Genomic DNA, 57,470 nt, shown 5'->3' with positions numbered 1-57,470 from the left:
GCATGGTCGATCCACGCGTCCGGGACGTGCGGGTGGACCTCGCGCTTCAGGTATTCCTCAACGTCCTCGCCCAGCGGGACGTTCTCGTAATCCCGGAGCTCCGCGTCCGGTTCCGGCTCGCCCTTGATCTTCTGGACCTCGCCCTCGGGGTCGCGAACGCCGATCGTGTCGCGCACCGCCTTGGCGAAGGGGGCGCCTGTCGGCCAGAGGAGGCCGGCGCCGACCACCGCGTCTTTCAGGGCAACGAGCGCGTCGGACTTCTTTGACCATGACGAGCCCAGCAGAGTGCGGACCGCGGCAACGAAGGAGTCGGCGTCCGCCAGCTTCTGGATCGGCTTCGTGGCGGCCAGAGCCGTCACCGTCTCCTCCGTGACCTCGAAGCGGAGCTTCAACGGGCGCTCGACCGTGATGCGCTGGTAGCCAAAGTTCTCGTTGTCGAAGACCTTGACCTTGGTGTGGAGGGGGTGGGCGGGGTCCTTGGCGACCTGGATCGCCTCCGCGTACAGGCGCGTCACGTCCACGATGTGCTGCTTGCCCAGCTCCTTGCGCTTGTCGCCCAGCGACTTGCGCATCTTCTGCCACTGCTCGCGCGCGTCCAGCAGGACGACCTTGCCCTTGTGGTCCGGTGCCTTCCGGTTGGTCAGGATCCAGAAGTACGTGGAGATGCCGGTGTTGTAGAAGAGCTGGTCCGGCAGGGCGACGACAGCCTCCAGCCAGTCGTTCTCCAGGATCCAGCGGCGGATCTCCGACTCGCCCGAGCCCGCCGCGCCCGTAAACAGCGGCGAACCGTTGAAGACGATGGCGATACGGGAACCGCCGCGCCCGTTCACGTCCACCGGCTTCATCATCGAGATCATGTGCTGGAGGAAGAGGAGCGAGCCGTCGTTGATGCGCGGCAGTCCCGCAGCAAATCGGCCGGCCTCGCCCAGGTGTTTGTACTCGTACTCGACCTCGTCCTTGACCTTCTTCCACTCCACGCCGAACGGCGGGTTAGCGAGGAGGTAGTCGAACTTCTCGCGGCCCTGACCCGGGTCGCTCAGGGAGTTGCCGGACGCGATGTGCTCCGGGTCCTGGCCCTTGATCATCAGGTCGGACCGGCAAATTGCCCAGGACTCCGGGTTGAGCTCCTGACCGTAAACCTCCACCGTGGCGTCCGGGTTCAGGGACCGGATGTGCTCCTCGGCCGCCGATAGCATGCCGCCAGTGCCGCAGGCCGGGTCCATGACCGTGCGGACCGCCCCAGGGACGGTGAGCGCGTCTCCGTCGGGCGCGATCAACAGGTTGACCATCAGCTTGATGACCTCGCGGGGGGTGAAGTGCTCACCCGCCGTCTCGTTGGACTGCTCCGCGAAGCGGCGGATCAGCTCCTCGAAGATGTAGCCCATGTTGTGATTGGGCACGACCTCGGGATGCAGGTCCAGGTCGGTGAACTTGCCGATGACCTGGTAGAGCAGGTCGGCCGTGGCCAGCCGCTTGATCTGCTGGGAGAACTCGTACTTGTCCAGGACCTCCCGGGCGTTCTCCGAGAAGGCGCCGACGTAGATCTGGAGGTTCTCCGCCGCGTTCTGCGGGTCGGCGGCGATCTTCCTCAGGGTCAAGTCGCTCTTGTTGTAAAACGAGTGGCCCGAGGCCTTGCGCAGGAAGTAGTCCGGGTCGATGTCCTGGCCCTTGTACTGAGCCGCGACCTCCGCGACCTTCCCCCGGGTCAGTTCCAGGACGCATTCCAGGCGGCGCAGCACCGTGAACGGCAGGATGACCTTGCCGTAGTCGGACTGCTTGTAGTCGCCGCGCAGGAGGTCGGCGACGGACCAGGCGTGGTTCGCCAGTTCCGTGTGCTTACTGCTATTCAAGGGGTTCCCCGGTTTCCTTCCGGACCGTCCCGCCCAACCGGAGCGGGTGCGGACAAGTGTGTTGCATGCGTGCGAAGTTCAGGTGCGGTTCAGGCCGGGCCGGTGTCGGCAGGGGGCAGGGCCGCGGCAGGGATCAGCGCGCCGCCCGTGAGGCCGCCAGTCAGCAGAGCAGCCGTCTCCTCCGCGAGCCGCGCCGCCTGCCGGGCCCGCGCGCGCAGTTCGTGGACGTGCCGGAACGCCTCGCCGTAGCGGCGCTGCTCCTCCAGCGGCAGGAGGGGGATCCGTAGCCGGCCCGGTACGACGTGGAGGACCGTGCTGCCCGTCGAGGCCCCCGCGATGTTGTCCGCCGCATCAATGAATCCGGCCAGGAACCAGGAATCCAGGCGGGTCGGGTCCGGCCGGAGCAGATGGACGTGGGGGCCGAGGAGCGCGCCCGCGTCCCCCTCGTCGGCGACCCGGCACATCGAGCCAGTACCGCCCGCGATCCCCCGTACGAGGACGTCGCCGACGGCGATCACCGGTGCGGCCTCGGAGCGGAGTTCCGCCGGGACTCCGCTAGGCCCCGTGCCGCGGGCGATGTCCGCGCCTGTAAGGACCGGTGGTGCTGGGGCGGAGGGGCCACCATCCGACTCCGCGCCCTTCGGGTCCGGCACCGTGCGGAGCAGGGTCAGGGCGCCGCCCCGGACGAGGTCGGAGGCGGTGGCCGTACGCCAGTCCCGGGCGGATGTGCCGGGTTCGCTCCAGCCGGTCAGATCCGCCGCGTCGAGGAGGGAGCGGGCGGCTTCGGTCAGCTCGCGGCGGCCGGTGTCAGTACGGGCGGACAGCTCGGCCGGGTCGACGTCCGCCGGGGCGACCCGGACCTGGCGGGCGGGGGTGAGGTCAACGAGATCGTCGAGGAGGTCGACCACGGGCACCGCCTGCGCGGCGCCGGGCTCGGCGACGAAGCCGTCCGGGTCTGCGGTGAAGGCCTCCCAGTGGGCGAGCGTCCGGGCCGTCAGGCCGGCCCAGTCGATCGGGGCACGGGAGGAACCCGTCCGCGACGAGCCCGCCGTCTGTTCCCTGGTGCCCGGCGTCGCAGACCCGGCCGTGTCGACGAACAGCACTGACCCCCGCTCCGGGCCGCCCGGCTCGGGCCGGAGCAGTACCCACAGCTGCAAGCCCACGTGCAGGGGCGGTGCGGCCCCGGCCGGCAGAGCCAGTACGGCCCGCAAGGCGCCGCCGCGCACCAGCTCCGCCCGCACCCGGCGCCCGGAGGGGCGGGAGGCGGTGGCGGGCGGCAGGATCAGCACGGCCCAGCCGCCGGGGCCGAGGTGGGCGAGGCAGTGTTGGACCCAGGCGAGCTCGGATTCCGACCGGGCGGGTACGCCGTAGGCCCAGCGCGGGTCATAGGCGAGCTCGTCGTGGCCCCAGTCGCGATCTCCGTACGGCGGGTTGCACACCACAGCATCCACCGTCAGGCCGCCGAAGGCGTCCGCGCGCAGGCTGTCTCCGATCCGTACGGTGACCTCGGCCTGTGGCGCGGCGAGGCTCAGCACGACCGTGGCGCGCTGGGCCTGGACGGGTACGGAGTCCTGGCCGAGGAGGGCAGTGGCGCCACGCCCGGCGGTGGCTGCCAGAAGCGCGCCGCTGCCGCAGGCCGGGTCCAGCACGCGCGCGACCTCGGCAGGTAGCAACCCCGCAGCCAGCTGTGCCAAGGGTTCGGGGGTGCCGTAGACGCCGGGCGCGGCGCTGTCCTCCAGTTCTCTTTCCGCGAGTACCGCGAGGGCGGCCGGACCGCCTTCCTCACGTACGCAGCGAAGGAGTGCACGCAGGGTGGGGCCGTCGGACGCAGAGAACAAGGGACTTGCGGGCGTCGGGCCGGGGAGCGAGGCCAGGAGCTCAGCCACCTCCTCATCGGCGCGAACGACGAGCTCGGCGTCCGTGAGGTCGGCGAGCGCCGCCGTCTCGTCCGGGGAGCGGCGGGCGAGCGTGAGGACGAAGCCGATGCGGCCGGTCGTCCGGTCCGAGTCGGACGCCTGGAAGCGGACCGCGGTGCGCAGTTCCTCGCGGGGGTCGGCTACCTGGGTGTGACCGCGTGAGCCGAGCCATACCTGGACCGCCCCGAGGTCGTAGAGCGGACTGGTCTCCGTGCCGCCGGATGGAGCGGGGAAGTCGGCGTGCCGTCGGCGCCAGTTGCTGACGGTGGCCCGGGTGACACCGGCGATGCGAGAGATCTCCGCGGCTGTCACGTGGACTGTTGTCTCGGGCATGACCGGACGACACCTCTCCTTGGGGCAGACAGCTCACACCTTACACCACAAGCCCAACGGCAATACATGTTTGACAGTGCTTTCGCGAGGACAGCTATTGGCTGCCGTTAGCAGCAGCCTTCAACTCACCCCCCTGGAGTCCCGATGCCGCTCGACCCGACCATCACCCACAGCCCTGCCACCGCCCCCAAGACCCGGCGCAGCACCCTCTACCTGCTCCGCGACACGGGCACGTCCCCCGCGGCCCTTCGCGCCGCGCTCAACGCCAGGTACGAACGCGATCACTCCTTCGTCGTCGAGGACGTGACAACCGGGGACACTCCCGCCCTCCTGGGCCACGGTGTGATCGGCCACCACCGGCCGCCCGACTGGACCTCTGCGGTGCACACCCTCACCGGGCTGAAGCCGCCCGTGGAGAACCGCACATCGGCGTGCGCCCTGCTCCTCCCCATCGCCGACGACGTCTTCGCTCTCACATTCGGCATGGGGCATCTACTGCTCGACCAGAGCAGGATCTCCCCCGGCTTCGGCTTCGACTTCGTCCTGCGCGCCGCGCAGCCCGACGCCATCCGCCAGGTCACGCACAGCCTGATGGACGCCAGAGGCCGCACGGACCGGAGCTCGGCCGCCCAGGGCCAGCACATCCGCGCGTTCCCCATCGAGGAGTACGGAGAGGTGGTGAGCCGACTGGTCGGCATCATGAGTTCGACTGAGCTCACGATCGGGAAGCACAGCAAGCGAACGGCTCAGGTCGCCGGCACGGACGCCCTGAAGATCCATCTCGGCGCGCAGCCCAAGGACCTGATTCACGACCTCACACAGGTTCGGGCGATCCTCGCCCGCCAGTCTCCCGCGCCGGAATTCGAGGCCATCGCCCGTGTCCGGCCGCTCAAGAGCGGAGACCCGCGGCGCAGCGTCCTGGAGGCCCGTCTGGACGAGCTACTGGGCGCCTCGACGGATACCGGATCGCTGGCTCTGACCGTCCCCACGGCCTGCCTCGACCAGGAGGACGCCGCGCTCTCCTACCAGGTGAAGGTCGGGACCGTCCGCCGCCTCATGCCTTCTCCGGCGATCGAAGACATCCTGGAGCTGCTCGACGCCCTCCCATCCGGCAAGCGCCTGGAAGCCCTGTCCGCGGGCTATATACAGATGCACCGGGACGAGGAGGGCACGGATCCGGTGAGCTCCCAGGTGAAGGCCCGCAAATGGATCACGGCCGAGATCCCGCTCGGCTCCAGCCGCTACTTCCACCACGAGGGGCGCTGGTTCGAGATCGGGGACCAGTATCTGGAGGGCATCCGGAGCGAGGTAGACACCCTGCTCACCGCACCGGCCGGCTGTCCGCTGCCAGCCTGGACGACTGACCTCGCGACGGAGGAGGAGTACGACCTGGAAGCGGCGAAGCACGGTTACCTCTGCCTGGATCGTCGGCTCATCCAGACCGCCCTGCATCCGCACGGTTTCGAAGCCGCGGACCTGCTCTCCGAGGACGGGACCCTCATCCACGTCAAGAGGGCCGCCTCCTCGGCTCCGCTCAGCCACCTCTTCGCCCAGGGCAGGATCTCCGCCGACGCCCTGCGCTTCGATGCGGAGGCGCGCGCCGAGTTCGTCCGGCGCGTACGGGAACGGCGCCCGGGGCACCCCGTCGGCGAGGACTTCACCCCGAGGAAGGTCGTCTACGCCATCTCGCTCAAGAGCGGGAAGGACCTGACGACGGCGAACCTGTTCACCTTCGCCCAGGTCTCCCTGCTGCAGGCAGCCCGTGCGCTGCGCGCCCAGGGCATCGACGTGTCCGTGGTCGGCATTCCGTCCGTCGACACAGGCGCCTGATCCGCGTCCGCGAAGGACAGACCTTCATGCCGTGCATTTACGCCTTCACACACCCTTCCGTCAGGCAGATGGCCCGCAAAGGCGTCACTGGCTACCCCTGCTGGTGAGCCTCCACGCAGCAGCCGCCCTGCACCACGATCACTGACACCATCCGCCCCATCAGGTAAGGCATAAGTCGAGGGCGAACCCTTGGAACGGCCGGTCAACAAACGTCAGCTTGCGGTACTTGAGTGGGTGGCAGCCGGGAGTCCTGCCGGCGTCTGGGAGACAAGTTCACGCAAGAGAGGACCTGTCAGGCACTGCAGAACCGGGACCGGTCACGGTCTCCCGCAAGGGTGGGCAGTGGAGTGTCGCTCTGACGAGCCCCGTCCAGCACTACCTGACGTACGGCACGTACCCTCCCCGTGGGTCGCGCCCGCGGAAGAGCCGGGCTGACGCTACGCAACGGCCATCATCCATCGGAGCACGGGAGACTCCGGCCTCCGCACGAAATCCAAGCTCTCCTTCACAGCATCGTGCGACGTTCACGGAGCACAGCTGCCGCAGGAGCTCGCGGAGGCGGGCGGCCGGATCGTCAAGAGCGGAGGCGTTCCGGACTTGGAGAAGTCGCCTGCCCGGGGTCGCCGCTGCACGCAGGTCTGGGAAGGATCCCCGAGACGAAGGAGCCGTACGGGGGTTGGTGCCGTAGCGGGTACTAGATCAAGCTCGTCGGCATTCCCGCCCGGAGCCTTGCCCTCCCTCGTACTGTCGCGCTCGCAGCCGCACGCTGCGGTCCGGGCCGTGCAAAACGAGACCCATCGACTGGGCTTGACCAAGCCCGTCCAAGGACGTGCCCTCCGACCCGCCCAGACGCTGATCACCGCCGCTGAGGCCGAAGGACACCGGACACCAACCGAGGTTCACGGAACGTCACTGCTGAGAAGCGGCGGGGAGGGCCTGCCAATGGCTCGGCAGCCCCTGCCCCAGCCGCGTCTATGTGCCGACGACTACAGCTGAGCACTCCACTCGGCGGTCGCCAAGCATGGATGCCTGGCCCATCAGAATTCGCGCCGTCCGTGCGTCAAACGTGCGTCACGTGCGTCGAATATGCGTCAAGATATCGCACGTAGCGCACGTAACGCCCATAACGCACACTCGGAGAAACGCCAGGTCAGCGGCCCTTTTCAGCGGGCTCAAGGATCGCCACGCACTCCACGTGGTGGGTCATAGGAAACAGATCAAACGCCCGCAGCGTCCGCGGCTTGTACCCCGCCTCCGCGAAGTACGCCAGGTCGCGGGCCAGGGCTGCGGGGTCGCAGGCCACGTAGGCGATGCGGCGGGCGCCCAGGGCTGCCAGGTGTTTGACGGTCTGCTTGCCGGCGCCCGCGCGGGGCGGGTCCAGGACGATCAGGTCCGCTTCGGTGATCTTGGTGCGGGGCAGCACCTGCTCGACCTTGCCGTGTTCCACGCGGACGCGGGGCAGGTCGGCCAGGTTGTGGCGGGCGTCCTCCACGGCGCGCTTGGAGGACTCGATGCCGAGCACCGCGCCGGTCTCGCCGACGCGCTCGGCGATCGCGCCCGCGAACAGGCCGACGCCGCAGTACAGGTCGAGCGCCATCTCGCCCTTGCGCGGCATCAGGCCCTGCATCACGGCCTTGACCAGGGTGTCCGGTGCCTGGGGGTGGACCTGCCAGAAGCCGCCCATGCCGACGCGGTAGGTGCGGCCGTCCGCGCGCTCGCGGACGAAGCCGCGGCCGTGGACGCGGTGGATTCCGCCGTCCTTCTCCTCGACCCGGAGCACCGATACGGGCTTGTCGAGCTCGACCAGGGGCAGGCGCCCGCCCGGGTTCGGGGTGAGGACGACCTGGCGGTCGTGCGAGCCGGAGGCCGCGATCGCCTCGACCGAGGCCAGCTGCGGCCACTCGCGCTTCTCGATGCCCAGCTCCGTCACGCCCGGCGAGGCGATCATGCAGTGGTCGACCGGCTGGACGTCGTGCGAGCGGTGCTTGCGCAGGCCCGCGCGGCCCTCGTCGTCGATCGCGTACTGGACGCGGGTGCGCCATGCCGGGACCTGGCCCGCGGGCAGCTTGTCGCCCTCGGCGGGCATGACCGTGCCGTCCCAGCCGGCCTGCTCGGGCGTGAGGCCCGCGAGGCGCTGGAGCTGCTCGGTGAGGACGTCGCCCTTGAGGCGGCGCTGGGCGCCGGGCTTGGCGTGCTGCCAGTCGCAGCCGCCGCACTTGCCGGGACCGGCGAAGGGGCAGGGCGCCTCGACCCGGTCCTTGGACGCCTCCAGGATCCGCACCGCGTCCGCGCGCAGGAAGCGGGAGTCGCTCTCGCCCTCGGTGACGCGGGCGACGATCTTCTCGCCGGGCAGGGCGTGGCGTACGAACAGGACGCGGCCCTCGGCGGTGCGGGCGATGCAGTGGCCGCCGTGCGCGACGGGGCCGACCTCGACCTCGTACTCCTCCCCGACCAGCGACGACAGCGACGGCTCGGGTGCGTTCTGCTGCATGGGTGGGTGACTCCAGGGGGGAAGAGGGGGAAACGGCGGGCGGCCGGTCGGACCGCGCCGCTCAGCTCTTGTTGCTCGGCTCCTTGGGCCGGGACACCGGACCCCGTCGCACCGAACCGGGCGCGTTCCAGTCGGCGCGCCTGCGGGCCCGCTTCTTGGCGGCCTCGGAGGACTCCAGCTGGTAGGGGACGGAGGTCACCATGACGCCGGGGGTGAACAGGAGGCGGCCCTTGAGGCGCAGGGCGCTCTGGTTGTGCAGCAGGTGCTCGTACCAGTGGCCGACCACGTACTCGGGGATGAACACGCTGATCGCGTCGCGCGGGCTCTCGCGGCGCAGGCCCCGCACGTACTCGATGATCGGGCGGGTGATCTCGCGGTAGGGCGAGTCGAGGATCTTGAGCGGTACGTTGATGCCGCGCCGCTCCCACTCCTCCTTGAGCGCCTTGGTCTCGGCCGGGTCGACCGAGATCGACAGGGCTTCGAGCTGGTCGGAGCGCATCAGCTTGGCGTAGGCCAGGGCGCGCAGGGTGGGGCGGTGCACCTTGGAGACCAGCACGATCGAGTGCACGCGGGAGGGCCGCAGGCTGTCGTCGGAGGGCTCGTCGGGGGCCGCGATCTCCTCGGAGACCCGGTCGTAGTGCTTGCGGATCGCGGTCATCGTTCCGTAGAAGATGACCATGCCGAGCAGCGCGACCCAGGCGCCGTGGGTGAACTTCGTGGCCAGGACCACCACGAGCACCAGGCCGGTGAAGAAGGCGCCGAACGCGTTGATCGCGCGGGAGCGGATCATGCGGCGGCGCTTGGCCGGGTCGGTCTCGGTGGCCAGGTGGCGGTTCCAGTGGCGGACCATGCCGGTCTGGCTGAGCGTGAACGACACGAAGACGCCGACGATGTACAGCTGGATCAGCCGGGTCGAGTCCGCGCCGTAGATCACGACAAGCAGCACGGCGGCGCCGGCCAGCAGCACGATGCCGTTGGAGAACGCGAGCCGGTCGCCGCGGGTGTGCAGCTGGCGGGGCAGGTAGCGGTCCTGGGCGAGGATCGAGCCGAGCAGCGGGAAGCCGTTGTACGCGGTGTTCGCGGCGAGGAACAGGACCAGCGCGGTGGCCGCGGCGAGCACGATGAACAGGAAGCTGCCGTTGCCGAAGACGGCCTCGGCCACCTGGGAGATCACCGGGTTCTGGACGTATCCGGAGCCGACCGGGGCGCCGTTGTGCAGCAGGTCCTCGCCGGGCTTCTCGGCCATCCGCACATGGGTGCTCATGGCCAGCGCGATGATGCCGCAGAACATGGTGACGGCCAGGGCGCCCATGAGGGCCAGGGTGCTGGCGGCGTTCTTCGACTTGGGCTTGCGGAAGGCGGGGACGCCGTTGCTGATCGCCTCGACGCCGGTGAGCGCGGCGCAGCCGGAGGAGAAGGCGCGCAGCAACAGGAAGACGAGGGCGAAGCCGGCCAGGCCCTGGTGCTCGGCCCGGATCGTGTAGTCGGCGGTGGGCGCCTTCATGGTGTCGCCCATGACGAGGCCCCGGTAGGCGCCCCAGGCGATCATGATGAAGACGCCGGCGACGAAGACGTACGTGGGGATCGCGAAGAGCTTGCCCGACTCCTTGACCCCGCGCAGGTTCATCAGGGTGAGGAGCACAATGACGGCGACGGCGCACAGCACCTTGTGCTGGACGACGAAGGGGATCGCGGAGCCGAGGTTCTCGATGCCGGAGGCGATCGAGACGGCCACGGTCAGCACGTAGTCGACGAGCAGGGCGGAGGCGACGGTGAGTCCGGCCTTGGGCCCGAGGTTGGTGGTGGCGACCTCGTAGTCGCCGCCGCCGCTCGGGTAGGCGTGCACGTTCTGCCGGTAGGAGGCGACCACGGTGAACATCAGCACCACGACCGCGACCGCGATCCAGGGGCTGAAGTGGTACGCCGACACACCCGCCACGGAGAGCACCAGGAGGACTTCTCCGGGCGCGTACGCAACGGACGAGAGCGGGTCGGAGGCAAAGACGGGAAGTGCGATGCGCTTGGGGAGGAGCGTTTCTCCCAGCTTGTCGCTGCGCAGCGCCCGGCCGATCAGGATCCGTTTGGGCACGTCGGTCAGTTTGGACACGCAGAGGATCGTAAGCGCTCTGTCTCGATAAGGCCCACCCGGCTCCCGCCGACGGTGGTGCGTGCTGGAGGCACTGAGTGAGTGCGTCGCGGGGCGGTCCGCATAAGCTCATCAGGCGGCAACGTGGATTTCTGTTGCCACGCTGTTGCCCGGCTAGCCGAGAAGGAAGTAGTGAGCAGGGTGTTTGCGCAGGTCATCGGGGCGACCAGGAGTGCGGGGTAAGGGGACGTGCACATCGTCATCATGGGCTGCGGGCGAGTGGGAGCCGCTCTCGCGCAGACCCTGGAACAGCAGGGGCATACGGTCGCGGTGATCGACCAGGACCCCACGGCCTTCCGTCGGCTGGGTTCGGGCTTCGGCGGGCGCCGGGTCACGGGCGTCGGCTTCGACCAGGACACCCTGCGTGAGGCGGGGATCGAGGAGGCCGGCGCGTTCGCGGCGGTCTCCAGCGGCGACAACTCCAACATCATCGCGGCCCGGGTGGCGCGCGAGATGTTCGGCATCGAGAACGTGGCGGCCCGGATCTACGACCCGCGCCGTGCCGAGGTCTACCAGCGGCTCGGCATCCCGACGGTCGCCACGGTCAGCTGGACCGCCGACCAGATGCTGCGGCGGCTGCTGCCGTCCGGCGCGGAGCCCTTGTGGCGCGACCCGAGCGGTGGCGTGCAGCTGGCCGAGGTGCACACCTCGACCGCCTGGATCGGCCACAAGATCAGCAAGTTGCAGGAGGAGACCGGCGTGCGCGTCGCGTTCCTCACCCGGCTGGGCGAAGCGGTCCTTCCGACGTCCCAGACGGTCCTGCAGGAGGGCGACCTGGTGCACGTCATGATGCGTACCGACGAGGTCGAAAAGGTCGAGGCGGCGTTCGCCCAGGGTCCCGAGGAGGGCGGTCACTGATGCGCGTGGCGATTGCCGGGGCCGGCGCGGTGGGCCGTTCCATCGCGGGCGAGCTCCTGGAGAACGGGCACGAGGTGCTCCTGGTCGACAAGGCGCCCACCGCCATCTCGGTGGAGCGGGTGCCGCTGGCCGAGTGGCTGCTCGCGGACGCCTGCGAGATCACCTCGCTCGACGAGGCGGCGCTCCAGCGCTGCAACGTGGTCATCGCGGCCACCGGCGACGACAAGGTGAACCTGGTCGTCTCGCTGCTCGCGAAGACCGAGTACGGGGTGCCGCGGGTGGTGGCCCGGGTCAACAACCCGAAGAACGAGTGGCTGTTCAACGAGTCGTGGGGCGTGGACGTCGCCGTCTCGACGCCGCGCCTGATGTCGGCGCTGGTCGAGGAGGCGGTGAGCGTCGGCGATCTCGTACGGCTGCTGCGCTTCAGCCACGGCGACGCCAACCTGGTCGAGCTGACGCTGCCGCCGGAGTCGGCGCTGGCCGGCACGCAGGTCGGCGACGTGGCCTGGCCGGAGGACACCTCGCTCGTCACGATCATCCGTGGCACGCGGGTCCTGACGCCGAGCCAGGAGGAGACCCTGGAGGCGGGCGACGAGCTGCTGTTCGTGGCCGCGCAGGCCCGCGAGGAGCAGCTGGAGGACCTCCTCTCGGTCCGCCGCGAGGCCTGATCCCGCGCGAAAGGGCCCGGAACCGTCGCGGTTCCGGGCCCTTCGTCGTGTGCGGTGCGGCGGCTACGCTTCGCCGGCCGCGGCGGCCTTGCGGGCCTTCTCGGCGGCCTCCTCGGCCTCCATCTCGGCGAAGACGTCGATGGGCGCCGGGGCCTTCGCGAGGAAGACCCAGGTGAGCCAGACCGCGAGGAGGAACGGCGGGATCTTCAGGGCGATCAACACCCAGCCGAGCTGCGAGGTGTTGGCCCACCAGTACAGCGGGAAGAGGATCGCGCACTTGGCGAGCAGGATGAGCCCCCAGGCCCAACTGGCCTTCGCGTACGCGGACTTGCGGCCCGGGTTGCGGGTGCGCCAGGACAGGTTCTCCTTGAAGACCGGGCCGAGGATCAGCCCGATCAGCGGTACCCCGCAGAGGGTGGTGACGATGTACGCGAGGGCCAGGCCGAGGGTGTAGAGCATGCCCGGCAGGTAGAAGTCCTTCGCGTTGCCCGTCATCATCGCGAAGACCACGCCGAAGGCCACGCCGAAGACGCCGCTGAAGGCGTGCTTCATGGTGTCCTTGCGGACCAGGCGGACCACGACGAGCAGCAGCGACACCGCGAGGGCGGCGATCGCCGAGGTGTGCAGGTCCTTGTTCACCGTGAAGATCGTGACGAAGAGCAGTCCCGGGAGGACCGTCTCCACCATGCCGCGCACCCCGCCGAACGCCTCGAAGAGCGCGGCCTCGGTCACGGCTTTCGCGTCGGCGGGCGGGGTGGAGGTGGGGGTGGTGGTCGGCTTGTCGACTGACGTCACCGGCTACTCCTGTCCGAGCGGTCGGAGTTCGTATTTGGGGTTGAACAGCACCCGCCGGCCGTGGCTCATGGAGATCCGGCCCGAAGCGATGAGCTTGCGGCCCGGCTCGATGCCCACGATCGAGCGCCGTCCCAGCCACACCACGTCCAGCGGGGCGGTGCCGTCGAAGAGCTCGGCCTCGAGCGCCGGCACGCCCGCCCGCGGGCGCAGGGTGACGGTCCGCAAGGTACCAGTCACCTTGACTATCTGGCGGTCACTGCACTCGGAGATGCGGGTGCACCCCGTGGCCTGCGCGTCCTCCTGCAGTTCCGCGGAGTGCAGGTCCTCCTGCGAGGTGGACAGCCGGTCGAGCATCCGGCGGAAGCGCCCCGCGGGCTTCTCGGTACGAAGGTCAGCACTCATACAGAAAGCGTAACCGGGGACGCCCCTGCGGAATCAACGCGTGTGGTCAGCACGGACCTGGTCGCGCCCCCGCGCGCCACGGCCGGCCCGGCCGGGGCGCGCGGGGTCAGCGTTCGAAGCGGTAGCCCATGCCCGGCTCGGTGATGAAGTGGCGCGGGTGCGAGGGGTCGAGCTCCAGTTTGCGGCGCAGCTGGGCCATGTAGACCCGCAGGTAGTTGGTCTCGGTGCCGTACGAGGGCCCCCAGACCTCCTGGAGCAGCTGCTTCTGGCTGACCAGGCGGCCCGTGTTGCGCACCAGGACTTCGAGCAGGTGCCACTCGGTCGGGGTGAGGCGTACGTCGCGGCCGTCCCGATTGACCTTCTTGGCGGCCAGGTCGACGGTGAAGTCCTCGGTCTCCACCATCACCACGTCGTCGGCGCCGTCCGCGCCGCCGACCGGCTCGGCCCGGCGCACGGCGGCGCGCAGCCGGGCGAGCAGCTCGTCCATGCCGAAGGGCTTGGTGACGTAGTCGTCGGCCCCGGCGTCGAGCGCCTCGACCTTCTCGTCGGAGGTGTGCCGGGCGGAGAGCACCAGGATCGGGACCCGGGTCCAGCCGCGCAGCCCCCGGATGACCTCGACGCCGTCCATGTCAGGCAGGCCGAGGTCGAGCACGACCACGTCGGGGTGGCGGGCGGCGGCGAGCTGGAGGGCACTCGCGCCGTCGGGGGCCGCGTCCACCTCGTACTTCCGTGCCTTGAGGTTGATCACGAGCGCGCGCACGATCTGCGGCTCGTCCTCGACCACGAGCACCCGGGTCATCTGGGGTACCTGCCTTCTCGGGGGACTGACGATGCGGTTCGGTTCATGAGGTGACCTTGGCGGAGAGGTCGGCGGGGGTGCGGCCCGGGCCGGGGGCGGCGCGCACGGTGAGGACCATGGTGAGGCCGCCGCCGGGGGTGTCCTCGGCGGCCAGGGTGCCGCCCATGGCCTCGGCGAAGCCCCGGGCGACGGCGAGGCCGAGGCCGACTCCGGCGCCGCGCGGGGCGTCGCCGTAGCGCTGGAAGGGCGCGAAGATGCGGTCCTTGGCGGTGTCGGGGACGCCGGGGCCGCGGTCGGTGACGCGTATCTCGACGCGCTCGGCGAGGCCGCTGGCGGCGACGGTGACGGGGCTGTCGGGCGGGCTGTACTTGACGGCGTTCTCGACGATGTTCGCGACGGCGCGCTCCAGCAGGCCCGGGTCGACCTCGACCATGGGCAGCGTCTCGGGGATGTCGAGGACCACGCTGTCCTCGGGGACGCCGCCGAGTGCCATGGGCACGACCTCGTCGAGGTCGATCTCGCGGATGAGCGGGGTGACGGTGCCGGTCTGGAGGCGGGACATGTCCAGGAGGTTGCCGACGAGGTGGTCGAGCCGGTCGGCGCCGCCCTCGATGCCTTCGAGGAGCTCGGCGCGGTCCTCCTCGGACCATTCGACGTCGTCGGAGCGCAGCGAGGTGACCGCGGCCTTGATGGAGGCGAGCGGGGTGCGCAGGTCGTGGCTGACGGCGGCGAGCAGCGCGGTGCGGATGCGGTTGCCCTCGGCGAGCTTGCGGGCCTCCTCGGCCTCCCCCACCAGGCGCTGGCGGTCCAGGACCACGGCGGCCTGGGCGGCGAAGGCGCCGAGCACCCGGCGGTCCTCGGCGGGCAGCACCCGCCCGGACAGGGCGAGCGCCATGTGGTCGCCGACCGGCATGTCGACGTCCGCGTCCTCCGGGCGCCGGACCGGGTGGGGTCCGACGCTGCCGGCGCGCGTCCAGGGCTCCATGTCGCCGGCGCGCTCCAGGAGGGCGACCGACTCCATGGCGAAGGTCTCGCGGACCCGCTCCAGGAGGGCGTCCAGGCTGGTCTCGCCGCGCAGGACGCTGCCCGCCAGGAAGGAGAGGATCTCGGATTCGGCGCGCAGCCGGGCGGCCTGGTGGGTGCGGCGGGCGGCGACGTCCACGACGGAGGCCACCGAGACGGCCACCAGGACGAAGATGACGATGGCGACGATGTTCTTCGGATCGGCGATCGTGATCTTGTGGACGGGCGGGGTGAAGTAGTAGTTCAGGAGGAACGAGCCGAACGCGGCCGAGGCGAGCGCCGGGGCCAGGCCGCCGAGCAGGGCCGCGGCCACCGTCAGCGTCAGGAACAGCAGCATGTCGTTGGCGAGCCCGAGGTCCGCGTCGACGTTGGTGAGCAGCACGGTCAGCAGGGCGGGGCCGATCACGCCGGCCGCCCAGCCCCACACCAGGCGGGCCCGCCCGAGCCGGGCGCCGCGCGCCACGGGCAGGCCGCGGCCCTTGGCGACCTCGTCGTGGGTGACGATGTGGACGTCGAGGTCGGGCCCGGAGTCGCGGGCCACGGTCTGGCCGACGCCGGGGCCGAGGATGTACTGCCAGGCCTTGCGGCGGCTGGAGCCGAGGACGATCTGGGTGGCGTTGACGCCGCGCGCGAAGGCGAGCAGCGAGGCCGGGATGTCGTCGCCTATGACGTGGTGGAAGCTGCCGCCGAGGTCCTCGACGAGGGTGCGCTGGACGGTGAGTTCCTTGGGCGAGGCGGAGGTGAGGCCGTCGCTCCTGGCCACGTACACCGCGAGGATCTCGCTGCCGGAGCCCTTGGCGGCCATGCGGGCGGCGCGGCGGATGAGGGTGCGGCCCTCCGGTCCGCCGGTGAGACCGACGACGATGCGCTCGCGGGCCTGCCAGGTGGACTTGATGTCGTGCTCGCCGCGGTACTGCTGGAGGTATTCGTCGACCCGGTCGGCGACCCAGAGCAGCGCGAGTTCGCGCAGCGCGGTGAGGTTGCCGGGCCGGAAGTAGTTGGACAGGGCCGCGTCGACCTTGTCGGGCTTGTAGATGTTGCCGTGCGCCATGCGGCGGCGCAGCGCCTGGGGCGACATGTCGACGAGCTCGATCTGGTCGGCCCGGCGCACCACCTCGTCGGGGACCGTCTCGCGCTGGCGTACGCCGGTTATGGACTCGACGACGTCGCCGAGCGACTCCAGGTGCTGGATGTTGACGGTGGACACGACGTCGATCCCGGCCGCGAGCAGCTGCTCGACGTCCTGCCAGCGCTTGGTGTTGCGGGCGCCGGGGACATTGGTGTGGGCGAGTTCGTCCACCAGGGCGACGGCGGGCGCGCGTTCCAGGACGGCGTCGACGTCCATCTCGGTGAAGAGGCTTCCGCGGTACTCGATCTCGCGGCGCTGGATCTGCTCCAGGCCGTGCAGCATGACCTCGGTGCGCGGCCGGCCGTGGTGCTCGACGAAGGCGACGACACAGTCGGTGCCGCGCTCCACCCTGCGGTGCGCCTCGGACAGCATGGCGTAGGTCTTGCCGACGCCCGGTGCCGCGCCGAGGTAGATCCGAAGCTTGCCGCGTGCCATGGCCCCATTGTCTTTCAGAATTCAGCTGCGTACGCTGCGTCGACCTTACGGCCAACAATTCCGACAAAGGGGGTGAGGGCGGGGCGGGAGTCACCTATTGACGCGATTCTGATGCCCCGCCCCTCGGGTCACGGGCGGATCGCTTGGGGGCCGTGGTCGACGAGCCGCCCGTCGTTCAGTTCCAGGACGCGGTCGGCGAGGCCGAGGAGCTGGCTGTCGTGGGTGGCGACCAGGGCGGTGACGCCCTCGCTGCGGACGACGGCGCGCAGCAGCTCCATCACGGCGAGGCCGGTGTCGGCGTCGAGCTGGCCGGTGGGCTCGTCCGCGATGAGCAGCGCGGGCCGGTTGGCGAGCGCGCGGGCGATGGCGACGCGCTGCTGCTGGCCGCCGGAGAGCTCACCGGGGCGCTGCCTGGCGTGGTCGCCGAGGCCCACGAGGGAGAGCAGCAGCGCGACGCGGTCCTCGCGCTCGCGCGGGTCGGCCTTCTTGAGGCGCATCGGGACGCCCACGTTCTCGGCGGCGCTGAGGATCGGGATGAGGCCGAAGGACTGGAAGATGAAGCCGATCCGGTCGCGCCGCAGCTCCAGGAGGCCCTCCTCCTCCAGGCCCACGACGTCGGTGCCGTCGACGGTGATGGTGCCCTCGTCGGGCCGGTCGAGCCCGCCGAGCAGGTTGAGCAGGGTGGTCTTGCCGGAGCCGGAACGTCCCTTGAGGGCGACGAGTTCACCGCGGGGCACCTCGAACGAGACGCCGCGCAGCGCGTGCACGGCGGCGGCGCCGCTGCCGTAGGAGCGGTGCAGGTTGTCGACCCGGACCATCGCCCCGGTCGGCCGGTCCCCCGCGACCGCCGTCCCGCCGCCCTGCCCGCTGGTGCTCTGCGTCATTGCCCGGTTCCCCCCGTACGTCTGTGTGCGCGGCCGGGCGCCAGTATGTGCAGGTTGCACCCGGCCGGGCAATGGATGACCGGGTTTCGGCCCGGATTGCCCACGTGGGTGAGGGTTTCCGGGGCGCCGCGTCTGCCGGGAGCGTGCGCGTACGACGCCGATGGGCCGCACCCCGGGAAGGAGTGCGGCCCATCGGTGGAAAGGGTGCGGTCAGCGGACCTCGGTGATCTCGGGACCGCGCTGGAGCTGGCCCATGCCGCCGGAGAAGCGCGAGCCCTCCTGGTCCTCCTGCTGGACGCCCTCGGGCACCATCTGGGCGTCGTTGGGCAGCTTCAGGACGATCGGGTCGCGGGGCGCCATCGGGCCCTCGCCGCGCACCACGACGGTGTCGCGGAAGATCGTCTCCAGGAGCCCGGCGGCCTGCGGCTGCACCGCGCCCTGGCCGGAGATGACACCGCGCAGGAACCAGCGCGGGCCGTCCACGCCCACGAAGCGGACCAGCTGGACGCCGTTGGTGCCGTCGGGCAGCTGCACGGGGACCTGCGCGCGCAGCTCCCAGCCCAGCGGACCCTCGACCTCGTCGATGATGCCGCCCTGCTGGGTGATGCCGGAGGCGATCTCCTCGCGGACCTCACCCCAGATGCCTTCCTTCTTGGGCGCCGCGAAGGCCTGCAGCTGGACCGCGCTGTCGTGCAGTACGACCGTGGCCGCCACGATCGCGTCGCCCGCGACCTCGACCCGCAGCTCCATGCCCTCGACCCCGGGGACGAAGAGCCCGCCGAGGTCCACCCGGCCCTCGCCGGGCTCGGAGACCTCGGAGACGTCCCAGGGCCCGTCCGGACGGGGCGCCGGCGGCAGGTTCACCCTGCGCACCGCGCCCTCGCCACCCGCGCCGGCCTCGATGTCATCGGCCTCGGCGCCCTCGACAACCTGCTCGGCCTCGCCCGCCGAGTCCTCGGCGGTACCGCTCTTCTTGCGACGTCCGAACACGTCACTGTCCTTCCCGGTCGGATACGACCGAAGCGTATCGATTCCCACCCGTTGTGCCGCCACCGGCGGCCGAACCGTCCACGGCGGCATGACCGCCGGTGGACCCGAAGCCCCCCTCGGCCCGCGCCGAGCCGGGAAGCTCCGCCACCTCGTGGAAGCGCACCTTCTCGACCTGCTGGACGACCAGTTGGGCAATGCGGTCGAAACGCTCGAACCGAACGCTCTCGCGAGGGTCGAGGTTGACCACGATCACCTTGATCTCCCCACGGTACCCGGCATCCACCGTCCCCGGGGCATTCACCAGGGCGACACCGCACCGGGCCGCGAGCCCCGAGCGGGGGTGCACGAACGCCGCGTACCCGTCGGGCAGCGCGATGGAGACGCCGGTCGCGAGGACGGCCCGCTCGCCCGGGGCGAGCTCGGCGGCCTCGGTGGTCACCAGATCCGCACCGGCGTCGCCGGGGTGCCCGTACGCCGGGATCGGCACCTCCGGGTCCACACGGCGGATGAGGACATCTACGGGTTCACGGCTCACGGGTTCACCTCGAAGGCGCGGGCGCGCCTGACCTGGTCGGGGTCGGACATCGCGGCCTGGATCTCGGCCGGGCGTCCGTTGTCGATGAAGTGGTCCACCTTCACCTCGATGAAGAGGGCCTGGGCACGGACCGCCACGGGTCCCTCGGGGCCGCCGATGCGGCCGGTGGCCCGGGAGTAGATCTTGCGGCCGGCCACGGCGGTGACCTCGGCCTCCAGGTGCAGCACCGTGCCGACCGGGACCGGGCGGACGAAGTCCGTCTCCAGGCGGCCGGTCACCGCGATCACCCGCAGCAGCCAGTTCAGCGAGCCGAGCGTCTCGTCGAGGGCGGTGGCGAGCACCCCGCCGTGGGCGAGGCCGGGGGCGCCCTGGTGGGCCTCGCGCACGGTGAACTCGGCGGTGACGGTCACGCCGCGGCCCGCCCGCGCCGCCAGGTGCAGTCCATGGGGCTGTCCGTCGCCGCAGCCGAAGCAGTGCCCGTAGTGCGCACCGAGCAGCTCGCCGGGTGCGGGCGCCTCGGGGTGCCGCACCGGCGCTATGGCGTCGGCCGGGGGCGTCAGGGACGCAGATGTAGCAGTCACAGCCGCAGACCTTACCCGCGGTCCAGGCGCAGGTCGCGCCGTGCCAAGCTAGCTTTCATGCAGCCCAATGCCCCGCAGTACGCAGAACGCCTCACCGCGCCCCGGTCGTGGTGGTTCATCTCCGTCCTCGTCGGTTTCGCGTGCGCCCTGATGCTGCTGCCGGTGGGCACCCTGCCGATGCTGGCCGGCTTCGTGGGCGGCACGGCGGTGTCGTGGGTGGTGGTGAGCGCGTACGGCTCGGTGCGGATCCGGGTGCTGCCGGACACGCTGGTCGCGGGCGAGGCCCGCATTCCGGTCCGGGCGCTGGGCGAGGCCGAGATCCTGGACGCCGACGAGGCGCGGGCCTGGCGGCTGCACAAGGCCGATCCGCGCGCGTTCATGCTGCTGCGGGCCTACATCCCGACGGCGGTCAAGGTGGAGATCACCGACCCCGCGGACCCGACTCCGTACGTCTACCTCTCGACCCGGGACCCCGAGGCGCTGAAGGCGGCGCTGCACGCCGTCCGCGCCGGCTGAGGGCGCGGCTCCTGCTCCTCAGCGGCCGAGTTCCCGGGGCGTCCCGCCCGGCGGCAGCGGGTCGCTCGGCTGTTCCAGGGGCGGCAGCTCGGGCAGCGCGTCCCAGGGCACCTGGCGTGCGCGCAGGTCCTTCCTGATGTGCCCGGCGAGCTTCTTGGTGTCCCGGCGGTTCATCACGGCGCCGACGGCCGCGCCGACCATGAACGGCGTCAGGTTCGGCAGGTTGCGGACCATGCGCTTCATGATCTGCTGGCGCAGCTCGCGCTTCATCTGGCCGCCTAGCGCGAAATTGAGCGTCGTCGGCTTGGTGACGTCGATTCCCCGCTCTTCGGTCCACGACGTCAGATAGGCCATGGAGCGCTCTTTGAGCGTGCCGGGCGGCCGCATTCCGTAGACCTCGTGCAGCTCGGCGATGAGCTTCAGCTCGATGGCGGCGACCCCGGTGATCTCCGCGGCCAGTTCGGCGGGCATCGCGGGCGGGACGGGCATCATCGCGGCCGCGCCGATTCCCGCGCCGACCGTGGACGTGCCGTTGGCGGCGCCCGCGATCAGCTTGTCGGCGATCTCCTCCGGGCCGAGGCCGGGGAATTGGGCGCGCAGCGTCGCCAGGTCCCGCACGGGAATGCGGGGGGCGATCTCGATGACGCGATCGGCAAGGTGGCCGAGCGAGGCCTTGATGCCCTCGCCGCCCTTGCGTACGCCCTTCTTGAGCACCGGAACGCTCTTCTTCAGGGCGGGAACGCCCCGGTCCAGAGCGCCCCTGCGCAGGGCGTCCAGGCGTCGGGCCCCGGCCGCGGGCCCCGCCTCTTCCTCCGTCTCCGGTGCCGTGTCCGCTGCTTCGAGCGAGGCCTGGTGGCCCCGCTCGGCGTCACGTGCACCATCGAAAGCGCTCACCGCGGGGAGGCGGGCCGGCCCGGCGGGGTCTTCCACGCCTTCTCCCGGGCCTGTGCCGCCCTGTGGCGCCTCGGTGGAACCCGGGGCACCCTGTCGCCGGAACGGTCGCTTCCGGGGCGGTTTCGCGCCTGCCACGACGGGCCTGCTCAGTCGCAGTCGCGGCAGATCGGCTGGCCGTTCTTCTCGCGGGCCAGCTGGCTGCGGTGGTGCACGAGGAAGCAGCTCATGCAGGTGAACTCGTCGGCCTGCTTGGGCAGGACGCGGACGGCGAGCTCTTCGTTGGACAGGTCCGCGCCGGGCAGTTCCATGCCCTCGGCGGCCTCGTACTCGTCGACGTCGACAGTCGAGGTGGACTTGTCGTTGCGCCGGGCCTTCAGCTCTTCAAGGCTGTCGGAATCGACGTCGTCGTCGGTCTTGCGTGGGGTGTCGTAGTCCGTTGCCATGTCGCTCTCCCCCTCTGGGTGGTTGCGGTGTCTCAGCGCACGTAACGCGTGAGAGGCCGGACTTGTGCCCGACCTGAGGCGGAGATTTTGCCTCACATCAAGGTCTGTTACTCAATCGACACCCAACCGCACTCCTCAAGAGTGATCGTCTTGGATGGCGATCGGGACCGTACACGGTCCTAATGTCGCACTTCACCAGCGCCACCTCGTGTACTTCCCGTGATCTCACCCCCTGGAAACCCGGACTTTTCCCGGGATTACTGGGGATTCACCGATCACGGAGAGTAGGTGGCCGGAAGTTTGCCTTTGTGACTGATCACACACGAAACTCTTCGGAACAGGTCCCGAAAATTCCGCGCAAAGCGAACCGTCACAACAGCCTTCGAGCAGCGTCTCAGACAGGCAGGGTGACACGCATCACGAGGCCGCCGCCTTCGCGGGGCTCCGCGATGATACGGCCTCCGTGGGCCCGCGCGACCGACCGGGCGATGGACAGGCCGAGACCGACGCCCTTGTCGCTGCCCGTGCGCTCGGTGCGCAGCCGCCGGAACGGCTCGAAGATGTTGTCGATCTCGTACGCCGGGACCACGGGCCCCGTGTTGGTCACGAGCAGCGTCGCGTGGCCGTCCCGGAGCTCGGTGACCACCTCGACCCAGCCGCTTTCGGGGATGTTGTACCGGACGGCGTTCTGCACCAGGTTCAGGGCGATGCGCTCCAGGAGCACGCCGTTGCCCTGGACGACCGCCGGCCTCCGCTCGCCGCGGATCTCCACGCCCTTCGCGTCGGCCTCGTTCCTGGCCTGGTCGATGGCGCGGGAGGCGACCTCGGCGAGGTCGACCGGCTTGCGGTCGACGATCTCGTTGTCGCTGCGGGCGAGCAGCAGCAGGCCCTCGACGAGTTGCTCGCTGCGCTCGTTCGTGGCCAGCAGCGTCTTGCCGAGCTGCTGGAGCTCCACCGGGGCGCCGGGGTCGGACAGGTGCACTTCGAGCAGGGTGCGGTTGATCGCGAGCGGGGTGCGCAGCTCGTGCGAGGCGTTCGCGACGAACCGCTGCTGCGCGGTGAAGGCCCGCTCCAGGCGGTCCAGCATCTCGTCGAAGGTGTCGGAGAGCTCCTTGAGCTCGTCGTCGGGGCCGTCCAGCTCGATCCGCCGGGTCAGGTCGGTGCCGGCCACCCTGCGGGCGGTCCGGGTGATCCGCCCCAGCGGCGACAGGACGCGGCCGGCCATCGCGTACCCGAAGGCGAAGGCGATGACGCTGAGGCCGACGAGCGCGAGCAGGGACCGGCTCAGGAGGTTGTCCAGGGCGTGCTGGCGCTGCTGGGCCATGCAGGCGCTGATGGCGTCGTTGAAGTTCTGCGGGGTGCCCCGGTCCGGCAGCTGGCAGCTGCCGCTGGAGACCACGATGTTCTGGCCGTCCACGATCTTGAACGGGGTACTGCCCGTGTGCAGGGCCTGGGCGGCCAGCAGGTAGATGATCGAGAGAAGCAGTATCCCCGCGATCATGAACATGCCGCCGTAGAGCAGCGTGAGCCGTATGCGGATGGTGGGCCTGAGCCACGGGAAGGGGGGCTCGGGGGACTTCGGGGCCCAAGTGGGCTTGGGTGGCGCCGTCGGCGGCGCGGGCGTGGCGGCCATCCCCGTCAGATCCGGTAACCCGAGCCCGGCACGGTGACGATCACCGGGGGCTCGCCGAGCTTGCGGCGCAGCGTCATGACGGTCACGCGCACCACGTTGGTGAACGGGTCGGTGTTCTCGTCCCAGGCCTTCTCAAGGAGCTGCTCGGCCGAGACGACCGCGCCTTCGCTGCGCATGAGGACCTCCAGGACCGCGAACTCCTTGGGCGCCAGCTGGATCTCGCGGCCCTCCCGGAAGACCTCGCGGCGGTTGGGGTCCAGCTTGATGCCGGCCCGCTCCAGGATGGGCGGCAGCGGCACGGTGGTGCGCCGGCCGAGCGCGCGGACGCGGGCGGTCAGCTCGGTGAAGGCGAAGGGCTTGGGCAGGTAGTCGTCCGCGCCGATCTCCAGGCCCTCCACGCGGTCGCTCACGTCGCCGGCCGCCGTCAGCATCAGGACACGCGTGGGCATGCCCAGCTCGACGATCTTGCGGCAGACGTCGTCGCCGTGGACGAGCGGGAGATCCCGGTCGAGGACCACCACGTCGTAGTCGTTCACGCCGATCCGCTCGAGGGCCGCGGCGCCGTCGTACACGACGTCGACGGCCATGGCCTCCCGGCGCAGTCCGGTGGCCACCGCATCGGCGAGCAGTTGCTCGTCCTCGACGACGAGTACGCGCACGGCGCATTTCCTTCCCTAGGGACCCGCGTCGTTCGCGGGCACATCTGTGCACTGAACCAGTGACTGTGCGCTTCCATCCTGCCCCTTACGCCCGTAAACCGGCAGTAAGACGGTGCCGGACCGGGGCCCGCCGCCGACCTGCGGTTTCCGGCCACGGGGGGTCGGCGCTCGCGGGTCTCTCGCGGGAATGGACAGGATTGGCGCGGCAGTTGAGGTTTCTCTGAGAGTGGGCTTGGGGAGGACGACTGCACACCCCGCGATCACGCCCTGTATGTGGCATGCCACATCTAGCTTCGTGCTCGCGACCCACCGTCGGCACACCCCCGTGCCACCGACCCACGACGAGGGGGCGCACCATGGACGCTTTCACCGCAGGACTGCTGCAGCGCATAAGGACCACGGAGACCGACCTCACACGGGCGCGCGAGACCGGCGACGACTTCCTCGCCGACGTCGAGCAGGCCGAGCTGGACGACCTGCGTCGTCTGGCCGCCGAGCACGGCGTCGAGGTAGCCGTAGCGCTCTGATCCCATCCACCGGAGGACCCCGGCGCCAGGGACGGCGCCGGGGTCTTCTCATGCCCGGAGCGGGGCGGCACGGGCACTCAGTCGTGCCAGGCCCCGTGCTCCTCCAGGAGCGCCTGGAGCGGGCCGAAGAGGTCCGGGGAGGCGGCGACGGTGAGCTCGCGGGAGGCGGGCGCACCGGGGCGGCCGCCGGTGAGCGCGCCCGCCTCCCGGGCGATCAGGTCGCCGGCCGCCAGGTCCCAGGGGTTCAGGCCGCGCTCGTAGTACCCGTCGAGCCGGCCGGCCGCCACGTCGCACAGGTCGATCGCCGCCGAGCCGCCGCGGCGGATGTCGCGGAACCGGGGGATCAACCGCTGCGCCACGTCCGCCTGGTGGGCGCGTACGGACTGGACGTAGGCGAAGCCGGTCGAGACCAGGCACTCGGCGAGCGGGGCCGGCGGACGGCAGCGCAGCGGCCGCTCGCCCTCGAAGGCGCCGCCGCCCAGGACCGCGTGGTACGTCTCGCCGCGCATCGGGGCCGCGACCACGCCCGCGACCCGCACGCCGTCCTGCTCGGCGGCGATGGAGACGGCCCAAGTGGGCAGCCCATACAGGTAGTTGACGGTTCCGTCGAGCGGGTCGATGACCCAGCGGATGCCGCTGGTGCCCTCGCTGGAGGACCCTTCCTCGCCGAGGAAGCCGTCGTGCGGGCGGTGCTCGGACAGGTATCCGGTGATCAGCTTCTCGGCGGCGATGTCCATCTCGGTCACCACGTCGATGGGGCTGGTCTTGGTGGCGGCGACGGCGAGGTCGGCCGGGCGGCCGTCGCGCAGCAGCGCACCGGCACGCCGGGCGGCCTCCAGGGCGAGGCCGAGCAGTTCGCGGTGCAGAGGGTCGGTCATGGTCGCTCCCTTACGCGTACGGGCTGTCGGCACCGGCGGCCGCGGGCTTGGCGCCGCCGCGGGCGGCCGGGCAGCAGCCGACCGCGCAGAGGTCGTGCGAGGGGCCGAGCGCCCCGAGCGCGCACCGCTCGACGGGCAGCCCGCGCTCGGCGGCGGCCCGCTCGACCACGAGCTCGCGCACGGCCGCCGCGAACCGCGGATCGGCGCCCACGGTCGCGGAGCGGGCCACGGGCAGCCCGAGTTCGGCGGCCTTGGCGGTGGCCTCCGTGTCGAGGTCGTACAGGACCTCCATGTGGTCGGAGACGAAGCCGATGGGGACCATCACGACGGCCGGGGCGCCCGCGCCGTGCAGCGCCTCCAGGTGGTCGCAGATGTCGGGTTCGAGCCAGGGGATGTGCGGGGCGCCCGAGCGGGACTGGTAGACGAGCCGCCAGGGCCGCTCGACGCCGGTCTCGGCCTGGACCGCGTCGGCGACGACGCGCGCCACGTCGAGGTGCTCGCGCACGTAGGCGCCGCCCTCGCCGTGCTCCTCGACGGGCCCGGAGGTGTCGGCCGCGGCCTCGGGGATGGAGTGCGTGGTGAAGGCGAGGTGGGCGCCCGCGCGCACGTCCTCGGGCAGTTCGGCGAGCGAGGCGAGGACACCGTCGATCATGGGGCGGACGAAGCCGGGGTGGTTGAAGTAGTGCCGCAGCTTGTCGACCCTCGGCGGTTGTTCGAGCCCCTCGGCCTCCAGCGTCGCCAGGGCGTCCGCCAGGTTCTCGCGGTACTGCCGGCAGCCCGAGTACGAGGCGTACGCGCTGGTGGCGAGGACCGCGATGCGGCGGCGGCCGTCGGCGACCATCTGACGCAGGGTGTCGGTGAGGTAGGGCGCCCAGTTCCGGTTGCCCCAGTAGACCGGCAGGTCCAGGCTGTTCTCGGCGAAGTCCTCGCGCAACGCGTCGAGCAGCGCGCGGTTCTGCTCGTTGATGGGGCTCACCCCGCCGAACAGGAAGTAGTGCTGCCCCACCTCCTTGAGCCGCTCCTTGGGGATGCCGCGGCCGCGCGTCACGTTCTCCAGGAACGGGACCACGTCGTCGGGGCCCTCGGGGCCGCCGAAGGAGAGCAGCAGCAGGGCGTCGTACGGGTCGGCGGCCGCGGCCGCTCCGGGAGCTGGATCACGCAGTTCGGACATGTCTCGATCCTGCCATCCGCCTCCGACAGGCGGAGAACCGAGCCGGACGGGCCTGGGGAACGCCCGGGGAAAAGGCGGTGCGGCGATCGACTTCAGCGTCGTAAGCTTTAGGAATCAATTACACGCGTCACGCCGGATCCCGGAGCCCCCGTTGCCCAGTCCCTACCGCGCGATATTCGCCGCCCCCGGCACCAAGGGGTTCTCCGCCGCCGGCCTGCTCGGCCGGATGCCGCTGTCGATGATGGGCATCGGCGTGGTGACCATGGTCTCCCAGCTCACCGGCCGCTACGGGCTCGCCGGGGCGCTCTCGGCCACGCTCGCCATGTCCGCCGCCGTGGTCGGCCCCCAGATATCCCGTCTGGTCGACCGGCACGGCCAGCGCCGGGTGCTGCGCCCGGCCACCCTGGTCGCCGTCGCCGCCGTCGCCGGGCTCCTGGTCTGCGCCCAGCAGGGCGCCCCCGACTGGACCCTGTTCGTGTTCGCGGCGGGCGCGGGCTGCGTGCCGAGCGTCGGCTCGATGGTGCGGGCCCGCTGGGCCGACATCTACCGCGGCGACGCCCAGAACCTGCACACGGCGTACTCGTGGGAATCGATCGTCGACGAGCTCTGCTTCATCCTGGGGCCCATCCTCTCGATCGGGCTCTCCACCGCCTGGTTCGCCGAGGCGGGGCCGCTGATCGCCGCCTGCTTCCTGGTGGCCGGGGTGTTCTGGCTGACCGCCCAGCGCGGCACCGAGCCCGTACCGCATCCGCACGAGCACCACACCGGCCGCTCCGCGCTGAGTTCGCGCGGACTCCAGGTCCTGGTCGCCACCTTCGTCGCCACCGGGGCCATCTTCGGCTCGGTCGACGTGGTCACCGTCGCCTTCGCCGACGAGCGCGGCCACAAGGCGATGGCGAGCCTGGTGCTCGCCGTGTACGCGCTGGGATCCTGCCTCGCCGGAGCCGTGTTCGGGCTGCTCCGCCTCAAGGGCGCGGCGTCGACCAGGTGGCTGGTGGGTGTCTGTGCGATGGCGGTGAGTATGATCCCGCTCCAACTGGCCGGGAACCTGCCGTTCCTCGCCGTGGCGCTCTTTGTCGCGGGCCTGTCCATCGCACCGACCATGGTGACGACGATGGCCCTCGTCGAACAGCACGTACCGCGCAGCAAGCTCACCGAGGGCATGACCTGGACCAGTACCGGGCTGGCGGTCGGTGTGGCGCTCGGCTCCTCCGCCGCGGGTTGGGTGGTGGACGCGGCGGGCGCCGGAGCGGGGTACCTGGTGTCCGGCGTGTCGGGAACGCTCGCGGCCGCGGTGGCGTTCCTGGGGTACCGCCGGCTTCGCAGGCCGGTGACGCATCGGGAGGGGCTCGAAGCACATGGGCGGAGCGAACGGCAGCAGCACCTGGCGTAACTGGGCGGGGAACGTCACGGCGCGTCCGGCGAGGGAGGTGTCCCCGGCCTCCGCGGCCGAGCTCGCCGACGCCGTGCGCAGGGCCGCCGAGGACGGCCTGAGCGTGAAGGCGGTCGGCACCGGCCACTCCTTCACCGCGGCCGCCGCGACCGACGGCGTGCTCATACGCCCCGACCTGCTGACCGGCATCCGCCGGATCGACCGCGCGGCGATGACCGTCACCGTGGAGGCCGGTACCCCGCTGAAGCGGCTCAACACGGTGCTCGCCAGAGAAGGCCTGTCGCTCACGAACATGGGCGACATCATGGAGCAGACGGTGGCGGGCGCCACCAGCACCGGCACGCACGGCACCGGCCGCGACTCGGCCTCGATCGCCGCCCAGATCACGGCACTTGAGCTGGTCACCGCCGACGGCTCGATCCTCACCTGCTCCGAGAAGGAGAACCCGGAGGTCTTCGCGGCGGCCCGGATCGGGCTCGGCGCGCTCGGCGTCGTCACCGCGATCACCTTCGCCGTGGAGCCGGTCTTCCTGCTCACGGCCCGCGAGGAGCCGATGGCCTTCGACAGGGTCACCGCCGAGTTCGACGCGCTCTTCGCGGAGAACGAGCACTTCGAGTTCTACTGGTTCCCCCACACCGGCAACTGCAACACCAAGCGCAACAACCGCAGCGCCGGGCCCGCCGCGCCGCCCGGGCGGCTGAGCGGCTGGATCGAGGACGAGTTCATGTCCAACGGGCTCTTCCAGGTGGTGTGTTCGCTCGGCCGGGCGGTGCCCGCCACCATCCCGTCGATCGCCAAGGTCTCCAGCCGGGCGCTCTCCGCCCGTACGTACACCGACATTCCGTACAAGGTCTTCACAAGTCCGCGCCGGGTGCGCTTCGTGGAGATGGAGTACGCCCTGCCGCGCGAGGCCGTCGTGGGCGCGCTGCGTGAGGTCAAGGCCCTGGTCGACCGCTCGCCGCTGCGCGTGAGCTTCCCGGTGGAGGTCCGCACCGCGCCCGCCGACGACATCGCGCTCTCCACCGCCTCGGGCCGCGACACCGCCTACATAGCCGTGCACATGTACAGGGGCACGCCCTACCAGGCGTACTTCACGGCGGTCGAGCGGATCATGACGGCGCACGCGGGCCGGCCGCACTGGGGCAAGATGCACACGCGCGACGCGGCCTACTTCGCGGACGTCTACCCGCGCTTCGCCGAGTTCACCGCCCTGCGCGACCGGCTCGACCCGGAGCGCCGGTTCGCCAACGGCTACCTCCGCCGGGTCCTCGGCGACTGAGCCCGGGCGCTACGGGGTGGGGGTTCCCCCGGACCGGCTGTCGGGGGTGCTCCGGCCGCCGGGCCCGCTCCCGGAACTCCCCGCGTTCCCGGCGTCGCCGGAACCGGAACTCCCGGAGCTCTTCGAGCCGGACGGGGTGGGCGTCGGAGTCGGAGTCGTACCGCCCGAGCCGGAGCCCGACCCGGAATCCGAGCCCGGATCGGCCGACTTGGAGGGCGAGGCCGACGGCGAGGGGCCCTTCGTCGAGGACTGGCCTCCGGTCGTCCCGCCCTCGCCCGTGCCGGGGTCCGACGAACCGCCGGTCCCGGGCGAGGGCGTGTGGCGCCCGCCCGGGTCGGACGGCGCCGGCGGATCCTTCCGCTCGGAGCCGCCGGTGAGCACGGAGGTCAAGGTGGTCCCGCCGCCGCCGTTGCCGCCGAGCTCACCACCGGAGAGGACTTCGTACGCGGTGATGCCGCCCATCGAGACCCCGAAGACCACGGCCGCCGCGAGCAGCGGGCGCTTCCATCCGCGCAGCCGGGTGCCGTGGATGGTGGCCTCGTTGAACTCCCGGGCGGCGCCCGCACCGAATGGCAACAGCCGCGTGCCGTCGACCGACTTGAGCAGCTGCGTCCGGTCGGCGTCGGCCTGCCCGAGCAGTTGCGTCCGGTCCGGGTCGACCTGGCCGAGCAGTTGCGTGCGGTCGGGGTCGACCTGGCCGAGGAGCTGCGTGCGGTCCGCGTCGGTCCCCGGCAGCGCCGTGGTCTCGTCCGGCCGCCCCTTGTACGGGGAGATCACGGGCACTTGGCGGGAGCCGACCCTGGCCTGGACGGTGACCTCGCGCAGTTGCTCGCCGGTCCGCTTGAAGAAGTGCTGGAAGATGGTGCCGCCGCAGGTGGCGACCACGCTCACGACACCGGCCCCGAGAAACGTTCCGTACACGCCCAGTTGCGAGGCGAGCACCGCCGCGGTGACCGCGGCGAGCGCGCTGCCCGCGACCTGGGGCACGCTCAGATCGATGCGCTTCTTCTCTTCCGTCCCGGTGTCCGGCCTGTCACCCATTCCCAGCCTCTGTTCGCCCTTCTCGTCCGCCTTGCACTGAGAAAGGACATTTGAGCGAAAGGAATAGTTCCGCATCCGGAGATTCTGTGAAGCAGGACACGTGCGGACCGCTCACGAAGGCGTCAGGGCGGGTTCAACTCCCGTACCCCGTGAGAACTTCGGCGGCGTGCCGGTCCACCCAGGTGGCCCGAATGGAGTACTGTGGCGAGCCCTGGGCCCCGTGTCCCACACGGGTATCCGGGACTACGGGAGGGAGCCGAACGCGGCACTCGAACCGGCGGCGCCACGGCACCGCACGGGCGCCTGCTGCACAGAGTGACCAGCCCGGTCACTCTGCGTTGCGAAAAGGTAACCGTGCCATAACGGCGTTCCAGGGCCCATGCCCGACACGCCGGGCAACTCGGCAATGTTGTGGCAGGCTGCACCCGGGCAGGCCACACTCGACTAGCGGAAGCAGCGACGCACGTGACGTCGGCAGGCACCACCCGGGAGGTCCCCATGCCCGAACTGCGTGTCGTGGCCGTCTCCAACGACGGCACACGACTGGTGCTCAAGGCTGCGGACAGCACGGAGTACACGCTTCCGATCGACGAGCGGCTCCGGGCCGCTGTGCGCAACGACCGAGCGCGCCTCGGACAGATCGAGATCGAGGTGGAGAGCCACCTCCGCCCGCGCGACATCCAGGCGCGTATACGAGCCGGTGCCTCCGCCGAGGAGGTCGCCCAGCTCGCCGGCATTCCGGTCGACCGCGTACGCCGTTTCGAAGGCCCCGTCCTCGCCGAGCGCGCCTTCATGGCGGAGCGGGCGCGGAAGACTCCCGTGCGCCGTCCCGGCGAGAACACCGGGCCCCAGCTCGGCGAGGCCGTCCAGGAGCGGCTGTTGCTGCGCGGCGCCGACAAGGACAGCGTCCAGTGGGACTCCTGGCGCCGCGACGACGGCACCTGGGAAGTCCTGCTCGTGTACCTGGTCGCGGGCGAGCCGCACTCCGCGAGCTGGACCTACGACCCGCCGCGCCGGCTCGTCCAGGCCGTCGACGACGAGGCGCGCTCGCTGATCGGCGAGTCCGACGACACCATCACCACGGTTCCGGAACCGAGCTTCCCGTTCGTGCCCCGGATCGCCCGGCTGCCCCGCGACCGGCCGCTGGACCGCGCCCTGGACCGGCAGTTGGAGCGCCCGGTGGCGCCGCCCGAGCCGGTGGCGGACGAGAGCGACTCGCTGACCAGCCTGCTCGAGGCCGTGCCCAGCTTCCGCGGCGACATGGTCGTGCCGGAGCGTCCCACCGCGCCGCCCGAGCCGCCCGAGACCGAACCGGTCGCCGAGCCGGAGGTCGAGGAGCCGCCCGCGCCGGCCGCTTCGGCGGGCGCGGGTGCCGCGTACGCGGACGTCCTGATGCCGCGCACGGTGGCCGGTCACCGCGACCGGCTCACCGGCACCACCGACCGGCAGGCCGAGGCGGACGGGGTCCGTCCCGGGCGCAGGGCGGCGGTTCCCAGCTGGGACGAGATCGTGTTCGGTACGCGGCGGAAGAAGCAGGACTGAACGTTCTGCCGGAGCGGTCGGCCCGGCACGGCCGGTCGTTCGGCCGCGGGGCCGCGCGGTTGCCCGCGCTTCCTGGCGCGCTCGGCGAGCGGTACGGAGCCCGCCCGCCTCACGCATGCGGGCTCCCCGGCGCCCCTCGCCCCTGCGGGCGCGGGGCGCCGCCCGTCCTCTACTGCGGGTCGGGCCCCGTGGCCACCGGCCGGGACTCGTCCGCCGACCACTCCGACCACGAACCCGCGTACAGCGCCGCCGGGATGCCCGCGACCGCGAGCGCGAGGACCTCGTGCGCACCCGAGACCCCCGAGCCGCAGTACACGCCGACCTCGGTGCCCGAGGCGCCAAGGGCCTTGAAGCGGGCGGCCAGTTCGTCGGCGGGCAGGAAGCGGCCGTCCGGGCCCACATTCTCGGTGGTCGGCGCCGAGTGGGCGCCCGGGATGTGTCCGCCCACCCGGTCGATCGGCTCCACCTCCCCGCGGTACCGCTCCCCCGCGCGGGCGTCGAGCAGCAGTCCGGAGCGGGCCAGCGCCGCCGCCGCGTCCGCGTCGAGGAGCTTGAGCGCGCCCGGCTCCGGCCGGAAGTCGCCCTCGGCGGGCGTGGGGATCTCGGTGGAGAGCTCCCCCGTCCAGGCCGCGAGCCCGCCGTCGAGGACGCGCACATCCGGGTGGCCCGCCCAGCGCAGCAGCCACCACGCACGCGCGGCCGCCCAGCCCTGGCCGCCGTCGTAGACGACGACCGGCCTGTCGGCCGACACGCCCGCCCTGCGCATGACCCGGCCGAATTCGGCCACGTCCGGCAGCGGGTGCCGGCCGCCGGCCCCGGGCGGCCCGGCCAGTTCCGCGTCGAGGTCGACGAACACCGCGCCGGGCAGGTGCCCGGCCGCGTACGCGGCACGGCCGTCGAACGGGGCCGCGCCGGCGGCCTTCGCCGTGCTCAGCTGCCAGCGGACGTCGAGCAGCACCGGCGGCCGCGGTCCGGCCGTTGCGGCCGCGAGTTCGGATGCGGAGATGATGGCATTCATGGGCTCATCCTCGCGCAGAGTCCACCGGGAACGTAACGGCCAGGAAAAGGATGAGCGTCACCAAAACGGGCATCCTCCTGCGGGAACGCGCCAAAAGCGGCGCGGCCGGGGCGCGCTGCGGCGCTGGGGGTGGAAGCATCGGCCCGGGTGCGCAGGTTCCCCGTACCGCACCTCCAGCAGCAGTATGGCTACGGCCGAGGAGAGAGTGACGATGACCCAGTCGGAGACCCGGCGCACACCTGGCACGCCCTGCTGGGTGAGTCTCATGGTGCACGGTCTGGCCGCGACCCAGGAGTTCTACGGAGCACTGTTCGGCTGGGAGTTCAGCCCCGGCCCGCAGCAGCTCGGCCCGTACGTCCGCGCGCTGCTCGACGGCAAGGAGGTCGCCGGGATCGGGCAGCTGCCGCCCGACCGGCATCTGCCGATCGCCTGGACCACCTATCTGGCGACCGACGACGCGGACGCGACGGCCGAGACGATCCGGCACTGCGGCGGCACGGTCGGAGTCGGCCCGCTCGACGCCGCCGACGCGGGCCGGATGGCCATCGCCTCGGACCCGGCGGGCGCGGTGTTCGGGATCTGGCAGGCGGGCGCGCACATCGGCACCGCCATCGCGGGCGCGCCCGGCACCCCCGTGTGGAACGAGCTGGTCACGCGCGAGACCTCGTCGGTCGGCAAGTTCTACCAGGCGGTGTTCGGCTACGACCTGGAGGCCGTGGTGTCGGCCGACTTCGACTACGTGACGCTCAACCTGGCGGGCCGCCCGGTCGCCTCCCTGCACGGCGTGGGCAACGCGCTGCCGCGCGACAAGGGCGCGCACTGGATGACCTACTTCGAGGTCGTCGATGTCGACGAGGCAGCCGTGCGGGTGGCGGACCTCGGTGGGCACGTCCTCCAGCAGCCGCGCGAGGGTGCGAGCGGGCGCGTCGCGACGGTCGCCGACCCGGAGGGCTCGGTCTTCACCCTCGTACGATCGAACCCCTGACCCCAACCTCCTCGCGCGGTACGGGAGTTGCGGCGGGCCGGGCCGGGGTGCGCCCGTGCCCCTCGCGACCGGCACACGGGCGTGGCCGCCAGGGCGCGCCCGTACCGCCCGCGAACAGGGCGTGCCGCACGGGGCGTTCGCCCGGGCGCCTCAGGCCCGGGCGGGCCGGGTGGCCGCGGTGGCGGTGATGCCGACCACGGCCAGCACGGTCACCACGGCGGCGAAGACGGCCCCGCGCAGAGCGGGCCGACACCTGACGTACGCCGTTGTAGAGGATGACGTGCGTGTCCGGCGGGGCGGCCGGGAGTTCCAGCAGGCCGATGGCGCAGACGGCGCCGACGTTCAGAACACCAGCAGCGCGACGACGCACCCGCGGCGGCACTCGCGTTGCCGCCACGCTTCAGGGTGAGGCGACGGGCAGCACGTCCGGGGACAGGGCCGCCGCGTGGGCCGAGGCGCTCGTCATCCGCCTGCGGTGGTGGCGTCGGCACAGCACCTCGTAACCGATCTCGTCCTGCGACTGGTTGACGTCGCCGACGACGACCTGGGCCCCCTCGACGACCATCCGGCCGCCTATGGTGCGGGCGTTGTGGGTGGCGCGCGCGCCGCACCAGCACAGCGCCTCGACCTGGAGCACCTCGACCCGGTCGGCGAGCTCGACCAGCCGCTGGGAGCCGGGGAACAGCTTGGAGCGGAAGTCGGTGGTGATCCCGAAGGCGAAGACGTCGAGGTCGAGGTCGTCGACGACCCGGGCGAGCTGGTCGATCTGCTCGGGCGCGAGGAACTGCGCTTCGTCCGCGATCACGTAGTCGCAGCGGCCGCCCTTGGAGAGGTGGCCGACGAGGTAGGCGTAGAAGTCGAAGCCGTCGGCGGCCTCGACCGCGTCGGTCACCAGGCCGAGCCGGGAGGACAGCTTGCCCTCGCCCGCCCGGTCGTCCCGCGTGAAGATCATGCCCTGCAGACCGCGCGCGGAGCGGTTGTGCTCGATCTGAAGAGCGAGGGTGCTCTTTCCGCAGTCCATCGTTCCGGAGAAGAACACCAGCTCGGGCATGGGAAGGTGACGGCCTTTCAGATCTGTGGAGGGAGGTGGTTACGAGCGTACTTCGAGGAGCGGTACGAGCTGCTCCACCGCGGTCATCGAGCCGTGGTTGCCGACCATCAGGGACTCGTGCGGCTCGCGCTGCGAGGCGGTGATCACGACGTCGTCGTGCGCGGCGGCCACCACGTCGCCGATCCGCCCGTACACCCGCTCGTCGATGCCCGGGCCGAACCAGCCCGCCGCGATCGCCTCGTCGCGGCTCGCGACCCAGAACTGCTCGCCGAGCACCTCGCGCCAGCAGGTCAGCACGTCGGACGCGGCACCCGGCACCGCGTACACATGACGCGCCCGGCCCTCGCCGCCGAGCAGGGCGACCCCGGCGCGCAGCTCCCAGTCCTCGTCGAAGTCGATCCGGGACTGCTCGTCGAAGGGGATGTCGATCATGCCGTGGTCGGCGGTGACGTACAGCGCGGAGCGCGGCGGCAACTGCTCGGCCAGGCGCTGGGCGAGCCGGTCGACGTACATCAGCTGGCCGCGCCAGGCATCGGAGTCCACCCCGAAGCGGTGGCCCTTGCCGTCGACCTCGGAGTAGTACGTGTAGACCAACGAGCGGTCGCCCGCGGCGAGTTGCTCGGCCGCGAGGTCCATGCGCTCCTCGCCGGAGAGCCTGCCGCGGAAGGTGCCGCCGCTGAGCGCGATCTTGGTGAGGGGGGTGTGCTCGAAGGTCGGCGAGGACACCTGTGCGGTGTGCACGCCGTCCTGGTCGGCGAGCTGGAAGACGGTGGGGTACGGCTGCCAGGCGTGCGGGTCGGTCCAGGGCTTCCAGCGGAGCTGGTTCATCAGCTCGCCGGTGTCGGGGTTGCGGGCGGTGTAGCCGGGCAGGCCGTGCTCGCCGGGGGTCAGCCCCGTGCCGACCGAGGCCAGCGAGGTCGCGGTGGTGGCGGGGAACCCGGCGGTTATGGGCCGGCCGGTGCCGCCGCGCGAGGTGGCGAGCAGGGAGTGCAGATACGGGGCCTCGTCCGGGTGGGCCTTGATCTGCTCCCAGCCGAGGCCGTCGATCAGGAAGACGCAGTTGCGGTCGGCGGGGGCGAGCCCGGCGATGCGCGCCTCGAACCCGGGTACGCCCTGGCCCGCCACGAGCGTGGGCAGCAGATCGGCGAGCGAGCCGGTGCCGTACTCGGGCACGGGTGCGGTGTCGAGGGCGAGGGGTTCGGGATCGTCCTGCCAGGCGGGCTGTGCCATCAGCGGCCGGTCGCCGCGGTCGCCTCGGACAGCGCCTGGGCGAAGGCCAGGGTCTGGCGGACGGTGTCCGGGCCGTCACCGGCCTCGCTGACCCTGAGGCTCAGGTCGTCGGCGGTGGAGTTGCCGGTGTAGCCGTGGTCGGCGTCGCAGTTGGGGTCGCCGCAGGCGGCGGGCTCCAGGTCGATCCGCGCGACCGCGCCCCAGCCGATGGTCAGGACGACCTCGCGGGGCAGGGTGCCGGGCGTGTACGACTCCGGGTTGGCGACGACGCGGCTCACCACGACCGACGAGATCCGGCCGAGCTTCACGGATTCGGTGGAGGTGGTCGCGTACGGCGTCGGGGAGCTGGTGTCCGCGTTCTGCTCGTCGGTGTGGCTGACGATGAAGCGGTTGTCGGTGAGCACGAGGACCGTCACATGGCGGCGGACCTCGTTGGCGTCGAAGGTGGTCTCCTGGTGCACCAGGTACGACGCGATCGGCTCGCCGCCGACCGCGGCCTCCACCGCCTCGGCCACAAGGGCCGGGTAGTAGCCGCTGCGCTCGATCGCCGCGCGGAGCCCCTGGGTCGTCGTACCGGTCTTCGCCATGGGGTCCATCTTAAGCGCCCGCCGGGGGCGTACGGCCCTCAGTAGCTGGGCAGCCGCCTGGGACCGAGGTCGGTGCGGGGCGGGGCGGGCGCGAGGCGGACGTTCGCGCCGAGCACCGACAGGCCGTGCTGGGCGACGATGACGGGCTCCAGACCCACCGCGACCACCTCGGGATGGTCGTCGACCAGCCGCGACACGCGCAGGAGCAGCTCTTCGAGGGCGGCGGTGTCGACGGGCGCGGAACCCCGCCAGCCGAACAGGAGCGGCGCCGTCCTGATGGAACGCAGCAGTTCGGCGGCGTCGCGGTCGGTGGCGGGAATCAGGCGGTGCGCGGTGTCGCCGAGCAGTTCGGACGCGGCCCCGGCGAGTCCGAAGGACAGCACCGCGCCCACGGCCGAGTCGATCGAGGCGCGCACGACGGTGTCGACGCCGCGCGCCACCATGGCCTGCACGACCGGCTTGAGCTCCTCCGGCTTGCCGAGGCTCGCCGTCAATTCGGCATATGCACGGGCGAGTTGGTGCTCGTCCGCGAGGTCCAGGCGTACGCCGCCGAGGTCGGGCCGGTGGCGCAGGTGCGGGGCGGTGGTCTTGAGGGCGACCGGGTAGCCGAGGCGGCGGGCGGCCTCGGCGGCGCGGGCCGGGTCGGGCGCGGGCAGGGTGGGGCGCACGGCGATGCCGTACCGGCCGAGCAGTTCCCCGGCGTCGTCGGCGGTCAGGGTCACACCGCGCGGGTCGGGCGCGGGCCCGAGGAGGCGCTCGATCAGGGCGGCCGCGCCCGCCTCGTCGATGTCGTCGTACTCCCCCACCTTGCCGGGGTCGGCCGCCTCGCGGCGCCAGCGGGCGTAGCGGACGGCCTCGGCGAGGGCGCGCACGGCCCGCTCGGCGGCGGGGTAGGCGGGGATGCGGCGGGGTTCGCGGGGTTCGGAGAGGTCGCCGTTCGGCGGCCCGGCGGGGGCGCCGGGGGAATTGTCCCGCGGCCCCTTCTCCTCGAACGCCGGTGGAGCCGGATGCGCCGGGAGCGGACCAGCGCCGGGCGGTACCGGATCCGCCGGGGTCCGGGCGGCGACGGGCGTGGCGTGATCCGCGGGGGGCCGCGAGGTGGCGGGCCGTGCTCGGGGCGCCGCCTTGTTCACCGTGCGGGCCGCCGCCGACAGGGCCTCGGCCAGGCCGCCGATCTCCACGTGGACCACGGCGACGGGCTTGGCGGGGGCGGTGGAGGCGGCCTCGCGCAGGGCGTCGGCGAGGACCTGGCCGTCGCCGGACTCCATGGCCCCGTTCTCGCCGACCCAGGGGATGGCCGTCACCACCACCGCGTCGCAGGCGTCGTCCGCGAGGGCCGCCGCGAGCGCGGCGCGGAAGTCGGCCGGGGTCGCGGCGGTCGTCAGGTCGAGCGGCCTGAGCGGGCGCAGCCCCTCGGTCAGACAGGCGTCGTAGGTCAGCAGGCCGAGCGATTCGGAGTTGCCGAGGATGGCCACGCGCGGCCCCGCGGGCAGCGGCTGGCCCGCGAGCAGCAGGCCCGCGTCGACGAGTTCGGTGACCGTGCCGACCAGGATCACTCCCGCCTGGCGCAGCAGCGCCGAGACGGTGGCGTCCGGCACCCGGGTCACCGGCACGGCGTGGCCCGGCGGGGTCGTCCCGCTGTGCCGGGCGCCCTTCACGACCACGACGGGCTTCGCCGCGGCGGTGCGGCGGGCCAGGCGGGTGAACTTCCGCGGGTTCCCGATGGATTCGAGGTAGAGCAGGACCACGTCCGTGTCGGGGTCCTCGTGCCAGTACTGGAGGAAGTCGTTGCCGGACAGGTCGGCGCGGTTGCCTGAGGAGATGAACGTCGACAGGCCCGCGCCGCGCCGGTAGAGACCCGACAGGAGGGCTATGCCGATCGCGCCGGACTGGGTGAACAGGCCGATCCGGCCCGCGGGCGGCGACTGCGGGGCCAGCGAGGCGTTCAGCCGCACCCCGGCCGCGGTGTTGATGATCCCGAAGGCGTTGGGGCCGATCAGGCGCATGCCGTACGAGCGGGCCTGGCGGACCAGGGCGCGCTGGCGCTCCCTGCCGTGCGGGCCGCTCTCGGCGTAGTCGGCCGCCAGGACGACGAGGCCCTGGACGCCGTGCTCGCCGCAGTCGGCGACCGCTTCGGGCACCCGCTCGGCGGGCACCGCGACGATCGCCAGGTCGACCGGCTCGCCGATGGCGCCGACGGAGGAGAAGGCGGGGACGCCGTCGAGTTCGTGCCGCCCCTCGCCGAGCGCCTTGTTCACGGCGTGGACGCGGCCGGTGAACCCGGCGTCCAGGAGGTTGCGCAGGACGGCGCGGCCGACGCCGCCCGGGGCCCGGCCGGTGCCGATGACCGCGACCGAGCCGGGGGCCAGCAGGCGCTGCACGGAGCGGGCCTCGGCGCGGTGCTCACGGGCCCGCTGCACGGCGAGCGACTCGGCGGTGGGCTCCAGGTCGAGGGTGAGGTGGACCGAGCCGTCCTCGAAGGACCGCTTCTGCTGGTAGCCGGCGTCCGTGAACACCTTGATCATCTTGCTGTTGGCCGGGAGCACCTCGGCCGCGAACCGCCGGATGCCCCGCTCCCGGGCGACCGCCGCGATGTGTTCGAGCAGGGTGGAGGCGACGCCCCGGCCCTGGTGGGCGTCCTGCACGAGGAAGGCGACCTCGGCCTCGTCGGCGGGGGCGGACGCGGGGCGGCCCTGGGCGTTGATGCGGTCGTAGCGGACCGTCGCGATGAACTCGCCCCCGACCGTGGCGGCCAGTCCGACCCGGTCGACGTAGTCGTGATGGGTGAAGCGGTGGACGTCCTTCGCGGAGAGCCGGGGGTAGGGCGCGAAGAAGCGGTAGTACTTCGACTCGTCCGAGACCAGCTCGTAGAAGGAGACCAGCCGCTCGGCGTCCTCGGTGGTGATGGGCCGGATACGCGCGGTGCCGCCGTCGCGCAGCACCACGTCGGCCTCCCAGTGAGCGGGGTACGCGGGGTCGGACGCCGTCGTCATACCGAAAGCGTACGGGTCGCGCGGCCGTGCGGGGCGGGGCAAGGTGGGGAGGGCCGATCGGCGGGACACTGGGGCCTATGGTCGGTACGAGCACCGCGCACCACATGAGAGACTGGTCTAGACAACCGTCAGAGATTTCGAAGGGCAACACCATGGCTGAGCGCCGCGTCAACGTCGGCTGGGCCGAGGGCCTGCACGCCCGCCCCGCGTCCATCTTCGTCCGTGCCGCCACGGCCGCCGGAGTCCCCATGACCATCGCCAAGGCCGACGGCAACCCGGTCAACGCCGCGTCCATGCTCGCGGTGCTCGGCCTGGGTGCGCAGGGCGGCGAGGAGATCGTGCTGGCCTCCGACGCCGAGGGCGCGGACGCCGCGCTCGACCGGCTGGCCAAGCTGGTCGCCGAGGGTCTCGAGGAGCTCCCCGAGACCGTCTGATCCGGTCGACGTCACGTCGAAGGACCGCCGCTTCCGCATCGGGGAGAGGCGGTCCTTTCGTTTTCCCCGCCCCGGGCCGACAGCTTTGACGGATTGCGCGAAAGACCGCCGGGCCCCGAATTCCGGGCAGCGAAATGCGGCCGCGCTTTTCGCCTCCTTTGTATACGGCACCCCTGTTAAGCGCGGGCGCTCGCGGTGTTGACGGGAGGTTGCGGAGTTCTCACGGCCGCGGCCCCGCGCAGCCGATGGGCGGAAAAGGATCGCTCGGCGTGCAGGGCGGTGAGCGAGCGGGCGCGTTCGGCGTCGCCGCGGGCCACCGCGTCGGTGATGGCGCCGCGTTCGGCCCAGGTCTCCACCGGGCGGACCGTCCCGTCGACCACGTACATCCAGGCGACCTTGTGCCGCACCTGCGTGAGCAGCGCGATGAGTCCGGGGCTCGCGGAGGCCTGGGCCAGCGTCTCGTGGAACCAGCCGCCCAGTGAGCGCAGATCCTCGCCCTGACCGCGCCTGGCCCGGTCCTGACCTAGCCTCACCAGGCCGCGCAGCACCTTGAGATGGGCCTCGCCCCGGCGCCCGGCGGCCCGCGCGGCGGCCAACGGCTCCAGGAGCGCGCGCAGTTCGAGGAGGTCGGCGGCCTCCAGCTCGGTGGGCTCGGCCACACAGGCGCCCGCGTGCCTGCGGGTGGTCACGAAGCCCTCGGACTCCAGGGTGCGCAGGGCCTCGCGGACCGGCACGCGGGAGACCCCGTACCGGCGCGCGAGGACCTCCTCGGCGAGCCGGCCGCCGCGCTCGAAGACACCCGAGACAATGTCGTCGCGGATTGCCGTGCATACCGAATGCGCCGGAATGCGCATGGCCGAACCTCCGCCTGATCCCCGCGCAACGCGGTCGATGGACGTCTTTTCCGCGACTCTATGGCAGCCCTTGTTAATTCCCGGTGACGGGCCGGAACCGATGGATTTCTTCCGGCCAACGACGAAGGCCCCCGGCTGTGTGCCGGAGGCCTTCGGTGCGCGCGGGTACGTCCTAGACGTTGACGCCGTGCGAGCGCAGATAGGCGACGGGGTCGATGTCCGAGCCGTACTGCGGGCCCGTGCGGGCCTCGAAGTGCAGGTGCGGGCCGGTGGTGTTGCCGGTGTCGCCCGACAGCGCGATCTGCTGGCCGGGCTCGACGGACTGGCCGACGGAGACCTGGATGACCGAGAGGTGGCCGTACTGGGTGTACGTGCCGTCGTTCATCCGGATCACGATGTTGTTGCCGTACGCCCCGCCCCAGCCCGCCTCGACGACGGTGCCCAGGCCGACGGCGTGCACCGAAGTGCCGCTCGCCGCGTGGAAATCGATGCCGGTGTGGCTGCCCGACGACCAGATCGAGCCGCCGGTCTTGTAGCCGGTGGACACATAGCTGTCGGATATGGGGGCCACGAAGGTGTTGAGGCGCTTGCGCTCGGCCTCGCGCGCGGCCCGCTCCTTGGCCTCGCGGTCCTCCTTGGCCCGCTGCTCCGCCTTGGCCTTGGCGGCCGCCTCGGCCTCGGCCTTCGCCCGGGCCTTCACGGCGGCCTGCTTCTGCGCGTCGGCCTGGGCGCCCAGCTGGTCCGCGAGGGTGTCGCCGATGACGATGGCCTGGGTGAGGCCGGTGTCGGCGGTGGCGCTCGGGGCGGCGACGGCCGGGGAGGCGAGGGTGCCTACGACTCCGGCGGTGGCGAGGGTGGCGATGCCCGCGATGTTCGCGCTGCGGCGCGTCATGCGGCTGGGCGCGCGGTGCTTCCCGGTGGCACGGGTGAACGCCATGGAGTGGCGGTGTCCTTTCCTTCCATCTCGCCTACCGGGTTAGCTGACGGGTTCGGAGCAGGAAGGTCTCCTACGGGCTCCTCCGCGGGCGGAGGCGTCCGATTCACCCCAGGGACTGAGTGGGTCCCCGGCTCCCCTGGCTCGCGCCATCGGGGACTCGGCGATCACTGTCCGGTGCCGCGGCTGCGACGGGTGGTGACGGACAGCGGGACCGACGCTAGACGGCTGATCTTTCAATCACCAAACACACACAGGATTTTGTAGCGCACGCCACATGACAGACAGGCAACCTCCCCAATAAACCGGACATAAGGGGGGACCCCGGCGGCGCATCCGCCACCGGGGTCCCCTGTGTCTCCGCTCGCGCGGGCCTCAATCAGCCGGTGACGACGGTCACTTCACCGATTCCGAGCGCCCGGACGGGCTCCTCGATCTGCGCGGCGTCGCCCACGAGCACGGTGACGAGCCGGTCGGCCGGGAAGGCGTTGACGACGGCCGCCGTCGCCTCCACGGTGCCGGTCTCGGCGAGCAGCGCGTACAGCTGGGCCTGGTAGTCGTCCGGCAGGAACTGCTCGACCTGGTCGGCCAGCGTCGCCGCGACGGCCGCGGCCGTCTCGTACTTGAGCGGCGCGACGCCGACCAGGTTCTGCACGGCCGTCTCGCGCTCGGCGTCGGTGAGGCCCTCCGCGGCCAGCGTGCGCAGCACCTTCCACAGGTCGTCGAGGGCCGGGCCGGTGTTCGGGGTGTCGACCGAGCCGCTGATGGCGAGCATCGCGGCGCCGCCGTCCGGCCCCGAGCGCAGCACCTGGCCGAACGCGCGCACCCCGTAGGTGTAGCCCTTCTCCTCGCGCAGCACGCGGTCGAGGCGGGAGGTCAGGGTGCCGCCCAGGCAGTACGTGCCGAGCACCTGGGCCGCCCAGACCCGGTCGTGCCGGTCGGCGCCGATGCGGCCGATGAGCAGCTGGGTCTGGACCGCGCCGGGGCGGTCCACGATGACGACCCGGCCGGTGTCGTCGGCGGTGATCGGCGGGACGGGGCGCGGCTCCGCGGGGTCGCCCGTCCAGTCGCCCAGGGTGTCCGCGAGGATCGCGTCGAGGTCGGTGCCCGACAGGTCGCCGACAACCACGGCCACCGTCGTCGCGGGCCGCACGTACGCCTCGTAGAAGGCGCGCACCGCGGCGGCGTCGATCGGGGCGACGGTCTCCTCGGTGCCCTGGCGGGGCCGGGACATGCGCGCGGAGGCCGGGAACAGCTCCTTGGAGAGCTGCTTGGCGGCCCGCCGGGCCGGGTTGGCCTGCTCGTGCGGGATCTCGTCGAGCCGGTTGCGCACCAGCCGCTCGATCTCGGAGTCGGCGAACGCGGGGGCCCGCAGCGCCTCGGCGAGCAGCGAGAGCGCCTTGGGCAGCCGCGAGACCGGCACTTCGAGGGAGACCCGCACGCCGGGGTGGTCGGCGTGTGCGTCGATGGTGGCGCCGCACCGCTCCAGCTCGGCGGCGAACTCCTCGGCCGAGTGCTTGTCGGTGCCCTCGGTCAGGGCGCGCGCCATGATGGTGGCGACGCCGTCGAGGCCCTCGGGCTCGGCGTCCAGCGGGGCCGCGAGGAAGATCTCCACGGCGACGACCTGCTGGCCGGGCCGGTGGCAGCGCAACACGGTCACGCCGTTGGCGAGCGTGCCGCGCTCGGGGGCCGGGAAGGCCCACGGCGTGGGGGTGCCGGCGGCCGGCTGCGGGTGGAACTCCATGGTCACGACAGCGTCCGTCACTGGCCCGCCTCTTCTTCCTCTTCGTTGCCTGCCTCGGGTGCCGCGATGGGCTCGTACACCAGGACCGCCCGGTTGTCGGGGCGCAGCGTCGCCGCGGCGACCGCCTTGACCTCGGCGGCGGTGATGTCCAGGACGCGGTCGACCGCGGTCAGGGCGAGCTGCGGGTCGCCGAACAGCACGGCGTACCGGCACAGTTCGTCGGCGCGGCCGGCGACCGTGCCGAGCCGGTCGAGCCACTCGCGCTCCAACTGGGCCTGGGCGCGCTCCATCTCCTCGTCGGTGGGGCCCTCCTCGGCGAACCGCGCGAGCTCCTCGTCGACCGCGGCCTCGATGTCGGGGACCTCGACGCCCGCGGACGTCTTGACGTCCAGCCAGCCGAGCGAGGGCGCCCCGGCGAGCCGCAGCAGGCCGAATCCGGCGGCCACCGCGCTCTGGTCGCGGCGGACCAGGCGGTTGTGCAGCCGGGAGGACTCGCCGCCGCCGAGGACGGTGAGCGCCAGGTCGGCGGCGTCGGCCTCGCGGGTGCCGTCGTGGGGCAGCCGGTAGGCGGCCATCAGCGCGCGGGCCGGGACGTCCTCCTCGACGACCTCGCGCAGCTGCCCGCCCATGGTGCCCGGCAGCGTGCCGTCGCGCGGCGGCTGCTTGCCGTCGTGGGCGGGGATGGAGCCGAAGTACTTCTCCACCCAGGCCAGCGTCTGCGCGGGGTCGATGTCGCCGACCACCGCGAGCACCGCGTTGTTGGGCGCGTAATAGGTACGGAAGAAGTGCCGAGCGTCTTCCAGGGTGGCCGCGTCCAGGTCGGCCATCGAGCCGATCGGCGTGTGGTGGTAGGGGTGGCCCTCGGGGTAGGCGAGGGCGGTCAGCTTCTCGAAGGCGGTGCCGTAGGGCACGTTGTCGTAGCGCTGGCGGCGCTCGTTCTTGACGACGTCGCGCTGGTTCTCCATCGACTCCTCGTCCAGCGCGGCCAGGAGCGAGCCCATGCGGTCGGCCTCCAGCCAGAGCGCGAGCTCCACCTGGTGGGCGGGCATGGTCTCGAAGTAGTTGGTGCGCTCGAAGCTGGTGGTGCCGTTCAGCGAACCGCCGGCCCCCTGCACCAGCTCGAAGTGGCCGTTGCCGTGCACCTGCTGGGAGCCCTGGAACATGAGGTGCTCGAAGAGGTGGGCGAGGCCGGTGCGGCCCTTGACCTCGTGGCGCGAGCCCACGTCGTACCAGAGGCACACCGCGGCGACCGGGGTCAGGTGGTCCTCGGAGAGCACCACGCGCAGGCCGTTGGCCAGTCGGTGCTCAGTCGCTGTCAGGCCGCCGGAGCCGGCCTGCGCTGTGGCCGTGTGACCCATGGGCATGTACGTCCCTTCGTTCGCGATGTGCAGTACCGCCGTGTGAAGTACTGGCGGGAGAAAGTCCTGAGTGAAGAAGTCCTGCCACTGTATGCAAGCGCGTGGGCACCTGGCGAAGTTCCCGGGTCGCGGTCGGCGTTGTCAGTGGGACGGTCCACAATGGTCGGCATCAGACCCGATCCGGTACGTGAAGGAGCAGCAGCCGCGATGGCCCGCCGCAGCACGAAGACCCCGCCGCCGCCCGACGACTTCGAGGAGCGGATCCTCGACATCGACGTCGTCGACGAGATGCAGGGCTCCTTCCTCGAGTACGCGTACTCCGTGATCTACTCGCGGGCCCTGCCGGACGCCCGGGACGGCATGAAACCCGTCCAGCGCCGCATCGTCTACCAGATGAACGAGATGGGCCTGCGCCCCGACCGCGGGTACGTGAAGTGCGCCCGCGTCGTCGGCGAGGTGATGGGCAAGCTGCACCCGCACGGCGACGCCTCGATCTACGACGCCCTGGTGCGCATGGCGCAGCCGTTCTCGATGCGCCTGCCGCTGGTGAACGGCCACGGCAACTTCGGCTCGCTCGGCAACGACGACCCGCCGGCCGCCATGCGGTACACCGAGTGCAAGATGGCCGACGCCACGTCGCTGATGACGGAGTCGATCGACGAGGACACCGTCGACTTCGCGTCGAACTACGACGGCCAGGAGCAGGAGCCGGTCGCCCTCCCGGCCGCCTATCCGAACCTGCTGGTCAACGGCTCGTCCGGGATCGCGGTCGGCATGGCGACCAACATGCCGCCGCACAACCTGGGCGAGGTCATCGCGGCGGCCCGCCACCTGATCCGGCACCCGGGCGCGGACCTGGAGGCGCTGATGCGCTTCGTGCCGGGTCCCGACCTGCCGACGGGCGGGCGCATCGTGGGCCTGAGCGGCATCAAGGACGCGTACGAGTCGGGCCGCGGCACCTTCAAGATCCGCGCCACCGCCTCGGTGGAGAACGTGACGGCCCGCCGCAAGGGCCTGGTCGTCACCGAGCTGCCGTTCACGGTCGGCCCGGAGAAGGTGATCTCCAAGATCAAGGACCTGGTGGGCGCGAAGAAGCTCCAGGGCATCGCCGACGTGAAGGACCTCACCGACCGTTCGCACGGGCTGCGCCTCGTCATCGAGATCAAGAACGGCTTCGTCCCCGAGGCCGTCCTGGAGCAGCTCTACAAGCTGACGCCGATGGAGGAGTCCTTCGGCATCAACAACGTCGCCCTGGTCGACGGCCAGCCGCTGACCCTGGGGCTCAAGGAGCTCCTGGAGGTCTATCTCGACCACCGCTTCGACGTGGTGCGCCGGCGCAGTGAGTTCCGCCGCACCAAGCGCCGGGACCGGCTGCACCTGGTCGAGGGCCTGCTCGTCGCCCTGGTCGACATCGACGAGGTCATCAGGATCATCCGGTCGAGTGACAACTCGGCGCAGGCGAAGGAGCGGCTCATCGAGCGCTTCTCGCTGAGCGAGATCCAGACGCAGTACATCCTGGACACGCCGCTGCGTCGGCTCACGAAGTTCGACCGGATCGAGCTGGAGAGCGAGCGCGACCGGCTGACCGGCGAGATCGACGAGCTGACCGGGATCCTGGAGTCGGACAGCGAGCTGCGCAAGCTGGTCTCGGCCGAACTGGCCGCGGTGGCCAAGAAGTTCAGCACCGACCGGCGCACGGTCCTCCTGGAGTCGGCGGGCGCCCCGGTCGCGGCCGTCGCCCTGGAGGTCGCCGACGACCCGTGCCGGGTGCTGCTCTCCTCGACGGGCCTGCTGGCCCGCACCGCCACCGGCGAGCAGTTCGTGGCGGGCGAGGACGACAAGCGCGTCAAGCACGACGTGGTGGTCTCGGCGGTGCCCGCGACGCAGCGCGGCGACGTGGGCGTGGTGACGTCCACCGGGCGGCTGCTGCGGCTCGCGGTGATCGACCTGCCGCAGCTCCCGGACACGGCCTCCGCGCCGAACCTGTCGGGCGGCGCGCCGATCTCGGAGTTCCTCTCCTCCCTGGAGCCGGACGAGACGGTGGTGTGCCTGACCACGCTCGACGAGTCCTCGCCGGGCCTCGCGATCGGCACCGAGCAGGGCGTCGTCAAGCGCGTGGTGCCCGACTACCCGGCGAACAAGGACGAGTTGGAGGTCATCACCCTCAAGGACGGTGACCGGATCGTGGGGGCGGCCGAGCTGCGCACGGGCGAGGAGGACCTGGTCTTCATCACCGACGACGCCCAGCTCCTGCGCTACCAGGCGAGCCAGGTGCGCCCCCAGGGGCGGCCCGCGGGCGGCATGGCCGGCATCAAGCTGGCCGACGGCGCCAAGGTCATCTCGTTCACGGCGGTCGACCCGGCCGCCGACGCGATGGTGTTCTCGGTGGCGGGCTCGGGGGCCACGCTGCTCGGCGACACGGCGGTGTCCGCGAAGCTGACGCCGTTCGACCAGTACCCGCGCAAGGGCCGGGCCACCGGCGGGGTGCGCTGCCAGCGCTTCCTGAAGGGCGAGGACAAGCTGGTGCTGGCCTGGGCGGGCCCGGCCCCGGTCCGCGCGGCCCAGGCCAACGGAGCCCCGGCACAGCTGCCGGTGCCCGACCCGCGCCGTGACGGCTCGGGCACCCCGCTGCCCTCCCCCGTGGCGGTCCTCGCGGGCCCGGCCTCGTAGCGGGATCGGCGCCGACTAGCCGACGGGGCCGGGGAGTTCGTCGGACTCCCCGGCCTCTCGCGGCTCCTGGCCGGGCTCGGGCACGTAGCGCAGGACACCCCACATCGCGTGCTCGGGCGGGATGGCGCCCGGGTCCGCCACGCACCCGGCGAGTTGCTTGTCCAGGGCGGGGGCGTCGATGCCCGCGCCGATGAGGACGAGCTCGGTGCGGCGCTCCTGCCCGCCCGTCCAGGGCTCGGGGTAGAAGCGCAGGAAGCGGCCGACGGCGTGCACGGCGTACCGGTTGCGGCGGTCGGCGGCGCCGAAGTCGATGAATCCCTTGATGCGGTAGAGGCCTTCGGGCCGGGTGTCGAGGAAGGCCATCAAGGGGCGCGGGTCCAGGGGCCCGTCCGAGGTGAAGGCCACGGATTCGTACCCGGTGTGCAGGTGGGCGTCTCCGGCGCAGCGGTCGTGGTCGTGGCCGTCCTCGGCGCAGCCGCCCGCTTCGGGCACGTCGTCGAGCAGGTCGTCGAAGGCGAGCTGTCCCACCCGCTCCGTCAGCGGCCTGCGGTCGAAGAAGAGCTCCGGGTCGACCCGGCCGTACGCGGCCTCGACCACCGCGGCCGACCCGGCGAGCTCACTCCGCAGCCGGGCGAGCTCCGCCTCGCCGACCCGGTCCGTCTTGTTGAGCACCACCAGGTCGGCGACGGTCAGGTGCCGTTCGATCTCGGGGTGCCGCTCGCGGGTGGCGTCGTACTCGGCGGCGTCCACGACCTCGACCAGGCCGCCGTACACGATCCGCGGGTTCTCGCTGGCGAGCACCATCTTCACGAGTTCCTGGGGTTCGGCGAGCCCGCTCGCCTCGATGACGATGACGTCGAGACGGGCGGCGGGCCGGGTCAGCCGGTCCAGGTAGAGGTCGAGCTCGCTCGCGTCGACGGCGCAGCACAGGCAGCCGTTGCCGAGCGAGACGGTGGAGTCGCCGAGCTGGCCCGCCACCGTCATGGCGTCGATCTCGATGGAGCCGAAGTCGTTGACGACGGCCCCGATCCGGGTGCCCCGGCAGGCCCTGAGCAGATGGTTGAGCAAGGTGGTCTTGCCCGATCCGAGGAAGCCCGCGAGGACGATGACGGGGATCTGCTTGCTCGGGCTGCTCACCTGGGGCCTTTCTCAGACTGCGGGTACGGGCCGCGGCGGGGGCGGGCCCACGTAGCGGGCCGCCGGGCGAATGATCTTCGAGTCCGCCGACTGCTCCAGGATATTGGCGCTCCAGCCGACCACGCGGGCGGCGCAGAAGGTGGGCGTGAACATCTCGCGGGGCAGCCCGCACAGCTCCATGACCACCCCGGCGTAGAACTCCACGTTGGTGTGCAGCTCGCGGCCCGGCTTGAGCTCGGCCAGGATCGCCTCGACCTGGCGCTCCACCTCGACGGCGAATTCCACCAGCGGCCCGCCGAACCCTTCGGCGATGCCGCGCAGCATGCGCGAGCGGGGGTCCTCGGTGCGGTAGACGGGGTGCCCGAAGCCCATGATCCGGTCGCCGGCCAGGACGCGTTCGCGGATCCAGCCGTCGATGCGGTCGGGGGTGCCGATCGCGTCGAGGGTGTCGAGGGCGCGGCTGGGGGCGCCGCCGTGCAGCGGCCCGGAGAGCGCGCCGACCGCGGCCACCAGGCTCGCCGCGACGTCCGCCCCGGTGGAGGCGACGACGCGGGCGGTGAAGGTGGAGGCGTTGAAGCCGTGGTCGATGGTCGAGATGAGGTACTGCTCGACGGCCCGTACGCGCTCGGGCTCCGCCGGTGAACCGGTCAGCATATAGAGGTAGTTGGCGGCGTACGGCAGGTCGTCGCGGGGCTCGACCGGTTCGAGCCCCTGGCCGAGCCGGTGCAGGGCGGTCAGCAGGGTGGGCACGGCCGCGCAGGCGGCGAGCGCGTCCTCGGCGCGCCGGTCGGCGTCGAGGTCGTACACCGGCCGGAAGCCCTTGGCCGCGCCGAGCAGCGAGAGCGCGGTGCGCAGTCCGGCGAGCGGACCCGCCAGGGCGCCGGTGCGGGCGATGCCGGGCAGCGCGTCGCGGACCCCGGCGGGCAGGTGGCGCAGGGCCGCGGTGCGGGCGGTGAAGGCGGCGCGGGCTTCGGCGTCGGGCAGCTCGCCGTGGAACATCAGGTGCCAGACGTCCTCGAAGGAGCGGCTCTGCGCGAGCTCGACGGCCGAGTACTGGCGGTAGTGGTAGAAGCCCTCGCGGCCGCGGACGTCACCGAGTTCGGTGTCCGTGACGACGACGCCCGCGAGCCCGCGGGGTACCGCGGCGGGGGCGGTGCTGGTGCTGGCCATGTGGCTGCCTCCTTCAGTTCTTCATATTGACTCGACTGTCTATGATTGACTCAACAGCTGTCAACATTGATTGAATCAATATGGATACGGTGGCCCCATGACGGATCAGGCACGGCTCACCACCCGCGAGGCGGCGGAGCGGCTCGGCGTGAAGCCCGAGACGGTCTACGCGTACGTCAGCCGCGGGCAGCTGAGCAGTGAACGCGCCCCCGGCGGGCGCGGCTCCACCTTCGACGCCCGCGAGGTCGACGCGCTGGCCCGGCGCAGCGGCCGCCGGGAGCAGGGCGGCGCCGGCAAGGACGGCGAGCTGAGCTTCCGCACCGCGATCACCCTGATCGACCGGGACCGCTACTACTTCCGCGGCGTCGACGCGGTGGAGCTGGCCACGGCGTACGGCTTCGAGGAGGTCGCCGAGTGGGTGTGGACCGAGGAGCTGACGCACGGCGCAAGGTTCACCGCGCCCCAGCAGTTCCTCGACGCGGCCCGGCTCGCCGTCAACGCGCTGCCGGTGCACTCCAGCTCGATGGACCGGCTGCGGGTCGCCGCCGTCGCGGCCTCGGCGGCCGACCCGCTGCGCTTCGACCTCGAACCCGCCGCCGTGCTCGGCTGCGCCCGCACACTGATCCCCACCCTGGTCGGCGCCCTGCCGACCGCGGGCAAGCGGCACCGCGGCGAGGGCCGGACGGCCTGGCAGCTGTGGCAGCGGCTCACGCCCCAGCTTCCTGACGAGCAGTCAATTCGCCTTCTCGACACGGCACTCGCTCTGCTCATCGATCACGACCTGGCCGCCTCCACACTCGCCGCCCGGGTCGCCGCCTCGGCCCGCGCTCATCCTTACGCCGTGGTCTCGGCGGGGCTCGGGGCGCTGGAGGGGCCGCTGCACGGCGCCGCCAGCGGGCTCGCCCACCGGACCCTGGCCGAGGTGCTCGAACGCGGCAGCGCGGCCCCGGTCGTCGCCGACCATCTGCGCTCCGGTCGGCGCGTCCCGGGCCTCGGACACCGGCTCTACGCGGGAGAGGACCCGCGCGCCCAGGCCTTGTTCGCGCTCCTCGGCGCCGTCCCGCGGGCCGCCGACGCGCTCGCGGCGGCGCGCGACCTGGTCGACACGACGGCCCGCCACACGGCCCTGCACGCCAATGTCGACCTGGCCCTCGCCGTCATGAGCGTGGCGTTCGGCATGCCCGCCGAGGCCGGCGAGACGGTGTTCGCGGTGGCCCGCACGGCGGGCTGGATCGCCCACGCCCTGGAGGAGTACACGCAGCGTCCCCTCCGGATGCGCCCGAGCGGCATCTACACCGGCCCCCGCCCGCCGCGCCCGCTGCCCGCCTGAACTCCCCCCGCCTCAGGGGGCGTACGCCTCCAGCTCGCCGATCTGGGCGGCGGGCCACCCGGTGTTGGCGGTCACCGTGAGCCGCAGATAGCGGGTCGCGGTGTTCGGGGGCAGGGTGAGCGTGACCTGGTTGCCGGTGGCCGGGTCGAAGGCGCAGCCGCGGCTCGCCAGGAGCTGTGTGTAAGCGCCGTTGTCGGCGCTGCCGAGCACGGAGAGCGTCTGGGTGCGGGCGCCCCAGGCGGTGGCGGGAGGCAGTTTCAGGACGAGGCGGCCGACGCTTCGCACGGCGCCCAGGTCGACGGTGATCGACTGCGGGAAGGCGTTGTTGGCGCTCTCCCAGTAGCTGGCGGCGTCGCCGTCGACGGCCTTGGCCGCGTCGTAGACCTGGGTGTGCGAGGTCTCGGTGACCGGGCGGCCCTTGGCGAGGTTCGGGTCGGCGGGCGGACTGCTCGGCGGCGGCGAGCCGGGCCCGGTGGGCGGCGGGCTGCTCGGGGGCGGGGTGGTGCCGCCGTGGTCGTAGACGGGCTTGGGCCACTCGCCGCAGTACGTGGCGGGCAGCTTGTCGTTCCAGCCGGAGTTGCCCGGGCCCTGGGTGAGGGCGAGGCCGCCGCCGAGGCAGCTGTAGACCGGCTCGCCGAACCCGAGGTTCTTCGCCGTGACGCCGGTCATGCTGAGCTGCGCCGGATCGTTGAACTGGAGGGCGAAGGTGCCGGTGCCGTCAATGTTGACGTTGTTGAAGGCGACTCCCTTGGTGGTGCCGGACACGAAGTGGATGGCCGCGTAGGAGCTGTCCAGGATGTCGGTGTCCGTGACGTTGACCGTCGCCTTGTCCATGGTGCTGTTGCGGGAGTCGAACCAGACCGCGCCGATCGGGAAGGGCCAGCCGAGGTCCGCGTTGCCCGCCCGGATCGTGGTGTTGCGGGCCAGTGTGATGGTGCCCTGGACGTCCGTCCCGCTGCCGGGGTTGACGCCGTCGAACCGGTTGCCGATGTGCAGTCCGCCCCCGTTGGTCACCGTGTCCGCGACCACGTTGTCGGTCACCGCGTTGTCCCTGCCTCCGTACAGGGCGATGTTGTTGGCGAGGACGGGCGCCACCACCGTGTTGTTCCTGAACGTGTTGTCGGCGTCGGTCACGGTGTCCGACCACAGGGCGAGTCCGTCGTCCCCGGTGTTGCGCAGCAGGGTGTTCTCGACCGATGAATGGGTCACTCCCCAGTGGAAGTTGACGCCGTCGGCCGTCTGGTCCAGGATCCGGCTGTTCTTGATGTGGAAGCCGTCCATGGGGCCGTCCATCCAGGCCCCGACCTTGGTGTGCTGGAGCCACACGTCGTCGACGGTGGAGTTGCTGAGGGCGCCGCCGATCCCGTTGACCTGGTCCTCGTCGACCCGCTCGGTGATCTCGCCGATCAGCGCGAAGTCCTTCAGGGTGACGTTCCGGCTGGGGCCGCCCGACTCGTAGGGGCGTATCTGACCCTTGTAGCCGCCGCCGGTGACGTACTTCCCGTAGATTCCGGCGGCCCGGGTGCGGTCGGTGGAGCTGCGGCCGGTGAGCACCGAGTACCAGGGCCCCGCCCCGGCCAGCGTCACCTGGTCCACCACCACGTGGTCGGTCAGCCTGAAGGTGCCCGCGGGGATGTAGACCTCCTTGCCCTGGGCCCTGCCCGCGTCGACGGCCTGCTGGAAGGCGGAGGTCGAGTCGGCCGCCCCGCTCGCGTCGGCGCCGTAGTCCGTGACGGAGAGCGATCCCGCGGGCCGCGCGACCGGGTCCGGTACGCGTTCGAAGTCGGCGAGGTCGATGACGGCCCAGGGTGTCGCGGTGGTCGACGGCAGGGTGACGCGGACCTTCGCCCCGGCGGGCAGGGTCGTGCCGAGGAGCGTGCGGGTCTCGTCGTAGAAGTGGTGCGGCTTGTCACCCGGCTGGTTCTGGAAGGGGTAACTGCCGTAGAACCAGCCGTACTTGGAGGTGAAGGTCACGTCCTTGAGCTTGGCGCCGCCGGAGCTGATCTCCATCGGCGCGCTGAGGCCGGTGCCCGCCGCGCTGTCGGGGACGCTGTAGCGCAGGTCGACGGCGTTGGCCGGCTGGGTGAGGGTGAACTCGACGTACTGGCCGGCCGCGTCGAGCCGCACCGCGCTGCGCCCGGAGGCCTCGGAGGGAAGCGAGGTGTAGGTGCGGTCGGGGCCGATCACCGTGCCGTTGGTGGCGGCGGCCTCCGCCTCGATCTCGGTGAACGGCACGGTGGCGCCGCGGCCCGCCACGGAGAAGGGGGACAGCGGGGCGGTCTCGGCGGCCCAGGCCGAGGCGCCGCCCGTGACCCCGACGGCGCCGAGCGCGACGGCACAGGCGAGGGCGGCGGCCGCGGCGGCGGCCCGCCCAGCGGCCGTGGCGCGGCGGACGGGCGCGGTGCGCCCCGGTGGGGGCGGTGGCTCCGGGGACGGCGCACCGATCACGGATCGGATCATGCCCATGACAGTTCCTTCCTGGTGGGGGGAGCGGGGATGGCGCGGAGGGGTCAGGCGCGCAGCCAGACCGCGGTGTCCGTGGGCAGGAGACCGCCGGTCAGGGGGCCGCTCGCGAGGAGGAGCGTGTGCTGGTCCGGGAGCCGGACCGGCTCGTCGGCGAGGTTGACGACACAGCGAAGGCCGTTCTCGCGGGCGAAGGAGAGAACGCCCTCCGGTGCGTCCAGCCACGTCAACTCGCCGTCGCCGAAGCCCGATTGGACCCGCCGGAGCGCGAGAGCGCGGCGGTAGAGGCTGAGCATCGAGGACGGGTTCCGGTCCTGGCGGTCGGCGGCGTAGCGCGCCCAGTCGGCGGGCTGGGGCAGCCAGGGCGTGGCCCACGGCTCGGCCGTCCAGGGCAGCGGCACGCGGCAGCCGTCGCGTCCGGGGTCCACCCCGCCGGAGCGGAAGTGCATCGGGTCCTGGACGCGCGCCGGTGGGATGTCCGCCTCGGGCAGGCCCAGTTCCTCGCCCTGGTAGAGGTAGACCGAGCCGGGCAGCGCGAGGGAGAGCAGGGCCGCGGCGCGGGCGCGGCGGGTGCCGAGCGCCAGGTCGGTGGGGGTGCCGAAGCGCTTGGTCGCGAAGTCGAACCCGGTGTCCTCGCGGCCGTAGCGGGTGACGGTGCGGGTCACGTCGTGGTTGCACAGCACCCAGGTGGCGGGCGCGCCGACCGGGGCGTGTTCGGCGAGGGTGTCGTCGATGGAGGCGCGCAGCAGGGCCGCGTCCCAGGGGCAGGCCATGAAGGTGAAGTTGAAGGCGGTGTGCAGTTCGTCGGGGCGCAGGTAGCGGGCGAAGCGCTCGCTGTCGGGCAGCCAGACCTCCCCGACGAAGATCGCGCCGTACTCGTCGGCCACCGCCCGCCAGGAGCGGTAGATGTCGTGCAGCTCGTCGCGGTCGATGTAGGGGTGCCGTTCGGTGCCCTCGGTGAGGTCGGGAAGCGCCGGGTCCTTGGCGAGCAGCGCCGCCGAGTCGACGCGGACGCCCGCCACTCCTCGCTCGAACCAGAACCGCAGCACGTCCTCGTGTTCCTGGCGCACCACGGGGTGGGCCCAGTTGAGGTCGGGCTGCTGGGGGGTGAACAGGTGGAGGTACCACTCGCCGTCCGCGACCCGGGTCCAGGTGTCACCGGCGAACTGCGACGGCCAGGTGTTGGGCGGCAGTTCGCCGTGCTCGCCGCGGCCGGGCCGGAAGTGGAACAGCTCGCGCTCGGGGCTGCCGGGCCCGGCGGCCAGGGCCGCCCGGAACCAGGGGTGCTGGTCCGACAGGTGGTTGGGCACGATGTCGACGATGGTGCGGATGCCGAAGCCGCGCGCCTCCGCGATGAGCTTCTCGGCCTCGGCCAGGGTGCCGAACGCCGGGTCGATGGCGCGGTAGTCGGCCACGTCGTAGCCGCCGTCGGCCAGCGGGGACAGGTACCAGGGGGTGAACCACAGGGCGTCGACGCCCAGTTCGGCGAGGTAGGGCAGCTTCGCCCGGACGCCCGCGAGATCGCCGGTGCCGTCGCCGTCTCCGTCGGCGAAGCTGCGTACGTACACCTGGTAGACGGCGGCCGAGCGCCACCAGTCGTCGCTTGCGTGGGCTGCCACGGGAAGGTCCTTTCGGGCAGGTGGGTTCCCGCCGCCGGCCCCCGTCGTTCAGCGGGGGCATGGTGGAGGGGCCGGCGGCGGAGTGCGGGGAGGGCGGGAGGGAGGCGTCAGCCCTTGAGGCCGCCCGCGGTGAGACCGCTCATGATGTTGCGCTGGAAGACGAGGAAGAGCACCAGGGTGGGGACCGACGCCATGGCGAGCGCGGCCGTGAGCCAGTTCTCGGGCACCCCCTGGGCGAGCGAGTAGATGCCCACGTTGAGGGTCTGCTTGCCGGGGTCGGGCAGGGTGAGCATCGGCCAGAGGAAGTCCTTCCAGACGCCGACCACCGCGAAGATGGAGACGACGCCGAGGATCGGCCGGGAGACGGGCAGCACCACCGAGCGCAGGGTGCGCAGCGGGGAGGCACCGTCGATGGAGGCGGCGTCCAGGAGCTCCCTCGGGATCGAGTCGAAGAACCGCTTGAGCAGGAAGATGTTGAAGGCGTTGGTGACCGACGGCAGCCAGATCGCCCAGGGCGTGTTGAGCAGGTTCCGCCGGAAGACCGGCACGTCGAGCACGGTCAAGTACTGCGGTACGACGAGGACGGCGGCCGGGATCATCAGGGTGGCCAGCATCATCGCGAGGATCGCTCGGCCGAGGACCGGCCTCAGTTTGGACAGCGAGTAGGCGGCGGCCACGTCGAGGACGAGCTGGAAGGCGAGCGCGCCGAAGGCGTACCAGACCGTGTTGAGCAGGAGCCTGGCGAAGTCCATCACCCGCCAGGCGTTGGTGAGGTTGTCGGCGTGCACGCCGTGCGGGACCAGGGTGGGCGGGATCCTGGTGAACTCCTCCGTTGATTTCAACCCGTTGACGGCCATCCAGTACAGCGGCCCGATGAAGACGAGCGTGAACAGGAGCATCACGACGGCGAAGACGGTCCAGTAGACGATCTTGCCCCGGGTACGGCCGAGGGTGGCCGGTGAGATGAGCGTGCGTGTCGACATGGGTCCCCAGTCCGTGTTGCAGATTCCGGTCGTCCGGTGGCGGTCGTGTGTGTGGAGGTCCGATGCGGTGCCGGGAGCGCGCGAGAGGGCGCGGCTGTGACGTGTGCGGCTCCCCCGGTGGGCGCGACCGGCGGCGGACGGTCCGCGCATCGACGTCCGGGCCGGCGGAGCTAGGTGTCGCCGTCGCGGCTGAGCCTCACGTACACCGCCGAGAAGCCCGCGAGCAGCACCAGCAGGCACAGGCCGAGTGCGGCGGCGCCGCCGTAGTTGTCGAAGTTGAAGGCGTACTGGTAGATGAGGTAGACGACGGTCGTCGTGGAGCCCTCGGGGCCCGCGCCGTTGGTGAGCAGGAACGGCTCGGTGAACACCTGCATCGTGGCGATGATCTGCATCAGGAACATGAGCGAGAGCACGAGCCGGGTCTGCGGGACGGTGACGTGCCAGATCTTGCGCAGCAGCCCGGCGCCGTCGAGTTCGGCCGCCTCGTACAGCTCGCCGGGAATGCCCTGGAGGGCGGCGAGGTAGACGAGGGTGGCGCTGCCCATGTTCATCCAGGTCGCGGCGATCACCACCGAGAGCATGGCGGTGTGGGTGGACTGGAGCCACTGCTGCTGCGGCAGGCCGAACACCTCGAAGACGCGGTTGAACAGGCCGTACCCGGGGTCGTAGAAGTACTTGAAGAGCAGCACCGAGGCGACCGGCGGCAGCATCACCGGCAGGTACACCAGCAGCCTCAAGTAACCCTGGCCGTGGCGGAATTCGTTCAGCAGCACGGCGACCAGGAAGGGCAGCACGAAGCCGAGGACCAGGGCGAGCCCGGTGAACAGCAGGGTGTTGCGCCAGGCCTGCCAGAACGCCGGGTCGTGGAAGACGTAGCTGAGGTTGGACCACCCGGCCCAGGTGGTGCGGCCGTCCTTCGTCTTCTGGAAGGCGAGCACGAACTCCCTGACCATGGGGTACCAGGAGAAGAAGGCGAAGCAGAGCACGGCGCCGATCAGGAAGCCGTGCGCGGTGAGGTTGCGCCGCAGGGCCCGGGCGAATCCGCCGGGCCGGGGCAGCGGGTGGCTCCGGGGCGCCCGGGCCGTTTCCCGCGTGGGCAGTGTGGAGGCCGACATCGTCACTCCTGAGTCCGGGGCGGGCGGGGCCGGAAGGCGCTCCGGCCCCCGCCGCCGTGCGCGCTACTGGTTCGCCAGGACCTGATCGACCTGCTTCTCGGCGGTCGAGAGCAGCCCCGCGATGTCGGCGTCCTGGTTGGTGAGGACCGCGGAC

47 protein-coding genes and 1 riboswitch (2 of these 48 cut by a window edge) are annotated in these 57,470 nt (G+C 71.8%); of the genes, 12 read left to right on the top strand and 35 right to left on the bottom strand.

What is annotated here, in order from left to right:
- On the bottom strand, positions 1-1,850 hold the 5' portion of the coding sequence (locus AC07F3_RS31200) for a type I restriction-modification system subunit M (RefSeq protein WP_479117761.1). It extends 142 nt beyond the left edge of the window; 1,850 of the gene's 1,992 nt are visible here — the first part of the coding sequence; the start codon lies at positions 1,848-1,850; the stop codon falls past the left edge of the window.
- Positions 1,851-1,939: 89 nt separating this feature from the next.
- On the bottom strand, positions 1,940-4,099 hold the full coding sequence (locus AC07F3_RS31195) for an N-6 DNA methylase (RefSeq protein WP_479117760.1): 2,160 nt from the start codon (positions 4,097-4,099) through the stop codon (positions 1,940-1,942).
- 144 nt (positions 4,100-4,243) lie between these two features.
- Here AC07F3_RS31195 and AC07F3_RS31190 point away from each other — a divergent pair, with 144 nt between their 5' ends.
- Positions 4,244-5,929 (top strand): DUF6119 family protein, encoded by a 1,686-nt coding sequence (locus AC07F3_RS31190; RefSeq protein ID WP_479117759.1) that lies wholly within the window; start codon positions 4,244-4,246, stop codon positions 5,927-5,929.
- A gap of 1,150 nt (positions 5,930-7,079) precedes the next feature.
- Here AC07F3_RS31190 and AC07F3_RS31185 read toward each other — a convergent pair.
- A complete protein-coding gene (locus AC07F3_RS31185) occupies positions 7,080-8,420 on the bottom strand; it encodes a class I SAM-dependent RNA methyltransferase (protein ID WP_479117758.1) in 1,341 nt (446 codons plus the stop codon).
- A gap of 61 nt (positions 8,421-8,481) precedes the next feature.
- Positions 8,482-10,527 (bottom strand): APC family permease, encoded by a 2,046-nt coding sequence (locus tag AC07F3_RS31180; RefSeq protein WP_479117757.1) that lies wholly within the window; start codon positions 10,525-10,527, stop codon positions 8,482-8,484.
- 228 nt (positions 10,528-10,755) lie between these two features.
- Between AC07F3_RS31180 and AC07F3_RS31175 the strand changes: the two genes are divergently transcribed.
- Both AC07F3_RS31175 and AC07F3_RS31170 read left to right on the top strand, forming a co-directional pair.
- A complete protein-coding gene (locus AC07F3_RS31175; RefSeq protein ID WP_189965509.1) occupies positions 10,756-11,424 on the top strand; it encodes a potassium channel family protein in 669 nt (222 codons plus the stop codon).
- A complete protein-coding gene (locus AC07F3_RS31170) occupies positions 11,424-12,092 on the top strand; it encodes a potassium channel family protein (protein WP_479117756.1) in 669 nt (222 codons plus the stop codon). Before AC07F3_RS31175 ends, AC07F3_RS31170 begins: the two co-directional genes overlap by 1 nt.
- Positions 12,093-12,155: 63 nt before the next feature.
- Here the strand turns inward: AC07F3_RS31170 and AC07F3_RS31165 are convergent, their stop codons facing one another.
- The 8 genes from AC07F3_RS31165 to AC07F3_RS31130 all read right to left on the bottom strand — a co-directional run bounded on the left by AC07F3_RS31165 (position 12,156) and on the right by AC07F3_RS31130 (position 19,665).
- On the bottom strand, positions 12,156-12,887 hold the full coding sequence (locus tag AC07F3_RS31165) for a DUF3159 domain-containing protein (protein WP_479117755.1): 732 nt from the start codon (positions 12,885-12,887) through the stop codon (positions 12,156-12,158).
- A 3-nt stretch (positions 12,888-12,890) separates the two neighbouring features.
- Positions 12,891-13,289: an OB-fold nucleic acid binding domain-containing protein gene (locus tag AC07F3_RS31160; protein WP_329462579.1), complete on the bottom strand. Its 399-nt coding sequence runs from the start codon at positions 13,287-13,289 to the stop codon at positions 12,891-12,893.
- A 106-nt stretch (positions 13,290-13,395) separates the two neighbouring features.
- On the bottom strand, positions 13,396-14,088 hold the full coding sequence (locus AC07F3_RS31155) for a response regulator (protein WP_479117754.1): 693 nt from the start codon (positions 14,086-14,088) through the stop codon (positions 13,396-13,398).
- 43 nt (positions 14,089-14,131) lie between these two features.
- The gene (locus AC07F3_RS31150) at positions 14,132-16,675 is read right to left on the bottom strand and encodes a DUF4118 domain-containing protein (RefSeq protein ID WP_479117753.1); all 2,544 of its coding nucleotides are present in this window, start codon (positions 16,673-16,675) and stop codon (positions 14,132-14,134) included.
- 128 nt (positions 16,676-16,803) lie between these two features.
- Positions 16,804-17,559 (bottom strand): ABC transporter ATP-binding protein, encoded by a 756-nt coding sequence (locus tag AC07F3_RS31145; protein WP_479117752.1) that lies wholly within the window; start codon positions 17,557-17,559, stop codon positions 16,804-16,806.
- A gap of 210 nt (positions 17,560-17,769) precedes the next feature.
- Positions 17,770-18,549, bottom strand: a complete 780-nt coding sequence (locus AC07F3_RS31140; RefSeq protein WP_479117751.1) for a DUF3710 domain-containing protein — start codon at positions 18,547-18,549, stop codon at positions 17,770-17,772.
- A 1-nt stretch (position 18,550) separates the two neighbouring features.
- Positions 18,551-19,084, bottom strand: coding sequence for a dUTP diphosphatase (gene dut, locus AC07F3_RS31135; RefSeq protein ID WP_114039932.1), 534 nt, complete (start codon positions 19,082-19,084; stop codon positions 18,551-18,553).
- Positions 19,081-19,665, bottom strand: coding sequence for a PaaI family thioesterase (locus AC07F3_RS31130; protein WP_479117750.1), 585 nt, complete (start codon positions 19,663-19,665; stop codon positions 19,081-19,083). Before AC07F3_RS31130 ends, dut begins: the two co-directional genes overlap by 4 nt.
- Before the next feature lie 57 nt (positions 19,666-19,722).
- Between AC07F3_RS31130 and AC07F3_RS31125 the strand changes: the two genes are divergently transcribed.
- Positions 19,723-20,181 (top strand): DUF3093 domain-containing protein, encoded by a 459-nt coding sequence (locus AC07F3_RS31125; RefSeq protein WP_479117749.1) that lies wholly within the window; start codon positions 19,723-19,725, stop codon positions 20,179-20,181.
- 18 nt (positions 20,182-20,199) lie between these two features.
- Here AC07F3_RS31125 and AC07F3_RS31120 read toward each other — a convergent pair whose 3' ends face one another.
- From AC07F3_RS31120 to AC07F3_RS31105, 4 genes are all read right to left on the bottom strand, one after another.
- Positions 20,200-21,210, bottom strand: a complete 1,011-nt coding sequence (locus AC07F3_RS31120) for a hypothetical protein (RefSeq protein ID WP_479117748.1) — start codon at positions 21,208-21,210, stop codon at positions 20,200-20,202.
- A gap of 11 nt (positions 21,211-21,221) precedes the next feature.
- Positions 21,222-21,518, bottom strand: coding sequence for a DUF4193 domain-containing protein (locus AC07F3_RS31115; protein WP_053725482.1), 297 nt, complete (start codon positions 21,516-21,518; stop codon positions 21,222-21,224).
- A gap of 394 nt (positions 21,519-21,912) precedes the next feature.
- A complete protein-coding gene (locus AC07F3_RS31110) occupies positions 21,913-23,151 on the bottom strand; it encodes a sensor histidine kinase (RefSeq protein ID WP_479117747.1) in 1,239 nt (412 codons plus the stop codon).
- Positions 23,152-23,156: 5 nt separating this feature from the next.
- On the bottom strand, positions 23,157-23,810 hold the full coding sequence (locus tag AC07F3_RS31105; RefSeq protein ID WP_053725484.1) for a response regulator transcription factor: 654 nt from the start codon (positions 23,808-23,810) through the stop codon (positions 23,157-23,159).
- 356 nt (positions 23,811-24,166) lie between these two features.
- Here AC07F3_RS31105 and AC07F3_RS31100 point away from each other — a divergent pair, with 356 nt between their 5' ends.
- The gene (locus AC07F3_RS31100; protein WP_189390026.1) at positions 24,167-24,337 is read left to right on the top strand and encodes a hypothetical protein; all 171 of its coding nucleotides are present in this window, start codon (positions 24,167-24,169) and stop codon (positions 24,335-24,337) included.
- A gap of 77 nt (positions 24,338-24,414) precedes the next feature.
- On the opposite strand, the gene AC07F3_RS31095 is transcribed toward AC07F3_RS31100, so the two are convergent.
- Entirely contained in the window at positions 24,415-25,215 is an 801-nt protein-coding gene (locus AC07F3_RS31095; protein WP_479117746.1) for an inositol monophosphatase family protein, read from the bottom strand.
- Positions 25,216-25,225: 10 nt separating this feature from the next.
- Complete coding sequence (locus tag AC07F3_RS31090) at positions 25,226-26,386, bottom strand: ferrochelatase (RefSeq protein WP_479117745.1); 1,161 nt, start codon at positions 26,384-26,386, stop codon at positions 25,226-25,228.
- 151 nt (positions 26,387-26,537) lie between these two features.
- Between AC07F3_RS31090 and AC07F3_RS31085 the strand changes: the two genes are divergently transcribed.
- On the top strand, positions 26,538-27,779 hold the full coding sequence (locus AC07F3_RS31085) for an MFS transporter (protein ID WP_479117744.1): 1,242 nt from the start codon (positions 26,538-26,540) through the stop codon (positions 27,777-27,779).
- The gene (locus AC07F3_RS31080; RefSeq protein WP_479117743.1) at positions 27,745-29,058 is read left to right on the top strand and encodes a D-arabinono-1,4-lactone oxidase; all 1,314 of its coding nucleotides are present in this window, start codon (positions 27,745-27,747) and stop codon (positions 29,056-29,058) included. The genes AC07F3_RS31085 and AC07F3_RS31080 overlap by 35 nt, the downstream gene beginning before the upstream one ends.
- Before the next feature lie 9 nt (positions 29,059-29,067).
- Here the strand turns inward: AC07F3_RS31080 and AC07F3_RS31075 are convergent, their stop codons facing one another.
- Positions 29,068-30,099, bottom strand: a complete 1,032-nt coding sequence (locus AC07F3_RS31075) for a hypothetical protein (protein ID WP_479117742.1) — start codon at positions 30,097-30,099, stop codon at positions 29,068-29,070.
- Between the two features lie 498 nt (positions 30,100-30,597).
- Between AC07F3_RS31075 and sepH the strand changes: the two genes are divergently transcribed.
- Positions 30,598-31,641, top strand: a complete 1,044-nt coding sequence (gene sepH / locus AC07F3_RS31070; RefSeq protein WP_479117741.1) for a septation protein SepH — start codon at positions 30,598-30,600, stop codon at positions 31,639-31,641.
- Positions 31,642-31,810: 169 nt separating this feature from the next.
- On the opposite strand, the gene AC07F3_RS31065 is transcribed toward sepH, so the two are convergent.
- Positions 31,811-32,659: a sulfurtransferase gene (locus AC07F3_RS31065; protein WP_479117740.1), complete on the bottom strand. Its 849-nt coding sequence runs from the start codon at positions 32,657-32,659 to the stop codon at positions 31,811-31,813.
- 211 nt (positions 32,660-32,870) lie between these two features.
- On the opposite strand from AC07F3_RS31065, the gene AC07F3_RS31060 reads away from it, so the two are divergent.
- A complete protein-coding gene (locus tag AC07F3_RS31060) occupies positions 32,871-33,644 on the top strand; it encodes a VOC family protein (protein WP_479117739.1) in 774 nt (257 codons plus the stop codon).
- 400 nt (positions 33,645-34,044) lie between these two features.
- Here AC07F3_RS31060 and AC07F3_RS31055 read toward each other — a convergent pair whose 3' ends face one another.
- From AC07F3_RS31055 to AC07F3_RS31040, 4 genes are read right to left on the bottom strand one after another with little or no spacing between them, the layout of a single operon-like run.
- Complete coding sequence (locus AC07F3_RS31055; protein WP_479117738.1) at positions 34,045-34,695, bottom strand: thymidine kinase; 651 nt, start codon at positions 34,693-34,695, stop codon at positions 34,045-34,047.
- 39 nt (positions 34,696-34,734) lie between these two features.
- Positions 34,735-35,925, bottom strand: a complete 1,191-nt coding sequence (locus AC07F3_RS31050) for an alkaline phosphatase family protein (RefSeq protein WP_479117737.1) — start codon at positions 35,923-35,925, stop codon at positions 34,735-34,737.
- The gene (locus tag AC07F3_RS31045; protein ID WP_053725537.1) at positions 35,925-36,512 is read right to left on the bottom strand and encodes a DUF5998 family protein; all 588 of its coding nucleotides are present in this window, start codon (positions 36,510-36,512) and stop codon (positions 35,925-35,927) included. Before AC07F3_RS31045 ends, AC07F3_RS31050 begins: the two co-directional genes overlap by 1 nt.
- A 38-nt stretch (positions 36,513-36,550) precedes the next feature.
- Entirely contained in the window at positions 36,551-39,505 is a 2,955-nt protein-coding gene (locus AC07F3_RS31040) for a bifunctional acetate--CoA ligase family protein/GNAT family N-acetyltransferase (protein WP_479117736.1), read from the bottom strand.
- Between the two features lie 152 nt (positions 39,506-39,657).
- Between AC07F3_RS31040 and AC07F3_RS31035 the strand changes: the two genes are divergently transcribed.
- The gene (locus AC07F3_RS31035; RefSeq protein ID WP_100575907.1) at positions 39,658-39,939 is read left to right on the top strand and encodes an HPr family phosphocarrier protein; all 282 of its coding nucleotides are present in this window, start codon (positions 39,658-39,660) and stop codon (positions 39,937-39,939) included.
- A gap of 176 nt (positions 39,940-40,115) precedes the next feature.
- Here the strand turns inward: AC07F3_RS31035 and AC07F3_RS31030 are convergent, their stop codons facing one another.
- From AC07F3_RS31030 to AC07F3_RS31015, 4 genes are all read right to left on the bottom strand, one after another.
- Entirely contained in the window at positions 40,116-40,793 is a 678-nt protein-coding gene (locus AC07F3_RS31030) for a GntR family transcriptional regulator (RefSeq protein ID WP_479117735.1), read from the bottom strand.
- A 172-nt stretch (positions 40,794-40,965) separates the two neighbouring features.
- Positions 40,966-41,730: a M23 family metallopeptidase gene (locus tag AC07F3_RS31025; RefSeq protein ID WP_479117734.1), complete on the bottom strand. Its 765-nt coding sequence runs from the start codon at positions 41,728-41,730 to the stop codon at positions 40,966-40,968.
- A gap of 13 nt (positions 41,731-41,743) precedes the next feature.
- A riboswitch (cyclic di-AMP (ydaO/yuaA leader) is annotated at positions 41,744-41,903 on the bottom strand.
- 203 nt (positions 41,904-42,106) lie between these two features.
- Entirely contained in the window at positions 42,107-43,471 is a 1,365-nt protein-coding gene (locus AC07F3_RS31020; RefSeq protein WP_479117846.1) for a M16 family metallopeptidase, read from the bottom strand.
- 17 nt (positions 43,472-43,488) lie between these two features.
- Positions 43,489-44,829, bottom strand: coding sequence for a M16 family metallopeptidase (locus tag AC07F3_RS31015; RefSeq protein ID WP_479117845.1), 1,341 nt, complete (start codon positions 44,827-44,829; stop codon positions 43,489-43,491).
- 207 nt (positions 44,830-45,036) lie between these two features.
- On the opposite strand from AC07F3_RS31015, the gene AC07F3_RS31010 reads away from it, so the two are divergent.
- Positions 45,037-47,499, top strand: coding sequence for a DNA gyrase/topoisomerase IV subunit A (locus AC07F3_RS31010; protein WP_479117733.1), 2,463 nt, complete (start codon positions 45,037-45,039; stop codon positions 47,497-47,499).
- 15 nt (positions 47,500-47,514) lie between these two features.
- Here AC07F3_RS31010 and AC07F3_RS31005 read toward each other — a convergent pair whose 3' ends face one another.
- On the bottom strand, positions 47,515-48,636 hold the full coding sequence (locus AC07F3_RS31005; protein ID WP_479117732.1) for a CobW family GTP-binding protein: 1,122 nt from the start codon (positions 48,634-48,636) through the stop codon (positions 47,515-47,517).
- Between the two features lie 12 nt (positions 48,637-48,648).
- Complete coding sequence (locus AC07F3_RS31000) at positions 48,649-49,806, bottom strand: citrate synthase/methylcitrate synthase (RefSeq protein ID WP_479117731.1); 1,158 nt, start codon at positions 49,804-49,806, stop codon at positions 48,649-48,651.
- Between the two features lie 97 nt (positions 49,807-49,903).
- Between AC07F3_RS31000 and AC07F3_RS30995 the strand changes: the two genes are divergently transcribed.
- Positions 49,904-51,136, top strand: a complete 1,233-nt coding sequence (locus AC07F3_RS30995) for a citrate/2-methylcitrate synthase (RefSeq protein WP_479117730.1) — start codon at positions 49,904-49,906, stop codon at positions 51,134-51,136.
- A 12-nt stretch (positions 51,137-51,148) separates the two neighbouring features.
- Here AC07F3_RS30995 and AC07F3_RS30990 read toward each other — a convergent pair whose 3' ends face one another.
- From AC07F3_RS30990 to AC07F3_RS30970, 5 genes are all read right to left on the bottom strand, one after another.
- The gene (locus tag AC07F3_RS30990; protein ID WP_479117729.1) at positions 51,149-53,596 is read right to left on the bottom strand and encodes a discoidin domain-containing protein; all 2,448 of its coding nucleotides are present in this window, start codon (positions 53,594-53,596) and stop codon (positions 51,149-51,151) included.
- A 50-nt stretch (positions 53,597-53,646) separates the two neighbouring features.
- Complete coding sequence (locus AC07F3_RS30985; protein WP_479117728.1) at positions 53,647-55,218, bottom strand: glycoside hydrolase family 13 protein; 1,572 nt, start codon at positions 55,216-55,218, stop codon at positions 53,647-53,649.
- Positions 55,219-55,325: 107 nt separating this feature from the next.
- Positions 55,326-56,201: a carbohydrate ABC transporter permease gene (locus tag AC07F3_RS30980; protein ID WP_479117727.1), complete on the bottom strand. Its 876-nt coding sequence runs from the start codon at positions 56,199-56,201 to the stop codon at positions 55,326-55,328.
- A gap of 170 nt (positions 56,202-56,371) precedes the next feature.
- Positions 56,372-57,316, bottom strand: coding sequence for a carbohydrate ABC transporter permease (locus tag AC07F3_RS30975; RefSeq protein WP_479117726.1), 945 nt, complete (start codon positions 57,314-57,316; stop codon positions 56,372-56,374).
- A gap of 63 nt (positions 57,317-57,379) precedes the next feature.
- On the bottom strand, positions 57,380-57,470 hold the 3' portion of the coding sequence (locus tag AC07F3_RS30970) for an ABC transporter substrate-binding protein (protein ID WP_479117725.1). Its footprint extends 1,328 nt past the window's final position; only the last 91 of its 1,419 coding nucleotides appear in the window; the start codon falls outside the window, past its right edge — the gene reads right to left on this strand; it ends in the stop codon at positions 57,380-57,382.

It is taken from the genome of Streptomyces sp. NPDC045846 (genome assembly GCF_056431605.1).
This window is presented reverse-complemented; position numbering and strand designations above follow the sequence as displayed.

Coding starts and splice junctions, on each gene's coding strand:
- AC07F3_RS31195 (WP_479117760.1), bottom strand. CDS start 4,099: ATGCCCGAGACAACAGTCCACGTGACAGCCGCGGAGATCTCTCGCATC.
- AC07F3_RS31190 (WP_479117759.1), top strand. CDS start 4,244: ATGCCGCTCGACCCGACCATCACCCACAGCCCTGCCACCGCCCCCAAG.
- AC07F3_RS31185 (WP_479117758.1), bottom strand. CDS start 8,420: ATGCAGCAGAACGCACCCGAGCCGTCGCTGTCGTCGCTGGTCGGGGAG.
- AC07F3_RS31170 (WP_479117756.1), top strand. CDS start 11,424: ATGCGCGTGGCGATTGCCGGGGCCGGCGCGGTGGGCCGTTCCATCGCG.
- AC07F3_RS31160 (WP_329462579.1), bottom strand. CDS start 13,289: ATGAGTGCTGACCTTCGTACCGAGAAGCCCGCGGGGCGCTTCCGCCGG.
- AC07F3_RS31155 (WP_479117754.1), bottom strand. CDS start 14,088: ATGACCCGGGTGCTCGTGGTCGAGGACGAGCCGCAGATCGTGCGCGCG.
- AC07F3_RS31150 (WP_479117753.1), bottom strand. CDS start 16,675: ATGGCACGCGGCAAGCTTCGGATCTACCTCGGCGCGGCACCGGGCGTC.
- AC07F3_RS31145 (WP_479117752.1), bottom strand. CDS start 17,559: ATGACGCAGAGCACCAGCGGGCAGGGCGGCGGGACGGCGGTCGCGGGG.
- AC07F3_RS31125 (WP_479117749.1), top strand. CDS start 19,723: ATGCAGCCCAATGCCCCGCAGTACGCAGAACGCCTCACCGCGCCCCGG.
- AC07F3_RS31115 (WP_053725482.1), bottom strand. CDS start 21,518: ATGGCAACGGACTACGACACCCCACGCAAGACCGACGACGACGTCGAT.
- AC07F3_RS31110 (WP_479117747.1), bottom strand. CDS start 23,151: ATGGCCGCCACGCCCGCGCCGCCGACGGCGCCACCCAAGCCCACTTGG.
- AC07F3_RS31100 (WP_189390026.1), top strand. CDS start 24,167: ATGGACGCTTTCACCGCAGGACTGCTGCAGCGCATAAGGACCACGGAG.
- AC07F3_RS31095 (WP_479117746.1), bottom strand. CDS start 25,215: ATGACCGACCCTCTGCACCGCGAACTGCTCGGCCTCGCCCTGGAGGCC.
- AC07F3_RS31090 (WP_479117745.1), bottom strand. CDS start 26,386: ATGTCCGAACTGCGTGATCCAGCTCCCGGAGCGGCCGCGGCCGCCGAC.
- AC07F3_RS31080 (WP_479117743.1), top strand. CDS start 27,745: ATGGGCGGAGCGAACGGCAGCAGCACCTGGCGTAACTGGGCGGGGAAC.
- AC07F3_RS31075 (WP_479117742.1), bottom strand. CDS start 30,099: ATGGGTGACAGGCCGGACACCGGGACGGAAGAGAAGAAGCGCATCGAT.
- sepH (WP_479117741.1), top strand. CDS start 30,598: ATGCCCGAACTGCGTGTCGTGGCCGTCTCCAACGACGGCACACGACTG.
- AC07F3_RS31065 (WP_479117740.1), bottom strand. CDS start 32,659: ATGAATGCCATCATCTCCGCATCCGAACTCGCGGCCGCAACGGCCGGA.
- AC07F3_RS31060 (WP_479117739.1), top strand. CDS start 32,871: ATGACCCAGTCGGAGACCCGGCGCACACCTGGCACGCCCTGCTGGGTG.
- AC07F3_RS31055 (WP_479117738.1), bottom strand. CDS start 34,695: ATGCCCGAGCTGGTGTTCTTCTCCGGAACGATGGACTGCGGAAAGAGC.
- AC07F3_RS31050 (WP_479117737.1), bottom strand. CDS start 35,925: ATGGCACAGCCCGCCTGGCAGGACGATCCCGAACCCCTCGCCCTCGAC.
- AC07F3_RS31045 (WP_053725537.1), bottom strand. CDS start 36,512: ATGGCGAAGACCGGTACGACGACCCAGGGGCTCCGCGCGGCGATCGAG.
- AC07F3_RS31040 (WP_479117736.1), bottom strand. CDS start 39,505: ATGACGACGGCGTCCGACCCCGCGTACCCCGCTCACTGGGAGGCCGAC.
- AC07F3_RS31035 (WP_100575907.1), top strand. CDS start 39,658: ATGGCTGAGCGCCGCGTCAACGTCGGCTGGGCCGAGGGCCTGCACGCC.
- AC07F3_RS31030 (WP_479117735.1), bottom strand. CDS start 40,793: ATGCGCATTCCGGCGCATTCGGTATGCACGGCAATCCGCGACGACATT.
- AC07F3_RS31025 (WP_479117734.1), bottom strand. CDS start 41,730: ATGGCGTTCACCCGTGCCACCGGGAAGCACCGCGCGCCCAGCCGCATG.
- AC07F3_RS31020 (WP_479117846.1), bottom strand. CDS start 43,471: ATGGAGTTCCACCCGCAGCCGGCCGCCGGCACCCCCACGCCGTGGGCC.
- AC07F3_RS31015 (WP_479117845.1), bottom strand. CDS start 44,829: ATGGGTCACACGGCCACAGCGCAGGCCGGCTCCGGCGGCCTGACAGCG.
- AC07F3_RS31010 (WP_479117733.1), top strand. CDS start 45,037: ATGGCCCGCCGCAGCACGAAGACCCCGCCGCCGCCCGACGACTTCGAG.
- AC07F3_RS31000 (WP_479117731.1), bottom strand. CDS start 49,806: ATGGCCAGCACCAGCACCGCCCCCGCCGCGGTACCCCGCGGGCTCGCG.
- AC07F3_RS30995 (WP_479117730.1), top strand. CDS start 49,904: ATGACGGATCAGGCACGGCTCACCACCCGCGAGGCGGCGGAGCGGCTC.
- AC07F3_RS30990 (WP_479117729.1), bottom strand. CDS start 53,596: ATGATCCGATCCGTGATCGGTGCGCCGTCCCCGGAGCCACCGCCCCCA.
- AC07F3_RS30980 (WP_479117727.1), bottom strand. CDS start 56,201: ATGTCGACACGCACGCTCATCTCACCGGCCACCCTCGGCCGTACCCGG.
- AC07F3_RS30975 (WP_479117726.1), bottom strand. CDS start 57,316: ATGTCGGCCTCCACACTGCCCACGCGGGAAACGGCCCGGGCGCCCCGG.